Source organism: Arthrobacter sp. 05T45 (assembly GCF_056395875.1).
In genome coordinates this window covers 1-57,212 of sequence record NZ_JBFTKI010000021.1, presented here as the reverse complement: position 1 = coordinate 57,212, position 57,212 = coordinate 1, and the positions used below count along the sequence as shown (strand labels likewise).

49 protein-coding genes and 1 pseudogene (1 of these 50 running past the window's edge) are annotated in these 57,212 nt (G+C 66.9%); 17 read left to right on the top strand and 33 right to left on the bottom strand.

Going from position 1 to position 57,212, the window contains the following annotated elements:
- Positions 1-1,063, top strand: partial view of a Gfo/Idh/MocA family protein gene (locus tag AC1DGD_RS17140; protein WP_230009300.1) — the 3' portion only. Its footprint begins 149 nt before the window's first position; only the last 1,063 of its 1,212 coding nucleotides appear in the window; the start codon falls outside the window, past its left edge; its stop codon occupies positions 1,061-1,063.
- A 13-nt stretch (positions 1,064-1,076) separates the two neighbouring features.
- Positions 1,077-2,081 carry a sugar phosphate isomerase/epimerase family protein gene (locus AC1DGD_RS17135; RefSeq protein WP_476857619.1) on the top strand — a complete coding sequence of 335 codons (1,005 nt, stop codon included), beginning with the start codon at positions 1,077-1,079 and terminating at the stop codon, positions 2,079-2,081.
- Positions 2,082-2,165: 84 nt separating this feature from the next.
- On the opposite strand, the gene AC1DGD_RS17130 is transcribed toward AC1DGD_RS17135, so the two are convergent.
- On the bottom strand, positions 2,166-3,209 hold the full coding sequence (locus tag AC1DGD_RS17130) for a restriction endonuclease subunit R (RefSeq protein ID WP_476857618.1): 1,044 nt from the start codon (positions 3,207-3,209) through the stop codon (positions 2,166-2,168).
- A gap of 53 nt (positions 3,210-3,262) precedes the next feature.
- On the opposite strand from AC1DGD_RS17130, the gene AC1DGD_RS17125 reads away from it, so the two are divergent.
- Positions 3,263-3,679, top strand: coding sequence for a C-glycoside deglycosidase beta subunit domain-containing protein (locus tag AC1DGD_RS17125; RefSeq protein ID WP_476849716.1), 417 nt, complete (start codon positions 3,263-3,265; stop codon positions 3,677-3,679).
- 29 nt (positions 3,680-3,708) lie between these two features.
- Here AC1DGD_RS17125 and AC1DGD_RS17120 read toward each other — a convergent pair whose 3' ends face one another.
- Positions 3,709-4,971 carry an ROK family protein gene (locus tag AC1DGD_RS17120; protein WP_476849715.1) on the bottom strand — a complete coding sequence of 421 codons (1,263 nt, stop codon included), beginning with the start codon at positions 4,969-4,971 and terminating at the stop codon, positions 3,709-3,711.
- Between the two features lie 106 nt (positions 4,972-5,077).
- Here AC1DGD_RS17120 and AC1DGD_RS17115 point away from each other — a divergent pair, with 106 nt between their 5' ends.
- The 6 genes from AC1DGD_RS17115 (at position 5,078) to AC1DGD_RS17090 (ending at position 12,069) form a co-directional block, all read left to right on the top strand.
- Positions 5,078-6,118: a Gfo/Idh/MocA family protein gene (locus AC1DGD_RS17115; protein WP_476849714.1), complete on the top strand. Its 1,041-nt coding sequence runs from the start codon at positions 5,078-5,080 to the stop codon at positions 6,116-6,118.
- Positions 6,115-6,912, top strand: a complete 798-nt coding sequence (locus AC1DGD_RS17110) for a hypothetical protein (RefSeq protein WP_476849713.1) — start codon at positions 6,115-6,117, stop codon at positions 6,910-6,912. Before AC1DGD_RS17115 ends, AC1DGD_RS17110 begins: the two co-directional genes overlap by 4 nt.
- Positions 6,913-7,099: 187 nt before the next feature.
- A complete protein-coding gene (locus AC1DGD_RS17105) occupies positions 7,100-8,581 on the top strand; it encodes an MFS transporter (RefSeq protein WP_476857617.1) in 1,482 nt (493 codons plus the stop codon).
- Between the two features lie 16 nt (positions 8,582-8,597).
- Positions 8,598-10,175, top strand: coding sequence for a GMC oxidoreductase (locus AC1DGD_RS17100; RefSeq protein WP_476857616.1), 1,578 nt, complete (start codon positions 8,598-8,600; stop codon positions 10,173-10,175).
- A gap of 75 nt (positions 10,176-10,250) precedes the next feature.
- Complete coding sequence (locus AC1DGD_RS17095) at positions 10,251-11,213, top strand: LysR family transcriptional regulator (protein WP_476849710.1); 963 nt, start codon at positions 10,251-10,253, stop codon at positions 11,211-11,213.
- A gap of 73 nt (positions 11,214-11,286) precedes the next feature.
- The gene (locus AC1DGD_RS17090; protein WP_476857615.1) at positions 11,287-12,069 is read left to right on the top strand and encodes an SDR family NAD(P)-dependent oxidoreductase; all 783 of its coding nucleotides are present in this window, start codon (positions 11,287-11,289) and stop codon (positions 12,067-12,069) included.
- An 18-nt stretch (positions 12,070-12,087) separates the two neighbouring features.
- Here AC1DGD_RS17090 and AC1DGD_RS17085 read toward each other — a convergent pair whose 3' ends face one another.
- The 9 genes from AC1DGD_RS17085 to AC1DGD_RS17045 form a co-directional block, all read right to left on the bottom strand.
- Positions 12,088-12,864 carry an SDR family oxidoreductase gene (locus AC1DGD_RS17085; protein WP_230008665.1) on the bottom strand — a complete coding sequence of 259 codons (777 nt, stop codon included), beginning with the start codon at positions 12,862-12,864 and terminating at the stop codon, positions 12,088-12,090.
- A 1-nt stretch (position 12,865) separates the two neighbouring features.
- Complete coding sequence (locus AC1DGD_RS17080) at positions 12,866-13,864, bottom strand: fumarylacetoacetate hydrolase family protein (protein ID WP_476857614.1); 999 nt, start codon at positions 13,862-13,864, stop codon at positions 12,866-12,868.
- A 10-nt stretch (positions 13,865-13,874) separates the two neighbouring features.
- Complete coding sequence (locus AC1DGD_RS17075; protein ID WP_476857613.1) at positions 13,875-14,948, bottom strand: amidohydrolase family protein; 1,074 nt, start codon at positions 14,946-14,948, stop codon at positions 13,875-13,877.
- On the bottom strand, positions 14,945-16,069 hold the full coding sequence (locus tag AC1DGD_RS17070; protein ID WP_476857612.1) for an FAD-dependent monooxygenase: 1,125 nt from the start codon (positions 16,067-16,069) through the stop codon (positions 14,945-14,947). Before AC1DGD_RS17070 ends, AC1DGD_RS17075 begins: the two co-directional genes overlap by 4 nt.
- Positions 16,070-16,130: 61 nt before the next feature.
- Positions 16,131-17,174 carry a cyclase family protein gene (locus tag AC1DGD_RS17065; RefSeq protein WP_476857611.1) on the bottom strand — a complete coding sequence of 348 codons (1,044 nt, stop codon included), beginning with the start codon at positions 17,172-17,174 and terminating at the stop codon, positions 16,131-16,133.
- Positions 17,171-18,133, bottom strand: a complete 963-nt coding sequence (locus tag AC1DGD_RS17060) for a fumarylacetoacetate hydrolase family protein (protein WP_476857610.1) — start codon at positions 18,131-18,133, stop codon at positions 17,171-17,173. The genes AC1DGD_RS17065 and AC1DGD_RS17060 overlap by 4 nt, the downstream gene beginning before the upstream one ends.
- A gap of 6 nt (positions 18,134-18,139) precedes the next feature.
- Positions 18,140-19,159, bottom strand: coding sequence for a VOC family protein (locus AC1DGD_RS17055; RefSeq protein ID WP_476857609.1), 1,020 nt, complete (start codon positions 19,157-19,159; stop codon positions 18,140-18,142).
- A 211-nt stretch (positions 19,160-19,370) separates the two neighbouring features.
- Complete coding sequence (locus AC1DGD_RS17050; RefSeq protein ID WP_476849702.1) at positions 19,371-20,591, bottom strand: ROK family transcriptional regulator; 1,221 nt, start codon at positions 20,589-20,591, stop codon at positions 19,371-19,373.
- 10 nt (positions 20,592-20,601) lie between these two features.
- On the bottom strand, positions 20,602-20,754 hold the full coding sequence (locus AC1DGD_RS17045) for a hypothetical protein (protein ID WP_230010248.1): 153 nt from the start codon (positions 20,752-20,754) through the stop codon (positions 20,602-20,604).
- 223 nt (positions 20,755-20,977) lie between these two features.
- Here AC1DGD_RS17045 and xylA point away from each other — a divergent pair, with 223 nt between their 5' ends.
- Positions 20,978-22,168 carry a xylose isomerase gene (gene xylA / locus AC1DGD_RS17040; protein ID WP_476857608.1) on the top strand — a complete coding sequence of 397 codons (1,191 nt, stop codon included), beginning with the start codon at positions 20,978-20,980 and terminating at the stop codon, positions 22,166-22,168.
- Positions 22,169-22,187: 19 nt separating this feature from the next.
- Positions 22,188-23,714 carry a xylulokinase gene (locus AC1DGD_RS17035; protein WP_476857607.1) on the top strand — a complete coding sequence of 509 codons (1,527 nt, stop codon included), beginning with the start codon at positions 22,188-22,190 and terminating at the stop codon, positions 23,712-23,714.
- 163 nt (positions 23,715-23,877) lie between these two features.
- On the opposite strand, the gene AC1DGD_RS17030 is transcribed toward AC1DGD_RS17035, so the two are convergent.
- The 6 genes from AC1DGD_RS17030 to AC1DGD_RS17005 all read right to left on the bottom strand — a co-directional run bounded on the left by AC1DGD_RS17030 (position 23,878) and on the right by AC1DGD_RS17005 (position 30,497).
- Entirely contained in the window at positions 23,878-24,714 is an 837-nt protein-coding gene (locus tag AC1DGD_RS17030; RefSeq protein WP_476857606.1) for a hypothetical protein, read from the bottom strand.
- Between the two features lie 217 nt (positions 24,715-24,931).
- Positions 24,932-26,242 carry an MFS transporter gene (locus AC1DGD_RS17025; protein ID WP_476857605.1) on the bottom strand — a complete coding sequence of 437 codons (1,311 nt, stop codon included), beginning with the start codon at positions 26,240-26,242 and terminating at the stop codon, positions 24,932-24,934.
- Positions 26,239-27,369 carry a sugar phosphate isomerase/epimerase family protein gene (locus AC1DGD_RS17020; RefSeq protein WP_476857604.1) on the bottom strand — a complete coding sequence of 377 codons (1,131 nt, stop codon included), beginning with the start codon at positions 27,367-27,369 and terminating at the stop codon, positions 26,239-26,241. The genes AC1DGD_RS17025 and AC1DGD_RS17020 overlap by 4 nt, the downstream gene beginning before the upstream one ends.
- A 66-nt stretch (positions 27,370-27,435) precedes the next feature.
- Complete coding sequence (gene pdxR / locus AC1DGD_RS17015; RefSeq protein WP_476857603.1) at positions 27,436-28,926, bottom strand: MocR-like pyridoxine biosynthesis transcription factor PdxR; 1,491 nt, start codon at positions 28,924-28,926, stop codon at positions 27,436-27,438.
- Between the two features lie 151 nt (positions 28,927-29,077).
- The gene (locus AC1DGD_RS17010; RefSeq protein ID WP_476857602.1) at positions 29,078-29,779 is read right to left on the bottom strand and encodes an SCO1664 family protein; all 702 of its coding nucleotides are present in this window, start codon (positions 29,777-29,779) and stop codon (positions 29,078-29,080) included.
- A gap of 43 nt (positions 29,780-29,822) precedes the next feature.
- A complete protein-coding gene (locus tag AC1DGD_RS17005; protein WP_476857601.1) occupies positions 29,823-30,497 on the bottom strand; it encodes an MSMEG_4193 family putative phosphomutase in 675 nt (224 codons plus the stop codon).
- A gap of 148 nt (positions 30,498-30,645) precedes the next feature.
- Between AC1DGD_RS17005 and AC1DGD_RS17000 the strand changes: the two genes are divergently transcribed.
- A complete protein-coding gene (locus AC1DGD_RS17000) occupies positions 30,646-32,034 on the top strand; it encodes a sigma 54-interacting transcriptional regulator (RefSeq protein ID WP_476857600.1) in 1,389 nt (462 codons plus the stop codon).
- 25 nt (positions 32,035-32,059) lie between these two features.
- Positions 32,060-34,063 (top strand): vWA domain-containing protein, encoded by a 2,004-nt coding sequence (locus tag AC1DGD_RS16995; protein ID WP_476857599.1) that lies wholly within the window; start codon positions 32,060-32,062, stop codon positions 34,061-34,063.
- 69 nt (positions 34,064-34,132) lie between these two features.
- Here the strand turns inward: AC1DGD_RS16995 and AC1DGD_RS16990 are convergent, their stop codons facing one another.
- From AC1DGD_RS16990 to AC1DGD_RS16975, 4 genes and pseudogenes are all read right to left on the bottom strand, one after another.
- A complete protein-coding gene (locus AC1DGD_RS16990) occupies positions 34,133-36,043 on the bottom strand; it encodes an ATP-binding cassette domain-containing protein (protein WP_476857633.1) in 1,911 nt (636 codons plus the stop codon).
- Positions 36,044-36,190: 147 nt separating this feature from the next.
- A pseudogene (locus AC1DGD_RS16985) lies at positions 36,191-36,397 on the bottom strand (FHA domain-containing protein); the annotation flags it as partial.
- A gap of 11 nt (positions 36,398-36,408) precedes the next feature.
- Positions 36,409-38,058, bottom strand: coding sequence for a serine/threonine-protein kinase (locus tag AC1DGD_RS16980; protein ID WP_476857598.1), 1,650 nt, complete (start codon positions 38,056-38,058; stop codon positions 36,409-36,411).
- Between the two features lie 3 nt (positions 38,059-38,061).
- On the bottom strand, positions 38,062-39,822 hold the full coding sequence (locus AC1DGD_RS16975; protein ID WP_476857597.1) for a zinc ribbon domain-containing protein: 1,761 nt from the start codon (positions 39,820-39,822) through the stop codon (positions 38,062-38,064).
- A gap of 293 nt (positions 39,823-40,115) precedes the next feature.
- Here AC1DGD_RS16975 and AC1DGD_RS16970 point away from each other — a divergent pair, with 293 nt between their 5' ends.
- Complete coding sequence (locus AC1DGD_RS16970) at positions 40,116-41,573, top strand: MFS transporter (RefSeq protein WP_476857596.1); 1,458 nt, start codon at positions 40,116-40,118, stop codon at positions 41,571-41,573.
- 40 nt (positions 41,574-41,613) lie between these two features.
- Here AC1DGD_RS16970 and AC1DGD_RS16965 read toward each other — a convergent pair whose 3' ends face one another.
- From AC1DGD_RS16965 to AC1DGD_RS16920, 10 genes are all read right to left on the bottom strand, one after another.
- On the bottom strand, positions 41,614-42,219 hold the full coding sequence (locus AC1DGD_RS16965; protein ID WP_476857595.1) for a hypothetical protein: 606 nt from the start codon (positions 42,217-42,219) through the stop codon (positions 41,614-41,616).
- Positions 42,216-42,611 (bottom strand): PEP-utilizing enzyme, encoded by a 396-nt coding sequence (locus tag AC1DGD_RS16960; protein ID WP_476857594.1) that lies wholly within the window; start codon positions 42,609-42,611, stop codon positions 42,216-42,218. The genes AC1DGD_RS16965 and AC1DGD_RS16960 overlap by 4 nt, the downstream gene beginning before the upstream one ends.
- Before the next feature lies 1 nt (position 42,612).
- Positions 42,613-43,026, bottom strand: coding sequence for a hypothetical protein (locus AC1DGD_RS16955; protein WP_476857593.1), 414 nt, complete (start codon positions 43,024-43,026; stop codon positions 42,613-42,615).
- Between the two features lie 187 nt (positions 43,027-43,213).
- The gene (locus AC1DGD_RS16950) at positions 43,214-44,923 is read right to left on the bottom strand and encodes a phospholipase C (protein WP_476857592.1); all 1,710 of its coding nucleotides are present in this window, start codon (positions 44,921-44,923) and stop codon (positions 43,214-43,216) included.
- 81 nt (positions 44,924-45,004) lie between these two features.
- The gene (locus tag AC1DGD_RS16945; RefSeq protein ID WP_476857591.1) at positions 45,005-46,012 is read right to left on the bottom strand and encodes a DUF6454 family protein; all 1,008 of its coding nucleotides are present in this window, start codon (positions 46,010-46,012) and stop codon (positions 45,005-45,007) included.
- Between the two features lie 174 nt (positions 46,013-46,186).
- Complete coding sequence (locus AC1DGD_RS16940) at positions 46,187-47,734, bottom strand: glycoside hydrolase family 32 protein (protein ID WP_476857590.1); 1,548 nt, start codon at positions 47,732-47,734, stop codon at positions 46,187-46,189.
- Positions 47,735-47,770: 36 nt separating this feature from the next.
- Positions 47,771-48,658: a carbohydrate ABC transporter permease gene (locus AC1DGD_RS16935; RefSeq protein WP_439954127.1), complete on the bottom strand. Its 888-nt coding sequence runs from the start codon at positions 48,656-48,658 to the stop codon at positions 47,771-47,773.
- Position 48,659: 1 nt separating this feature from the next.
- Positions 48,660-49,619 carry a carbohydrate ABC transporter permease gene (locus tag AC1DGD_RS16930; protein ID WP_476849686.1) on the bottom strand — a complete coding sequence of 320 codons (960 nt, stop codon included), beginning with the start codon at positions 49,617-49,619 and terminating at the stop codon, positions 48,660-48,662.
- A gap of 79 nt (positions 49,620-49,698) precedes the next feature.
- A complete protein-coding gene (locus AC1DGD_RS16925) occupies positions 49,699-50,994 on the bottom strand; it encodes a sugar ABC transporter substrate-binding protein (protein ID WP_476857589.1) in 1,296 nt (431 codons plus the stop codon).
- 143 nt (positions 50,995-51,137) lie between these two features.
- Positions 51,138-52,160 carry a LacI family DNA-binding transcriptional regulator gene (locus AC1DGD_RS16920; RefSeq protein WP_476857588.1) on the bottom strand — a complete coding sequence of 341 codons (1,023 nt, stop codon included), beginning with the start codon at positions 52,158-52,160 and terminating at the stop codon, positions 51,138-51,140.
- A 226-nt stretch (positions 52,161-52,386) separates the two neighbouring features.
- Between AC1DGD_RS16920 and AC1DGD_RS16915 the strand changes: the two genes are divergently transcribed.
- Genes AC1DGD_RS16915 through AC1DGD_RS16905 form a run of 3 tightly spaced genes read left to right on the top strand, consistent with a single transcriptional unit; the run spans position 52,387 to position 55,951 of the window.
- Complete coding sequence (locus AC1DGD_RS16915; RefSeq protein ID WP_476857587.1) at positions 52,387-53,163, top strand: electron transfer flavoprotein subunit beta/FixA family protein; 777 nt, start codon at positions 52,387-52,389, stop codon at positions 53,161-53,163.
- 11 nt (positions 53,164-53,174) lie between these two features.
- On the top strand, positions 53,175-54,161 hold the full coding sequence (locus AC1DGD_RS16910; RefSeq protein WP_476857586.1) for an electron transfer flavoprotein subunit alpha/FixB family protein: 987 nt from the start codon (positions 53,175-53,177) through the stop codon (positions 54,159-54,161).
- 2 nt (positions 54,162-54,163) lie between these two features.
- Positions 54,164-55,951, top strand: coding sequence for a cytochrome b/b6 domain-containing protein (locus tag AC1DGD_RS16905; protein ID WP_476857585.1), 1,788 nt, complete (start codon positions 54,164-54,166; stop codon positions 55,949-55,951).
- A 16-nt stretch (positions 55,952-55,967) separates the two neighbouring features.
- Here AC1DGD_RS16905 and AC1DGD_RS16900 read toward each other — a convergent pair whose 3' ends face one another.
- Both AC1DGD_RS16900 and AC1DGD_RS16895 read right to left on the bottom strand, forming a co-directional pair.
- Positions 55,968-56,636, bottom strand: coding sequence for an alpha/beta fold hydrolase (locus AC1DGD_RS16900; RefSeq protein ID WP_476857584.1), 669 nt, complete (start codon positions 56,634-56,636; stop codon positions 55,968-55,970).
- A 102-nt stretch (positions 56,637-56,738) separates the two neighbouring features.
- Positions 56,739-57,212 (bottom strand): TetR family transcriptional regulator (locus tag AC1DGD_RS16895; RefSeq protein WP_476857583.1); only part of this gene is annotated, 474 nt, incomplete at its 5' end.

The following is a 57,212-nucleotide window of genomic DNA, read 5'->3' as shown; positions in this document are numbered from 1 at the left end:
CGCTGCCAGCAAGTGGGGCTGGGCCGAGTCAGCAACAGACTGGCGGGACGTGATCGCCCGTGACGATATCGACGTCGTCGATATCGTCACCCCCGGCGACTCCCACGCCGAAATCGCGATCGCCGCGCTGGAGGCCGGTAAGCACGTTTTGTGCGAAAAACCACTCGCCAACTCGGTGGCGGAAGCCGAAGCGATGGCCGAAGCTGCCGAACGGGCGGCTGCCCGGGGCATCCAGGCAATGGTCGGTTTCACCTACCGCCGCGTTCCGGCCGTCACCTTCCTCCGCAACCTCATCGCCGAAGGCGCCGTCGGCACGATCAACCAGGTGCGTGCCTCCTACCGGCAGGACTGGCTGGTGGACCCGGAGATGCCGCTGGCGTGGCGTCTGCAGAAGGAACACGCCGGCTCGGGGGCCCTGGGGGACATCGGTGCCCACGCCATCGACCTGGCCCAGTTCGTCACCGGCTTGAACCTGGAGAAGGTGTCCGGCGTTATCGACACCATCGTGAAGGAGCGGCCTCTTTTGAAGGGCTCCACTTCAGGCTCCGGACCTTCCGATACCGGGCTTTCCGGCGCTGCCGGCGTCGGCTCCGGCCAGGTGACGGTGGACGATATCGCCATCTTCACGGGCCGCTTCGAATCCGGCGCGCTGGCGTCGTTCGAGGCCACCCGGTTTGCCACCGGCCGGAAGAACGCGCTGCAGATTGAGGTTTCCGGGGACAAGGGCGCCTTGGCCTTCGACCTGGAGGACCTCAATAGCGTCCAGTTCTACGACCGCACGGCCCCTGCGGACCGCCAGGGCTTCCGGAAGATCCTGGTCACGGAAGCGGAGCATCCCTACGTTTCGGCGTGGTGGCCGGCAGGGCACATGCTCGGTTACGAGCACGGGTTCTCCCACCAGGTCAAGGACCTCGTGGAAGGCATCGTGGGCGGCGCCGTCCCGCATTCGTCGTTCGCCGACGGGCTGAGGGTGCAGCGGGTGCTCGACGCTGTCCAGCGCAGTTCCGAAAATGATTCCGCCTGGACACGGGTCGCTGCCGGCGTTCCCGTGCCGGCCAGTTGAGGAGGGGAAGTACGTGGCACGACCAATTACGTTGTTCACCGGCCAGTGGGCCGACCTGCCGTTCGAGGAGGTGGCCCGGCTCGCCGGCGAGTGGGGCTACGACGGGCTGGAGATCGCCTGCTGGGGTGACCACCTGGATCCCTGGCGCTGGGACGACGACGCCTATGTGCAGGGCAAGCTGGACATTCTTGAACGCCACGGCCTCAAAGTGTGGACCATCTCCAACCACCTCAAGGGCCAGGCCATCTGCGACGACCCGATCGACGAACGGCACCGCGGCATCCTGCCGGACGTCGTATGGGGCGACGGCGATCCTGAAGGGGTCCGCCGTCGTGCCGCCGAGGAACTGAAGAACACTGCACGGCTCGCCGCAAAGCTGGGCGTGAAAACGGTGACCGGCTTTACGGGATCGTCCATCTGGAAGTACGTGGCAATGTTCCCGCCCGCCTCCGAAAAGATGGTCGACGCCGGCTACCAGGATTTTGCCGACCGGTGGAACCCCATCCTCGATGTCTTTGACGAGGTGGGCGTCCGGTTCGCCCATGAGGTGCACCCGTCAGAGATCGCTTACGACTACTGGACAACGCAGCGCGCCCTCGAGGCGATCGGGCACCGCGAGGCCTTTGGCCTGAACTGGGACCCGAGCCACATGGTGTGGCAGGACATCGACCCTGTGGGGTTCCTGTGGGACTTCAAGGACCGGATCTACCATGTGCACTGCAAGGACACGAAGAAGCGCCTGTCCAACGGGCGCAACGGCCGGCTGTCCTCCCATTTGCCCTGGGCTGATCCGCGCCGCGGCTGGGACTTCATCTCCACCGGCCACGGCGACGTGCCTTGGGAGGATGCGTTCCGGATGCTGAACGCCATCGACTACCGCGGGCCGCTGTCCGTGGAGTGGGAGGACGCCGGAATGGACAGGCTGAAGGGCGCCCCCGAGGCGCTGGCTTTCGTGCGCCGGCTCTCCTGCTATGAACCCTCCGCCGCAGCTTTCGACGCCGCATTCAGCACGAAATAATTCGCAGACAAGTGAGGCCGGCCCCGCGGGGCCGGCCTTTCCTGTGCCATGAGCTTCTTGTATCCGGTCAGCTTTTTATATCGGTCAGAGGGCAGCCCGGGCCGCTGGTGCCGGCTCCACCAATGCTGGCTCCGCGAGGGCTGCCCCCGCCAGGGCCAGGTGACTCCGCGTCATCTCTGTTGGGTCGTCCTGCAGCCACTCGTGGCCGCCCCACTCGCTGGTCAGCGTGCCCGTGAAGCCGGTCCCGCGCAGCAGGCTGCCGAGGTCATGCAGCGGCTGGGAAACCCGGCCGCCGTCGTCGTCCAGATCCCAGAACTTCAGATGGAAGGCGCCCACCAGGGGGAGGATGCCCTGCAGGTCTGCGGCGTCACTGCGGCCGAAGCGGATGAGCAGGTTCATGAAGAGGGTGTGAATGCGCGGCGGAATCTTCCCTGCGCGGAGCAGGGCGGTGACAGCATCGTGGGTGGCGGGATCGCGCCAGTCGTTCTCCAGGCGCGCCAGAAGATCGGAAGGTACGCCGCCCTGCCGCAACTCATGAAGGTAGGTGACGGGAAGGGCCGGCATGAGCATGCTGATGTCGACGAGTACCCGCACGCGCTCATCTGCCAGTCCGGCTATCGCATCCAGTGCTGGTGCCACCGAAGGGTTGTTTGGAGCCTGCTGCCCTTGGATTTCTTCGTAGAGCACCAGGTCGAGTTCATGCAGCAGCGGCTGCAGCAACGTGAGCAGTTCCGTGCCTGCCTGTCCGATCGGTAACCGGATCCCGCGGGCACCCACTCGGCTGGCGGCGCTGAGCTGGGGGACCAGGAAGTCCAAACGCTCCTGCAACGAGCGGCGGTCGGTTGCGGACGTGAAGTCGTCGAGGCTGGCGCCAACGATGCTGACGCGTCCCCCTCTTGCCGCCAGCGAATCCCGCAGTTCGTCTACCTCGGCGTCCTGCGGAGCGGGGAAGGACCGCCACAGCAGCCCAGGTTCGAGCTCTATTGTCTTCGTCACGGACTCCGCGATGCCAATCACAACGTCCGCGGCTGTCCGCCGGGCTGCCGTGATCTCCGGAGTCCAGTTGAACGAGCTGGCGCAGAGGGTCCAGTTCTCAGGAAGTGCGGAGGCCATGAGATGCCTTCCCATTTATGCTTGTTAATGACAAACTTATGTCACTTTTAGGATAAAGGACAAAAGCCATGTTGCAAACCGCTTTGCGCGAAGATGCGCTGACGGCCACGCCGGAAGGCTTTGAACTCCGGCTCGGCCTGTCATGGATCCGCTCAATGCCCCTTTCCAGCGTGGCTGAGCTCGCAGTTGAGGTCGACGGCATCCCGGTGGCACCACGGGAGTTGGTGGTGGTGCTGGGGGCCCGACGCGTGGGTGCGTACGCATTGCAGGCGGAGTCCGGGTGGTGGTTCGTGCAGGACAGGCTGGTCCTGGCCGGCAGGCGCGAGCTTTCCCTCGGGGTGCACGCCATCGCCGTCGACTTCCAGCTGCTGGTGCCCTACCTTCAGGCGCGTCCCGGTTCGCCGCTGGTCCTGCCGTTCCATCTGGAGGCCCAGCTGGAGCTTGACCGGGCGCCGGTACCCAGCGTCTCCCGCGACGTGGCCTGAGCGGCTATGCCCAGGCCACGCAGTGGACCCTATGCGGGAACGGCGTGCCGTTCCGGTGAGGGCCTGCCGTCAGCAAACCAGCGCGGGAAGGTGACATCGAACAGCTGCTCGCGCGCCAGCTCGGCTCCTCCGCGCAGGGGTTCGCGCTCATCGTTGACGGACAAGGTGATGGTGAGGTCGCGGGTGGCGAGCGGCAGGGACAGTTCGTAGACCCGCTGGCGCACTTCGGCCAGGAATACTTCGCCGGCCGATCCCATGGCCCCGCCGATGACGATGATTCCGGGGTTGAACATGTTCACCAGGGCTGCAATGGTCTCACCCGCTACCCGGGCCGACTTTTGAATCAGTGTGATGGCCAGCGGGTCCCCGGCCTGGGCCGCGAGGGTGATCTCCTCGAGGGTCAGTGTCCCCTTTTTTGCCAGCGGAGCCAGGGAGCTGTGGGTGCCTTCCCTGACAGCCTCTTCCGCGTCCCTGACCAGGGCCCAGCCGCTGGCCACCGCTTCGAGACAGCCGATCTTGCCGCAGCGGCATTGGGCATGGGAGTCGGAAACCCGGACATGGCCGATGTCGCCGGCCGCGCCGTTGGCGCCGCGGTGGATCCTGCCCTGGGACAGCAGGCCGGCACCGATGCCGGAACCGATCTTGCAATAGATGAGGTTCGCGAGGGATTCGCGACGCCGGGCGCGCTCACCAAGGGCAAGCAGGTTGACGTCGTTATCCACCCACACCGGTGCGTTAAAGCGGTCCTCGAAGGGTGTGCGGACATCGAATCCATTCCACCCGGGCATGATCGGAGGTGCCACCGGTTGTCCCGTGGCGAAGTCAACCGGGCCGGGGAGGCCCACCACCACACCCCAGACGGGCACTTGGTGATCCTTTTTCAGCACGTCGTCAACGAGCGCCATCACGGCGTCAATGGTCTTCTCGGGGCCCTGGGCGATATCCCAGGTGCGGTGCGTGTGTGCCAGGATGTCGCCGTCCAGGGCAGTGACGCCAACCCTTATATGAGCGGCTCCGAGGGCACATATGACGATCCGGCCCTGCTCCGCGCGGAAGCGAAGGGTCCGGGGTGCGCGGCCACCGGAGGAGGCGCCGAATTCTCCATCCCCGAGAAAGCCGATCTCAATGGCCTGGTCCACACGCTGGCTGACAACGCCCCTGCCCAGCCCGGTGACCTTGCCGATTTCAGGGCGCGTTGTCGCCTCGCCCGTTCGCACCAGGTTGACGATCCTCAGCAGGCTCGTCACTTCATCCGTTTGTGCTCCAAAGCGGAGTGTGGACTCTGTCGTCATGATCACAATTCTCACACATAAGAGGGGACTAAGGTGGGGTTGAACGCGACTATAGCCGGATATTTCCGTACTTATGAATAATAAGGACAAAAGGGGGAGGGCGACGATGCCTTGGAATATAGGAGTTCTTGGGGCCGGGCCGGGCGTCGCGGCCCTGCATCTGCCGGTGCTGGGGCGCCTGGCGGAGCTGTTCAAGGTGGTGCACATTGCCGATGCGGGAAGTGGGCGCGCCCAGGGCCTGGCCGAAAGGCTTGGTGCCCGGTGGTCAGTGGGGGAGGCGGACCTGCTTGCGGACCCGGCTGTCCACCTGGTGGCCATCTGCAGCCCGCCCGCTGAACATGCCCGCCAAATCCTGGCGGCTGTAGCCGCGGGGAAGCCTGCAATCTTTTGCGAGAAGCCGTTGGCCACCAGCAGGGAAGAAGCCGACGAAGTCATCTCTGCCTGCCGGCTCGCGGGAACGGTCCTTCTGGTGGGGACGAACCACCTGTTTGACGCCGCGTGGGGGCGGGCCAGGCATCATCTTGTGGCCCTCGCGGGCCGGGTACAGGCGATCTCCGTGACGCTGGCGCTCCCGCCGAATGACAGGTACCACCGGCTGGTCGCCGAGGGCGGCCCTTTCCAGGCCGCCCGGCGGGGACGCCTGGACCTCGACAGTCCTGTGGTTGCGGCCGGCGTCCTGCGGCAGCTGCTGACCGGTCTTGCGATCCATGATCTCCCGGCCGTGAGGGACATCGCGCCAGGCATCGACGAGGTTGTCTACGCCAGGGTCGCTCCGCCAGTCGGCTACCTTGTGGGGTATCGGGCCGGCGGAATCCTGGTCCAGTTGGCGCTTACCATGCTTCCGGAAGGACCGGATGCCCTCTGGAGGATGAATATCGCCACCTCCCACGACCGCATCGAGGTGAATTTCCCGCCCGCCTTTGTCCATGCCGGAAGCGCGGCCACCCGAGTGCGAAGCACGGACGGGCAGTGGACGGAGTACAGGCGGGATCCGGAAGACGGCTATATGGCTGAGTGGCGCCTGCTTGCCTCGCTCCTTGAAGGCGGGGTCCCGGTGGAGTACGACGAGCTGCTGGCTGACTCGCAGTTTGCAATCGACCTGGCCGATGCTGCCGCAGCGAAGGTTCTGGAAGGGGTGTCGCAATGAGTTCGGCAGATCCAGGGCTCGGCATCTTCACGGTGTTACCTTCCTATGTCGCGGCTGTCGCCGAGCTTTCCGTCAGTGCTGCACTCACCAGAGGCGTCAGCGGGGCGGTGGCTGTGGTGCCTGGATCCGGCGATTGGTGGCAGGGCATGCTGGACGCCCGGGCCAGGGGAGCGGCGGCCGTGGTGATTGCGGACCCTGCTGCGCTCCCGCAGAAAGGAATCGGAGCCTACCCGTGGCCCGGTGACATCCCGGTCATCGTTGAGCGTCCCCGGCTGCGCCCGGATGTGGTTGCCGATGCCCTCCGGGCCAGACGAGGCAGGCCGGCCCGGATCGTCACCGTCGAGTGCGCTGCCCCCGCGGCAGGCGTTGAAGCGGTAATCCGCGACGGCTTGGGCTGGGCCCGGTCACTGGTCGGGGGCCCGTTGACGCTCCAGGTGTGCAGTGCCACGGCGCAAGCCAGGATTGCCCTGCTGGATTCAGGGGGATCCGCGGGCGGGGCAATGCCCGTCACCCTGGGGGCGACGGCGGCAGCAGGCCTTCACGCCGACGGCCTGCTCCAGGTGCTGGCCCTCGGCGAGGTGCGAACCGAAGTCACCATGGACCAGCAGGCCGGGCTGACGCGGCTGGAGACGTCCACCGGGGACGGGACACTAAGGGCTCCGGAGCGCTATGAATCATCAGCCCGTCTGGCGCTGCGCCGGGCTATCGAGGCGCGGTCTTCCGGTCAGCCCGGAACGGACCTGGATGAGCTGCTCGAGGACATGTCCCTCACGCGCGCCGTGCTTGCTACATAAATGGGCACCCGCCATAGGCGTCTAATTCACGCATTCTTTTGTTGCTTTCAAACTAAAGTGCGGTAGCATGAGTAACGGCGCCGGGGTTCCTTCCGAACCCGTTCTCCGTCGTGATGGTGCGCCGGAGGCACAATACGTCGCGTCGACGGCCCGATCGTTCGGGTAGATCACTATGCCACTTTCACCTTTGAGACTCCGTCTCCTTGTTATCTCCCTGCTCACGGTTTCGTTCCTCGGGGCCCTGGACCACACCGTGGTGTCCACATCCCTGGCTACGGTTGCGGGTGAGCTGGGCGCGCTGAAGCTCATGAGCTGGGTTGTTGTGGGATACACCCTCGCGAGCACAGTGCTGCTGCCGGTGCTCGGCAAACTAGGTGATGTCCTGGGAGCCCGCCGGATCTTCCTCGGTTCGCTGGTGATGTTCCTGGCGGCCTCCCTGGCCTGCGGCTTCTCGCAGGACATGGCCTGGCTTATCGCCGCGCGCGTCCTGCAGGGGATGAGCTCCGCGGGCCTGCAGCTGATGTCGCAGACCATCATCGCCAGGGTCACCTCGCAGCGGGAACGTCCGCGCTACATGGCCATCATTGGCGCAGCTTTCCCCATCGCGGTCCTGGTTGGACCCGTTCTCGGCGGCGCCATCACCGATTACTGGGGATGGCAGTGGGTTTTCTGGATCAACATCCCGGTGGGCGCTGCAGCCCTGGCCCTTGCCCTGGTTGCCGTTCCCCACCTGGAGCCTGGCCCCATGCCCCGCCACTTCGATGTTGCCGGGGCGGCTGTATTTACCGCCGCACTGGTGGCCCTTGTCCTCGCCGCCACCTGGGCCGCAGAACGCAGCGCGGGCCCCGCCACCGCTGCCGCGCTCGCGGTCAGCATGCTGGGCTTTGTTGCCTTCTACTTTGTTGAGCGCCGCGCACCCGAACCCATCGTCCCCCTGCATTTCTTCGCCAACCGGACCATCGCGGCAGGCACCGCACTCTCGGCGATTATCGGCGTCGGCCTCTTCTCCATCACCGCCTATTTGCCCACATACGTCCAAATGGCGTACCAGACAACCGCCACCGTGTCCGGGCTCGTGCCGATCGCAACCGTGTTCGGCATGCTGACCAGCAACCTGCTCACCGGATGGCTGGCCAGCAGGACGGGGCGGTACCGGATCTTCCCCATCCTGGGAACATCGTTGGGGGCCGCCGGACTCTTTGTGATGGCGGTGCTGCCCGCCGGGCTTCCGCTGTGGGTTCCCATGATCGTCATGGCCGTTGTTGGGATGGGCACCGGCGCGTTCATGAGCCTGATCGTCACTGTGGTCCAGGGAGCTGTTCCTGCCAGCCAGACCGGCACCATCACCGCGACCATCAACCTGGTGCGGCAGGTGGGCTCAACAGTGGCGACGGCGATTATCGGCGGGGTGATCGGCTTCGGCGTGGCGGCCCTCTTGCCGGCGGGCCTGGACGCTTCCACCCTGACCCCGCAACTGGTCAAAGGGGCCGCTCCGGCAGTGCAGGCCAGCGTGGCTCAGATCTACGGCTCAGTCTTCGCCCCCATCTTTATTGCCTTGGCGGCCACGTACGCCGTGGGAATAGTCGCGGCGGTCCTGCTTCCGCACGGGCGCCTCTCCGACGAACCCGTTCCCGCCCCCCAAACAACTTCCGAATCCCTTTCGGCCTGATTTCAAAGGAGACATCATGTCCAACCCAACCATCGCCATCGTCGGCAGCGGGCCCATCGGCTCCACCTATGCGCGGGTGCTCCTCGAGCAGGTCCCGAACGCGCGGGTGGTGATGTTCGAAGCCGGACCGCAGGTGACGGAGGTTCCCGGCGAAAGCGTCCGCAACATTGCCGACCCTGGCGAAAAGGCTCGTGCGCGCGAAATGTCGCAGGGGCCGCAGGCCGGCGCCTACCGGGAGTCGCTCGGCATCCCGGCAGCCACAGTCACCGAGGGCATGTTCACCGCCCGCCAGGGAACCCACCTTCTGGACTTCGGCGGTGCGGGCTCCGCCCACGCCTCGAGTTTTCCCGCGGCGGCTGCGGCCACCAACGTGGGTGGCCAAGGTGCGCACTGGACCTGCGCGACGCCGTCGCCCGCCTTCAGTGAAAAAGTCCCCTTCATAGCTGACGAGGAATGGGACGGTCTGATTGAGGACGCGAAGCAGCTGCTGCACGTCCACAGCGCAGCGTTTGCCGACTCCGCCGTTGGTGAGGCCATTCGGACCCTCCTCGATGAAGAGTTCGGCGCGGAGCTGCCGGAAGGGTACGGCGTGGGCACCCTTCCGGTTGCCGGGGACCCGCAGCCCGACGGCTCGGTGCGCTGGGCGGGGGCCGACGTCGTCCTCGGCCCGCTGATCGACAAGGACAGCCCGCTCTCGAAGCAGTTCGAACTCCGTGACCTCACCCTGGTCCGCCGCGTGGAACTGGACGGACACCGGGTCACCGGTGTCACCGTCGAGGACCTCCGCACCGGGGAGAAGTCATTCGTGGCAGCAGACATCGTGGTGGTGGCCGCCGATGCCTTCCGCTCCCCGCAGCTCCTCTGGGCATCCGGTGTGCGGCCGCAGGCCCTCGGCCACTACCTGACCGAGCATCCCGTGGTCATCTCCACGGTGGCGCTGGACGCCGAAAGGATGGGGCGGTACGCCACCGAAGAAGACCTTAAGGCCGAGCTGGCCCGGCGCGCACTGAACCCGGCAGACCCCGTCGCGGCGGTCAACCGCATCCCGTTCTCAGAGCCGGAACACCCCTTCTCCGTCCAGGTCATGTACACAGAGACCACGCCGTTCCCAATGGAGCCGGGAACCCCGTACTCCGAGAACCGCTGGGGCTACGTCAACATGGGCTACGGCATGCGCAAGCACCCGCGCTACGAGGATGCCGTCACGTTCGACGACAATGAGCCGGACTACCGGGGATTCCCCAACATGAGAATCGAGTATGCGCTCACAGAACGGGAAAACGCGGAAATCGCCGAGGCAACCGAGCGGCTGCGGCGTGCCGGCAAGGCCCTGGGCGCCTTCGTGGCCGAGCCCAGGCTAATGCCGAACGGCTCGAGCCTGCACTACCAGGGCACCATGCGCATGGGTGAAACCGACGATGGCACCTCGGTGGCGGATCCCTGGTCACGCGTGTGGGGCTACAACAACCTGGTGGTGGGCGGAAATGCGCTCATTCCGACGGCCACGGCCATGAATCCCACGCTGATGAGCGTGGCCATCGCCGTCCGCGGTGCCCGGAAGGTTGCTGAGGAGCTTGGTTCGCAGAGTGCCTAGGTCAGCTGCTCGTTGGGGCTCAGACGCCCGCCAGCTGTGGCCGGGCTGACGTCGAGGCACGGATAACCTGTGGGTATGAAGAACCTGGACCTCAACCTGCTGCCCCAGCTGCAGGTCCTGCTGGAACTGCGGAATATCTCCCGGGCAGCCGAGAGGCTCCAGCTCAGCCAGCCGGCCACCAGCGCCGCAATGGCCAGGCTCCGGCGCCATTTCGACGACGAACTCCTGGTGCGGAACGGCCGCGCCTATGACCTCACGCCCTTCGCACAGTCCCTGGTCCCGCTGGTTGATGAAGCCATGCTTCACATCCAGCGGGCCACGCGGGTGCGGTCCGGCTTCGACGCCGGCACGAGCGAGCGGGAGTTCATTATCGCCGCCTCGGATTACGCGGCGGCCCTGATCGTGGGGCCGCTGCGGGGGATACTGCGCGAGGAGGCCCCCGGAGTGTCGGTGGATTTCGTTCCCACAGCCAAGTCCGGGATCCAGGGCCAGATGGCCGACTACTCAAAAATCGACCTGCTCGTCGGGCCCACGGGATACCAGATGCAGGGAGCCAGCAAGCAGCTGTTCCGGGACAGCTTTGTTGCTGTGGCTGACACCGGAAATCCCCTGCTCCAGCGGCCCCGGCTCACCGTGGAGGACCTGGCCACCGTTCCCCACGCCGTCGGCTATTTCGGTGAGGGAATCAGCACCCCGGCGGACAAGCTGTTCGAATCGCGAGGTATTCAGCGCCGCGTGGCGGCTGTGGTGGCCGGGTTCCTGTCCCTGCCACTCCTGGTGGAAGGGACAGACCTCGTGGCGCTCGTCCCCGGGATGCTGGCAGCACGGGCCCAGCGCGGCGCGGATATCGTTGTGCTGGGGTTCTCCGAAGGCGCTGAAGCGTCCCTCGTGGAAGCGATGTACTGGCACCCGTCCCAGGCGGAGGACCCTGCCAGCGTCTGGCTGCGTTCCGTGGTCCAGCGGGCCTGTTCGCGGCTGCACGAACTCTTCCCCATCACCGCGCACCCGGTAACTATCCACGCGGCGGATACCACCTAGAACCAAAGCGCCGTTCCCCATCCGGACCATCCCTGCGAAAGTCGAAGAAACGTACTTTCGAAAGGGATCCCCCATGCCTGTCTCCAGCCAGCGCCTCGACGGCAAGACCGCCGTCATCACCGGAACGGCCAGCGGCCAAGGCAGGGCGGCGGCGCTCGCCTTCGCCGAGGCGGGCGCCGTGGTGGTGGGCTGTGACATGGACGACGACGGCGCCGCGGCCACCGTCCGCCAGGTCACCGCCGCCGGGGGCCGGATGAGCAGCAGCCGGGTTGACCTCACAGACGAGGCCGCTGTGGCGGCATGGGCGCAGGACGTAGCCGCAAACCACGGCCAGGTGCACATCCTGTATGCCAACGCGGCGGTCACCCGCTTCGCCCCGGTGGAGCAGCTCACGTTTGCCGACTGGAAGTGGAATGTCGAACACGAGATGGATGTGGTGTTCCTGCCGGTCAAATACTTCTGGCCACAACTGATCCGGGTGCGGGACGCCGCCATCGTGCTGGTGGGATCCACGGCAGGAGTTACCGGTTCCATGACCAACGGCCGGCTGGCCCACACCGCCACGAAGGGGGCCGTGGTGGCCATGACCAGGCAGCTCGCGGCCGAAGGGGCTCCGCATGGACTCCGCGTCAATACTGTCAGCCCCGGAATGATCCGCACCGCAGCGACCGAGGGCAACCTCCTGGCCGCCGACCACCCCATGCGGTCCATCGCCGGCAGCATCCCGTTGGGCCGGATCGGCACGCCGGAAGAAGTGGCCAAATGCGCGCTGTTCCTGGCCTCCGACGAAGCGTCATACGTGACGGGCGCCAACCTGATGGTCGACGGCGGCTGGTCGGCCGTGCTGCCGGGCTAGTTGGAATCGTGCACCGCGTCAGCGCATGGCGTCGGAGACAGACTTTGCTCCGCCGTGGCCCGACTGGCCGCCGTCCACCGGGATCTCGGCGCCGGTCACGAAGGACGAGAGCGGGCTGAGGAGGAACAGCACGACGCCGGCCACTTCCTCCACGCTTCCAGTGCGGCCCAGCGGGGTCTCGGCCAGGGTGGCCTGCCTGAATTCCGGCTTAGCGCTCGCCGTCATGGGCGTTTCGATGAAGCCCGGATGGACAGTATTAACGCGGATCCCCCGCGGGCCGAGTTCCATGGCCGCCACCTGCGAGAGGCCCCGCAACGCCCACTTGCTGGCGGTATAGGCCACCGGATAGTGCGCGGTCAGGCCTGCGACGGAACCGACATTGACGATGGATGCGGCACTGCCCATCAGCGGTGCGAGCGCCTGGATCCCCAGCAAGCTTCCGGCGACATTGACTTCATAGACGCGCTGCAGGTCAGCCACAGAGGCATCCAGCAACCGGCTCCGCTGGGTGATGCCCGCATTGTTGACCAGCCCGTCCACCTGCCACCCCTGGGACTCGATCCAGGAAGCGAGATCGGACCAGCCGGAGGCATCGCTGACGTCCAGCTGCCGGTACACCAGCGCACCGGCCGAAGACGATGACACGGCGGCCAGCTCGGCCGGTATGTCCGCTGCGAGGTCTGTGGCAATGACGCGGGCCCCGGCCTCCACCAGCATGCGCGCCTCGGCAGCGCCCTGGCCCTGGCCAGCGCCGGTGACCACCACGGTCCGGCCATCGAGCTGAAGGGAGAGCACCCTAGATACCGGACGTAACCGCAGCGGCAACCCGGTTGCGCGGACGCTGCCGGGCACGCACCAGAGTCCCGGCGTTACGGCGTTCACCTACCGTGTTCTCTATGGTCCCGATGCCTTCCACCGTCATGCGGACCATGTCTCCCGTCTTCAGCGGCGGGGGAGTCTTCGCGCCGTTCCGTCCCCAGAGCTCCGCGAGGCAACCGCTGCCGCAGGTGCCGGAGCCCAGCACATCGCCGGGCCGGACCACGGAGTCCTGCGAGGCGTAGGCCACTAGCTCGGCGAACGGCCAACCCATATTGGACAGCAGGTCCTGGCCGATGGCTTTCCCGTTGACTTCCACGGCCATGGAGATCGGCAGGAACCCCTCGGCGTCGTGCAGGTCCTCGAACTCATCCGCGGTGACAATCCAAGGCCCCAGCGTATTGGCGAAGTCTTTGCCCTTGCACGGCCCCAGGCTGACTCTCATCTCCCGGCGCTGCAGGTCCCGCGCCGACCAGTCGTTGAGGACGGTGTAGCCGAAAATGTGCCGGTGCGCCTCCGCTGCAGTCAGGTTCCGGCCGTCGCTTCCGGGGACGCGCCCGACGACGGCGGCTACCTCGGTCTCGAAGTCCAGGTCCTCGCAGCCCGCCGGAATACCAATCACCTCGCCGGTGCCGGTCACCGTATGCGGGTTGGTGAAGTAAAAGGTGGGCGCCTCGTACCATTCGGGCACCACGCCGGCCACGCCGTCGATGCTCTTCCGCACGCCTTCGACGTGTTCCTCGAACGCGACAAAATCCCGGATGGTGGCGGGCGCCAGTGGGGCGAGCAGCTGCACGTCCGCCAGCGGAACGGCCGGGCCAGACCCGATGATCCGCCGGGCCAAACCCAGGGTCGCCTCGAGCCCTGCTTCCAGGAGTGTCGGAACCGTCTGGCCTGCGGGCAGGGCATAGCAGTTACCGCCGTCGACGAAGCCGGACTGCGTCCCGCCGTCGTGGTTCCAGCTAGCAATCTTGACCATAAAAAAGTCCTTAAGCTGTGCGGCGGGCGGCGAGGGGGGAAGCGGGCGTGATGCCCAGGGCAGCGGCGTTGCCGGACAGCACCCTGGCCTCGTCCTCGGCGGAAAGCTGTGCCTCGATGACCTCGGCCGCGGGGCGGTCGGAGCCCATGTCGAACGGGTAGTCCGAGCCCAGCAGGACCTGCTCCGGGCCAGCGGCGGCCACGAGCGCCCGCAGTTCAGCCGGGCTGTGGACCAGGGAGTCGAAGAACAGCTTCTTCACATACGACGACGGCGGCTCAGCACAGCCGCGTGCCTCCGGCCGGACCCTCCAGGCGTGATCGGAGCGGCCAAGGCTGGTGGGAAGGTAGCCGCCGCCGTGCGCGGCCAGAACCAACAGGCTCGGGTGCCGGTCCAGGACACCGCTGAAGATCAGGTGGGACAGGGCCACCGCGTTTTCCGCGGGCTGGGAGACGGTGTTGGCGAGGTAGAAGCGGTCCAGCCGCTCGTCCAGCGAGCAGCCGAACGGGTGCAGGAAGACCAGCGCACCAAGCTCCTCGGCCCGGCTCCAGAACGGTTCCAGCCTGGGGTCGGACAGCTCAACGGTGCTGCGCTCCGGGTCGGCGGGGGTGGCGGCGAACGAGCCGATTTCCACGCCTAGCAACCCGCACTCCAGCATGGCGTGTTCCAGGGCTTCGACCATCAAGGAAGGATGCTGCAGCGGGACCAGGCCCAGGCCGTTCAGCCGTTCCGGGGCGCGGTCCACGAACTCCCGCACCGCCTGGTTGGCGGCCCTGGCAACCTGCAGGGCCAGCTCTTCCGCGGCGAAATAGTAGAAGTGCGACGGCGACGGAGAGACGAGCTGCACGTCCACGCCTTGGGCGTCCATGTCCGCAAGACGGCGGTCCAGGTCCGTCAGCTGCGGCCAGCGCTCCTTGATCATCTTTCCCGAAGCGGCCATCGACTCTGGTCCGTTGCGCCGGACTTCCAGGGCCTGTTGAGCGCCGAAGCCCTTGGGATCAGCTTCGGCCACCAATTGCTGCAGGGCCGGAAGCAGGATGTGGGCGTGGACGTCCACGGTGGGTTTTTCAGCAGGGCCGGTGCTCATGCGGGCTCCCTAACCAAGCTGGAGACTGAATGCATGAGGCCCGGCACGTTGGCGTCCCGGACGCCGTCGAGCATCCACTGGCCCAGCTGGACGGAGGCGTCGACCACTGCTTTTGCCCGGTCCAGTCGGCGGTCGGTGAACTCTTTCCAGAGTGTCTCGGTGATGTCGTCGGCGCCGATCAGGAGATCGGCCAGCACGGCTGCGTCTTCCATTGCCATGGCAGCACCTTGCGCAATGGTTGGCGGGCAGCTGTGGGCGGCGTCGCCGATGATGACGGTGCGGCCGCGGTTCCACGGCCCGTCCACCAGGTGGGTAGTGAACCAGGTGTAGTTGATACGGGCGCTCTGGTCCAGGTTGGCGCAGATCTCGTTCCATGGGCCGCCGTAGGCTGCGGCGAGTTCGGCCATAATGCGCGGGCCGTCCTCGTGTTTGCGCTCCTGGGCCCTTTCCACGAGGTAGGCGTAGATGGTGTCCGGGCCGGTGGGGCAGTAGCCGGCAATAAAGCAAGGGCCGCCGTACGTCAGGTCGGTGCGGACCACGTCCTGCGGCCTTTCCACGAACGCGCGCCAGATGCCCATGCCTGTGGACCGGGGTTCAACATCGATGCCGATGGCCTTGCGGACAGCTGAGTGCAGGCCGTCGGCGCCGATCAGGAGGTCGTAGCGGGCGGTGCCGCCGTCGGCGGTGCTCACGGTGACGGAACCGCCGTCGTCCGTTATTTCGGTGACCGTCTTGCCGTAGCTGATCCGTGCGCCTGCCTGCCCGGCACGCTCGCGGAGGATGGCGGTGAGGTCGGGGCGGTACATGCCCAGGGTGGCTGGGAGGTCGTCGCCGCCGGTCCGCATGTCATCCAACACGGCGATGACGGTGCCGGCGGGGTCCGGGGCGCGCAGGCCGAGGGTGCTGAACGCGTAGCCCTTCGCCTCGATTTGCTCCCAGACGCCAAGCTGGCGGAGGACCCGCAGGGCGTTCCCCTGCAATGTGATTCCAGAGCCAAGGGTTTGCGGGGCTTCGGCCTTCTCCAGGATTTCAACCTGGATTCCCGCGTCGGCCAGCAGGATGGCGGCGGTCAGTCCCGCGGCTCCCGCCCCGACGATTCCGACGTTCTGTACTGCTGCCATCGCTGACTCCTTTGTATTGACGGCCTGACTGATGATGGTTGTGGTGCTGTTGTACTGAAAGCTACCGGAGGGCGATCGGGTTGACGGGCGATCCGACAGCGCCGGTAATGGGCAGGGGCGCCGCGGTGAGCAGGAAGTCGTACCTGCCGTCTGCCGCGCAAGCCTCCGCGAGGCCGTCCGGGTCCCACATTTCGCCGAGGAACAGCCCAAGGTTGGGGATGGCGATCTGGTGGAGGGGCTGGAAGGCGCCGTCGAACTCGTTGGGCCGGACCTCGAAACCCCATGTGTCCGTGGCGATCCCCGCGATTTCACTGCGGTGAAGCCAGGGTGCGGTGCTGAAGGACAGCCCCGGGGCTGAGCCGCCGGCGTAGTCGCCCCAGCCGTCGCGGCGCACCCGGGTGTGCTGTCCGGTGCGGATCACCAGGATGTCGCCCCGGCCAACCTTTGAGCTGGGGCCCTGCAGGTCGATGGTCCGCTGGAGGTGTTCGGGGGTGATGGCGAAACCGTCCGGCAGCTCGCCGTCGTTCCTTCCCAGCTCTGGTCCGAGCGCGCGGCCGACGTCCAGCAGGACGCCGCGGGTGACGATCTTGGCCGCGGCGGTTTCGATGCCGGTGACCAGGTCGCCTTCGGAGGTGACCACGTCCCCTGCGGCGCGGCCGTTCCAGGCCTTGCCCTGGTCGAAGATGTGGCCGAGGCCGTCCCACTGGGTGGAGCACTGCAGCGGCATGGCAATGACGTCGTCCGCGCCGCCGAAGCCGTGCGGGAAGCCCTGGTTGCCGCGTTCGGCGTCCACCCCGGTGTCGGTCATGGTGTGGACAGGGTTGGTGCGTCGCCGCCAGCCTTTCTGCGGTCCGTTGGTGTCGAACGGCTGGGACAGCGAGAAGGCCTCGCCCGTCTTTACCAGCGCTGCTGCTTCAATGCGCTTGTCCGCGTCGATGAAGTTCAGGGTCCCAAGGACGTCGTCCTGGCCCCAGCGGCCCCAGTTGTTGTGGGATTCGGCCATGGCGCGGATGCTGCCGAACGGATCCTCACGCCGGATGACCGGGGAATCGGTGACTGGTTCCCCGGTGCCGGTGGTGGTTGGTGCTGTGTCCTGGCTGGTCACTGCTGGCTGCCTTCAGATACAACTTCGTCCTTGCAATGGATGCGCTGGGTGCCCAGACCTGTAATGGTGCCCTCCATGACGTCGCCGTCCTGGAGCAGCCTTCCCCAGTGCTGGCCGTTGCCGGCGGGGCTTCCGGTGAGCACGAGGTCTCCCGGGCGCAGCGGCATGATCTGGGAGGCCTCGCTGATCAGCTTGGCGACACCGAAAATCATGTCTGAGGTGGACTCGTCCTGCATGGCCTTGCCGTTGAGCTTCAGCGTAACCTGGACGTCCTGCGGGTCGCCGAAGAACTTGGCGGGTACCAGCAGCGGTCCGGTGGGCAGGAAGCCGGGGGCGTTCTTGGCGCGGTACCAGTCCGAGCCGATCGCCGGCATGTCCTTGCGGAACACGTACTCACGGGTCGTGATGTCGTTGACCATGGTGTAGCCGAAGACGTAGTCCAGGGCTTCCTCGGGGGTGACCCGGAACGCCGTCCTGCCGATCACCGCGGCCAGTTCAAGTTCCCAGTCGTGGGACTTGGAGTAGGCAGGCAGGGTGAGGTCGTCCGTGGCGGACGCGATCGCCGTCGGCAGCCCGATGAAGAAGTACGGCGTTCCCTGGCCCGCGCGCTTGTCCATCATCGCGGCGGTCCGGTCCCGGACTTCGTCCTCGTCCTGGCCCGGTTCGCGGTGGGCTGCGGCGAGGTCGATGACGTGCTTGCGGTAGTTGGCGCCGGTCTGAAGGACCTGGACAGGCTCTACCGGGGCGAGGACCTCGATGTCGGCCATCGCCAGGCCGGTGTCCTCGCCGACCGATGCGGCGATGGCGTCCAGCTGGCTCTCGGCGGCGCCCCAGTGCTCGATCAGTGTATTGATCTCCTCATTCAGGGCCACGACGCGGTCGCCGACCAGCAGGCCCGCGCGGGCCTTGCTGTCACCGGTCTCCTGGAACCGGATGAGTGCATATTGTGTTTCGGCCATGGTGTCCTAGCCCCGTCCCTGCTTGGCGTAGGGGTTCAGGAGGGCTTCCTTCATTTCGGGGGAGGCGCCTTCTTCGGTGGCGGTAAAGCCTTCCGCGGGAGGGAAGGACTCGGTCATGGAGTGCGGCATGGCGCCGTTCTTGTAGAAGTTATTGGAGCCTTCGGAGGGCTTCCAGGTGTTGGCTTCCCAGTCCGGGACGTAGTTGCGGTATCCGCCGGAGTTGAGCTCGACGCGCAGGCCAGAGGGGTCGCGGAAGTAGAGGAAGTTTTGCTCGCCCACGCCGTGGATGGAGGGGCCGTATTCCATGGCGGTGCCGTTTTCCATCATGACATCCGCGGTGCGGAGCAGGTCTTCGGTGGCGTCCACCCAGAAGGCGATGTGGTTGACGCGTCCCGCGCGGCTGGAGGTGTCCAGGACCACGCCCAGGTCGTGGGACTTTTCGTTGGTCGTGAGCACGGAGAAGACGGTGATGGGTGCCTCGTCCAGGTCCACGAAGGCCATGACGCGGAAGCCCAGCGCCTCGTTGTACCACTTGGCGAAGCCTCGGACATCGGAGGAGGCCACGGTGACGTGATCCAGGAAGCGGGGCGCTGCGGCGTGGCTGCTGCGGCGCTCCGGCCGGTCCGGGTAGGTGGATTCAAAACCGGGCTCAGCCACGAACTTCTCAACGTCGAAGAAGAGGCGCATGGGGTGGCCATAGGGGCCGGTGAATTCGTAGGCCTTGCCGTAGCCGTGGCCGCCGGCGGTCCAGCTGCCCTGGACACCGGTTGCTTCGACGCGCTGGGCTGCGGCTTCCAGGGCGGTCTGGGAGTTGGCGCGCCAGGCCATCCGGCCCAGGGAAGCTTCCGGACCTTCGGTGAGGACCAGGCTGTAGCGGTAGTAGTCACCCCAGCAGCGCAGGTAGACGTTGCCGTCCACCCGGTCGATGATGCGCATGCCGAACTTTTCCTCGTAGAACCGTGCCGAGGCTTCGACGTCGGGAGTGGTGATCTCGAGGTGGGCAAGATGGGAGAGGGGAGTTTCCACGTTGAATTCCTTCTAAGTACTGATTGCCTTGAGTGGGGTCGCTGCAGGTCTAGTAACCAGACTGAGGCAAGAGAGGTATTCGGTGAAGAGGCGTTTACTGATGCCACCTATTTGTATGGCAGATAGTTGGCCTGAGGGGTCGATCCGCGCGCAACGCCGTACCGGCTGCTCCGGCTTTTGAACCAGTGTCGGGTGAACCAGTGTCGGGTTCCTAGCCCGCCGCGGGCGCGGTGCGGGTGGTTGTGCCGAGGCCCGCGGGGTCGGCCAGGAACGGGGTAAACGCCAGCTCCGCGGCCCCGATCATCATCAGGTCAGAACCGAGCGCTGCACGGTAGATCTCGACCTGCCCGGCGGGGCCGTCCATTGCCTGGGACAGCAGCACTCCGTCCACCGACTCCGGTGCGAGGGCGTACAGCGTTCCCAGGAAGCCGTCCAGGACGATTGCCTCGGGGTTGAAAATGTTCACGGCATTGCGCAGGGCTATGTCCAGGAACATGAGCTGGCGTGCCACTTCGTCGTTCACCTCAGCACTGCTGCTGGTTGCCAGCGCCTTTTCGAGGTCGGCGGTGTCGCCGCGGCTTAGCCCGGCCAGTTCGAGGAGGCGGGACTGGGAGACTTCGGTTTCCAGGCAGCCGGTGGCGCCGCAGTGGCAGCGCTTTCCTCCGGAGCGGACAAAGGTATGGCCGATCTCCCCTGCGTAGCCGGAGGCGCCCCTGAGCAATTGCCCGTCGGAGATGATTCCGCCGCCGATGCCGCTGGCGCCGCCGTTGAGGTAGATCAGGTTCCCCTGCCCGGCGCCGGCGCCGAAAATCAGCTCCGCTTCGGCGCCGAGGGAGGCGTCGTTCGCGGCCTGGCACGGATAGCCGGTGGCTTCGCTCAGCATTCGGGCGACCGGCTCGTTCCGCCAGCCCAGGTGCGGAGCGTGCCGGACCACGCCGTCGTCGCGGTTGACCAGGCCCGGCACGGCCATGCCAATGCCCGTGATCCGGTAGGACGCATCCAGCTCGGAGCGCATCCCGGCGATCACGGCCGATGCGATATTCACCGCTTCGCGGGCGCTCGGTATCCGTTCCGTGTCGAAGCGGATCTTCTTTTGCACCTTCCCCCCGAGACTGACCAGGCCGATAGTGACGGCGTCGATTTCTGGGTTGACTGCCAACGCCGCGACCGACGGGCTCGGATGGACGTTCGGACTCGGCCTGCCGACGTGCCCTTCGCCGGCGGGCGCCGTTTCATAGACTAGGCCCAACGCAACGAGCTGTCCGATCAGCGTCCCGACGGTGGAACGGTTCAGTCCCGTGTGCCGGGTCAGTTGGGCACGGCTGAGGACGCCGTGGTGGTGGACGAGGGAGGTCAGCAGCGACAAATTGTTGCGGCGGGACGGATCCGGCTCCCTCGCCGCCGCGGAAGCAAGAGTACGTGGAGGCATCATCGTGACACTATCAGCGGCCGGCCACCGCGCGGTCCAGGAAGGCGTTGCGGAATTTCTCATCCGAATCCAGCCGGAGGTCTTGCGGTTCCGACGCAGTGCGCGGATGGGTTTCGTAGCTGAGGTTTTCCGGCCAGTTGCGTTCGGTCACCATCTGATCAATCACGGTGGGATCCTTCCCCCAAGGGCCTCATTGCTTGATCTGCCGGCCAAATTGCTGTTACGAACAACTTAACATTCACCCACCCGCAGGGCCAGAGCCGGGTATCCATTCCGTGCTTGGTGGGGTTGACACCGCAAAAATTCATAATATGTTTGGGTCAAGAACAATTCCCTCTGGTTCCCCGCCAGCCGCGCAACAGCAGCCACACCTACCTTCGGAGCATTCAATGGCGATTCAGCCCACCCGTGACGACAAGTTTTCCTTCGGCCTCTGGACAGTGGGCTGGGAGGCCCAGGACCAGTTCGGCTCCGCCACCCGCCCGCCGCTGGACACGGTGGAAGCCGTCAACAGGCTCAGCGACCTCGGCGCCTACGGCATCACCTTCCACGACAACGACCTCTTTCCCTTCGGCTGCTCCGCGGCTGACCGCCAGCGCGAAATCGACCGGCTGACCGGCGCGCTGAAGGCCACCGGCATGATCGTCCCGATGGTCACCACCAACCTCTTCAGCCACCCCGTCTTCAAGGACGGCGGCTTCACCAGCAACGACCGCGGCGTCCGGCGCTTCGCCCTGCGCAAGGTCCTGGACAACATTGACCTCGCCGCCGAGCTGGGTGCGGAAACCTTCGTCATGTGGGGCGGCCGGGAAGGCAGCGAATATGACGCCGCCAAGGACATCCGCGGCGCCCTGGAACGCTACCGCGAAGCCGTGAACCTGCTGGGCGACTACGTCACGGACAAGGGCTACAACATCCGGTTCGCCATCGAGCCCAAGCCCAACGAACCCCGCGGCGACATCCTCCTGCCCACCCTCGGCCACGCCCTGGCGTTCATCGAAACCCTCGAGCGCCCCGAACTGGTGGGCATCAACCCCGAGACCGGGCACGAGCAGATGGCCGGACTGAACTTCACCCACGGCATCGCCCAGGCGCTCTACCAGGGCAAGCTCTTCCACATCGACCTCAACGGCCAGCGCAGCATCAAGTTCGACCAGGACCTGGTGTTCGGCCACGGCGACCTGCAGAACGCGTTCTCGCTCGTGGACCTGCTCGAAAACGGCGGCCCCGACGGCGGGGCGGCCTACGACGGCCCGCGCCACTTCGACTACAAGCCCAGCCGCACCGAGGACATCGACGGCGTGTGGGACTCCGCGGCCGCCAACATGCAGACCTACCTGCTGCTCAAGGAACGCGCCAAGGCCTTCCGCGCCGACCCCGAGGTCCAGGCCGCGCTGCAGGCCTCCCGCGTGGCGGAAATCAACGAACCCACCCTCAACCCGGGCGAAGGCTACGAACAGCTCCGCGCGGACCGCGCCTCCTACGAGGACTTCGACGCCGACGCCTACTTCGGCGGCAAGGGCTTCGGTTTCGTGAAGCTGCAGCAGCTCTTCATCGAGCACCTGCTCGGCGCCCGCTAAGACCGTGACGGCTGCTTCCATGAACCTTGTTGCCGGTGTGGACTCCTCCACCCAAAGCTGCAAAGTGGTGATCCTCGACGCCGGCACCGGCACGCTGGTCCGCGAGGGCAGGGCCGCCCACCCGGACGGAACGGAAGTCCACCCGGATCACTGGTGGCGGGCCTTGTCAGCGGCGTTCGACGACGCCGGCGGGCTGGCGGACGTCAGTGCGCTCTCGGTGGGGGGCCAGCAGCACGGCATGGTGCTGCTGGACCACGACGGCAACGTGGTGCGCCCGGCGCTGCTGTGGAACGACACCCGATCGGCGTCGGCAGCGGCCGCTCTCACCGACGAAGTGGGGGCGGACGACTTTGCCCGCAGGACCGGGCTGGTCCCGGTGGCCTCCTTCACCATCACCAAGATCCGCTGGGTCCGGGACCACGAACCGGACCTGGCGGACCGGGTGGCGGCTGTTGCGCTGCCCCACGACTGGCTGACCTGGCGGCTCCGCGGTTACGGCCCGGCAGCAACCAGCCCGCTGGGCCCGGACCTGGACCAGCTCACCACCGACCGCTCCGATGCCAGCGGCACCGGATACTGGAGCCCTTCGGCCGGCGAATACGATGTGGAGCTGTTCAAACTGGCCTTCGGCCGGGACGCCAGGGAAGCCGGCGGGGGTGCCGGGCACCGGGATCCAGGCACCGTGGTTCTGCCGCGGGTGCTGGGCCCCGGCGGCTCCGCCGGGGCGGTTCACCCCGGCTGCTTCGGCTCCGCGACTCAGTTGCCCGGCCAGTCCGGATCAAGCCCGGCCGGACCCGGGCACCGCATTCTCCTCGGTGCCGGCGCCGGAGACAATGCGGCCGCCGCCCTGGGTCTGGGGGCCGAACCCGGGGACGTGGTGGTGTCCGTCGGCACCAGTGGCACGGTGTTCTCGGTGGCGTCCCGTGCCGTCGCCGATCCCAGCGGAACGGTGGCGGGCTTCGCGGACGCCAGCGGAGAATACCTGCCCATCGCCGTCACGCTTAATGCCGCGCGCGTGCTCGGCTCCGTGGCAGGCATCCTGGGCGTGGACTTCGACGAACTTGCGCGACTTGCCCTGGGCGCCGAACCCGGCGCCGGCGGCGTGGTGCTCGTGCCCTACTTCGAAGGTGAGCGCACGCCCAACCTGCCCCACGCCAAGGCCAGCTTCCACGGGCTCAGCATTGCCTCCAGCACCAGGAGCAATCTGGCCCGGGCCGCCATCGAAGGCATGCTCTGCGGACTGTCCGGCGGCCTGGATGCCCTCCGGGCGCAAGGGAGCCCCGCAACACGGCTCCTGCTGATCGGCGGCGCCGTGCAGAACCCCGCGGTGCAGGCCATCGCGGCCCAGGTCTTCGACCTGCCGGTCGTGGTCCCGAGCCCGGGGGAGTACGTGGCCCGGGGTGCTGCCGTCCAGGCAGTCTGGGCCTCCAGCGGCAACCGGCCGGATTGGCCGGTCGCGGTGGACGCCGCACCCGCCCCGGACTTCCACCCGGCCATCAGGCAAAACTACCTGCGGGCGAGCAGTCGCGTTGACCCCGGCAACTGAGCCGGAGCTCGTGAATGCCTTTGCTTCAACGCGGCAACGAAATGCCGGCTGACCGCTGAGAATACGGTGGTCCTCGTCGGATGTGCCAGCCGCCACAACACCGCCGCCCCGACCCCGCCATCCTTAACAGGTTCCTATCGGTCCTTGATCCCTATCATCGCCATTACGGTGCGGGCTGCTCGGCCGATCCCGAATCCGAGGACACCTCGGGCTGCGGGGTCTGTTCGGTTGCGGGGGCAGGCTGCGGGGTCTGTTCGGTTGCGGGGGCGACGTCCGCCGGCGTGGTGTCGCTTGGTGCGCCGGCTCCCGGCACTGCGGTTCCGGCCGAGCCGCTGTCCGTGCCACTGGGGCTACCCTCCGTGGTCAGGCCATCTGTCTTGGTGGCACCTTGCTCGACCTGCCCGGGCACTTGCGCGACTTGCCCGGGTCCTTCCGTCACGTCCTTGGTCGATGCGTCCGTTTTGTCCGGGACAGTCGGAGTGCCACCCAGGGCCGTGCCCAGCGTCGTCGTGGGGCCAGCCGCACCGTCGATGCTCGACGCCGACGAGACCAGGCTGGAGATGGGCTTATTGGTTCCGAATTCGACTGCAGTGACACCGACCATCGCGATCACGAATGCGGCAGCACTGACCGCCCCGATCTTAATCCAGGTCTTTGGGGTGACCTGCCTCTTCAGCCGGTTGGCTTGAGGTTCGTCGCTTTCGGCCGGGGCGCTGGCGGCCAGCACGCCGGCGTCGTCAGCGGGCAGTCCACCCCTGCGTCGCTTTGGGATTTTCGTCATTGCCACGGTGGCGGCCGAGCTGAGTGTCCGGGCATACAGGGCGGCGCCCACCGTGGCAACGATGGAGCCGAGTGCGGCGCCAATAAGCGTCCCGGCAACGCCTAGAAAGGACCCCACCAAGGCAGAGGTCACCGCGGCCAACGCCGAGCCAATAGTCTGGGTGCCACTTAGCCCGAGGAGCTGTTTCGGCTTGTCTTCATTAGCGGAGTCTGCAGGCATCTTCAAACACATTTCAGTCAGATAAATGTTACGAACAGATAACTTTACCCTGCCGGCGGGTGGCCCCCGGCTGCCTCCGTAATAATTTGAGACGCTTCTCACGGTAGATCTTCGGCGCCATCCATGCCTCCGACGGCGGCCCGCCCGCGCTGTCCAGCACCTCACCAAAACGGAAGCGGACGACGGCGGGAAGTCCCCGCCGTCGTCCGGTACACGATCAAACCTCGGCCGCAGCCCGTCGGGCCCGGGCGGCTCGCACGAGCCCGCTGGACACGGCCGCTCCCACGAGGGCGAGCGCCGCGAGCACGAGGAACACGATGTGGTAACCGGCGGCTCCCGGATTTGCGTCGAGGATTGTCCCGTAGACGATGAAAGCGAACATCCCTGGTGCATAACCGACCAGGCATGCGATTCCGAAAGCCGTGCCGCTGGTCTCCTCCGGAATCCCGACCTCGTCCATCGGCGCCCAGAACACACCCCGCATGGTGAAGACGATAAGCGAGAACAGCAGGGTCACGATCATCGCCGGGATCTGGCTGCCGGGATCGGCCGGGAGGAGCAGCAGCACCGCCACCACCGGGATCAGGCACAGGAACGCCAACCGGATGTACCGGCTCGCACCCTTGACCACCTTGTCCGCGAGGACTCCGCCGATCGGGCCACCGATGATTTTCAGGCCGTACTGGTTGATGATGCCGTAGGCGCCGACCAGCGCGACAGGCAGCCCGTACACGTAGGTCAAATACGGGATGAAATAGGTGAGGCCGCAGTACACGACGTACACCATGAACACGGTGAAGCTCACCCACCACAGCTGCGGCTGCTGCGCGGCACGCCAGATTTCGCCGAGGCCGGCCTTCTGCTTCTTCGCCACGGGCTGCTCGCTCGCCTGCTCGCTTGTCTGATTGCTTGGCTGACTGCGAAGCAGCAGGAACAACAGCACGCCGACGACGACGTCAATGATGGCGTAGAAGGCAATGGCCGCACGGAATCCGCCGGTACCCGAACCGAGCAGGACGAAAATTCCCAGCGCGGAGAACGCCACGGCAGTGTCGACGACGCCGCGACCGCCCTCGAGGAGGCCGAAGAGCCGCCCCTGTTCCTTCGAGCCGCCAAGCTGACGGATGCTCTTCAGCAACGCGGGCCAGACCAGGCAGTCCGAGCACACGGCGAGCAGCGCGAACAGGAGCAGGAGCGTGCTGAAGCCGGGGAACGTGCTGAGGAACAGGCCCAGCGCTCCGGTGCCCACGAGTCCGAGCGGGATGAGGATCCGCGTGGAGAAGCGATCGGCGAGGTAGCCGCCGACGATGAAGAGCGCCGTCGCGACCATCGAGTTGACGCTCAGCAGGGTGCCGATCTCAGTGTGGCTGAGGCCCATTGCCTCCTGCATGGGGACGTAGAACGCGTCCTTGAGGTTGGCGAGCTTGTAGATGGTGCCGCCCGCCATGACGAGCAGAGCGAAGCGGATCCACTTGCTCCAGTCGACGCGGTTCGTGGACTTCCCGGGGGTCTGAGTCAATGTGGTCATCGTGCACCTGCCAGGGACTTCGTTGTGTCGAGCTGCGCGACGGCGATGTCGCGCAGCGAGGCGAGCAGCTCCTTCACGTGGGCCACCTGGTGGTCGGCCCAGCCGGGTTCTGCAGCGAGCAGTTCATCCCGGGTCCATCCGTGCGGGATGCCGGTAGTGCTCAGATCGCGGTACGGGATGAACGGGTCCGCGCCTTCGCCGGCGTGGCGGAAGGCGGGAGCGTAGTAAAGATTTTCCTGTTCGAGGGCCAGGGCGATGACCTGAGGCTCGTCCTCGCCGAGTATCAGGAGCTCGAAGAGCATCCGCGCACCGGGCAAGTCGTCCTCAGGGCTTCCCTGCAGGACACCGCGGTGACCGTATCCGTCTCCCTCGGGAAGAACATGGACCCCTTTCAGGTGAACCTGCAGGATGTGCGGCGCGAGCGCGGAGAGGGCATCCATGGGACGCTCGCAGGCATTGATCATGTTCCCGAAATCGAACATGGCGTGCAGGCGCGGATGGGAGACCCGGCGCAGCAACTCGGCGATCTCGGTGGAGCGCAGTTCCTCGTGCTGCTCGAAGGAGAAGTGCAGATCGTGCTCGTCTGCGAGCACGGCGAGCCGGCGCAGGTCCTGCTCGATCAGTGTCATCACCTGCGAGAGCGTGCCCTCGAAGCGCGAGTAGACGCGGATGTGCCGGACGCCGAGGACCCCCGCGATGCGGACTACCTCGTCCACGTCCGCGCGCAGGGTGGTGCTGATTTCGAGGTGGATCCCCAGACCCAGGTGGCGCGCGCGGTCGGCGAACTCGCGAAGCCTGTTCTCGCTCATCCGGCCCAGGCTCCGCTCCTCGCCGTCGAGGAGGTGGATGCAGGCGCCGGCCAGGCCGTGCCGATGCGCGAAGTCGAGCACGTCATCGGGCCCGTACCCGCCGTAGGTCAGGTTGCCAAGGAGGGCGTAGGCGTGGGCGAACAGAGGGGCGCGGTCGATCCGTTCGATCAGGGTCCGGGCCAGCTCGTCGGTCAGGCGGGGCAGGGAGTCGATCTCCTCTTGGTTGAGGCGGGATCTTAGGAGCGCCTTAAATTGGGCGTCGGCAGGGGGCATCGTTGGCTCCTCGGGAGGCGTGTCAGGGGTGGTGGCGAATGTCACTCATCATTTGTACGCCGGTAATGGATCGCAAAAAAGGTCCATTAAGGCCACAGTCGTTAAGTCCATTCAGGAACCTGCGGCGATGCGCTCCCATCGGTCCCACGCGGCGGCCATCCTGCCGACAGCCTGCGGCATGTGCTCCTCCGCGGTGCCGGCGAACCCGATTAGCAGCGCCGGGGGGAGCTGCCGGGTGAGCCGGTACTCGCCGAGGGGGTAGGTGTACACCCGGCCCGCGGCCAGTCCCCTGGCTACCTCGATATCGTCGACCGGTTCACGGAGCCAACCCATGACGTGCAGGCCAGCGTCGACCGGGGCGGCTTCAATCCTGTGGCTCAACTGGTGATCGATTGCTTCGAGCAGGGCGTCCTGACGTGCCGCGTAGAGACGCCGGGTGCGGCGAAGGTGGGCGTGCAGATGCCCTTCCGACAGGAAGTCCGTGAGGGCCATCTGGAGCACCATCGCGGGCGGGCGCCCAATGACCGATGATGCGGATGCGAACGGCTTCACCAGGTCCTCCGGCAGCACGCAGTATCCGAGGCGGATCGACGGCGCGAGCACCTTGCTGAAGGAGCCCACAGTGATCACCTGCCTGCTCAAATCGAGCCCGAACAGGGTGGGGAGGAATTTCCCGCGGTAGCGCAGCTCGCTGTCGCAGTCGTCCTCGACGATCCAGCTCCCGTTCCGTTGCGCCCACGCGATCCACTCCGCCCTTCGCCCCGGGCTCATCGCAATGCCGAGCGGATGCTGCCGCGCGGGGGTCAGACAGGCCAGGCGTGCCGGAGCCGCGTCGTCGTCCGGGAGGACTGCTCCCTCGTCGTCGACTGGGACGCCTCGGACAGGACAGCCCTGGGACTGGAAGGCGAGCCGTCCGGAGATGTGCCCCGGGTCCTCGACGACGACGGGGTCGCCGGCGTCGAGCAGGAGAACCGCCAGCACGTTGAAGGCCTGCTGCGCACCGGAGGTGACGACCACCTGGTCCGCCGTGCACCCCAGGGCTCTCACGTCGTTGACGTATTCCGCGATCGCTTCCCGCAGTGGGCGGTAGCCGTGGGGATCGCTGTACCCGATCGCAAGCGGATCGGTGCGCCCGGCATGGCGCCCCAACAGGCGTTTCCAGGTCGCCGCGGGGAAAGCCGAGGACGCAACCTGGCTGGCAACGAACGATTCGGTCTCGGCGGGCGCCCACGTGTGCGGCGCCTCGCTGAACAGGTCGGTGCCCCGCGAAGAGGTGGCGGCTCCGCGTTCGGACAGCGGCGGCCGGGACATCGGCCGCTGCGGGGCGGCATCGCTCCACAGGGTGTCGACGTATGTGCCGTCACCCGCACGTGAGCGCAGGAAGCCCTCAGCAGTGAGTTGCTCGAACGCAGACACGACAGTGATCCGCGATACTCCCAGCTCGGTGACGAGTGTGCGGGTCGAGGGCAAGCGGGTTCCGCTCGGCATTGAACCCGTCAGGATCTGGGTGCGCAACTGCGCATACAGCTGCTGGTGCAAAGGCTCAGCCGCTGCGCGGTCGAGCTCAAGTCCGGCCAGCAGTCGGCCACCAGCGCTCTTCATCCCGCGAACCGCGGAGCGGATTTCACCATGGCCCCATTTTACGGGCCCGATTCTAGCTGGCCGTCCGTCCGGACGTTGCGCCAGATGGCGGGATTGTTGGACAGGCCGCGGTCCCCGGCGGCATATCCGAGCCACCCGGACGGGCGGGTGCCTAAACGAGTGGCCAGGGGTAGCGCATGCCGGTGCGGTCAGCCGGCAGGACCCGGGCGTGCAGCAGGCGCTGGACGCGGCGCTGCAGGGCGGTGACCTCGTCGTCGTCGAGGAGCCCGGCCACCTCGGGAGGAGCGGCCTCGGCGAGCGGGGCGATGTCCTCGAGTAGGGCGTCGGGGATGGGGTCGCCGGCGAAGTCCCAGATCACGGTGCGGAGTTTGAAAGCGGCGGAGAAGCACAGCCCGTGGTCGATGCCCCAGACCCGTCCGTCGTCGCCGCGCAGCACGTGCCCGCTCTTGCGGTCGGTGTTGTTGGCGACGTAGTCGAACAGGGCAATCCGCGCCAGGTCGCGGTGGGTCTCTGGGGCGTCCTCGAACAGCGTGAAGTAGTGCTCGCGGAAGTCGCACTCGATGAACCACTGCAGCGATCCGACCCCCAGCGGAGCTTCCTCGCGGATCACGGTCGGCGGGACGAAACCCCAGCCCAGAGATTCGCTGAGCAGGTAGGCGGCGCGTTCCCGCCGGTAGAGGCCGGGCTCGAAATCGGACAGCGGCCTTTCCCCGGCCTCGGGCTTGTAGACCGCATAGGCGGCGTCGTCCCCGCAGGAGACCTGGGCGAGGAACGTCTCGTTGCTGCTGCGCGGGATACGTCCGAGCAGCTCGACGCGGCCCCCGGCGAGCAGGGTCAGCTCCCGGCCGGACACCGGCTGTCCCGTATCACTGGCGGTCCCGCAGTCTGTCCCGAATTCACGGCGTCCTCAGCCCGCTGAGGGGTTCCGACGTCGAATTCACCATGAGCACGGCGGGTCCCTGGCCGTCCACATAGGAGATGGCGGACACCGAGCCCGGGCTGATGACGATCCGCTGGAAGAGGTCCAGGGGCGTGCCCAGGGCGTGGGCGACGGCGGCCTTGATGGGGTCGGCGTGGGAGAAGCACACGACGACGCCGCCGGGGTGGGCTGTGCGCAGCACCTCAAGCGCTCCGACAATCCGCGCCTGCATTTCCGTGAAGCTCTCGCCCTTCGGGAAACGGAAGGTCGATGGGCTGTGCAGGACTGTCTGCCACGCCCGCAAGCGCGCCAGTTCGGCCAGCGAGGCGCCCGTCCACTCGCCGAAGTCGCATTCGAGCAGGCCGGCATCTTGCTTTACGCCCAATCCGGTGCGGGACGCCGCCGGCTCCGCCGTCTCGCGGGTGCGCTCCAGCGGCGAGGAGTAGATGCCGTCGACCCGAAGTCCCGCGAGCCGTTCCGCGATCCGGTCAGCCTGGTCCCGGCCCCGGTCGGACAGATGCAGCCCCGGTGCCCGCCCCGGCAGCAACCTGCCCGTCGTCGGCGTCTCCCCGTGGCGCACCAGCAGCAGGAGCGTGCCCTGCTGCTCGGGTGAGGGCCCGGCAGATGGTTTCGGCGCGGTTGATGCAGTCATCAAGAATCAGCCTAACGCTCACCGCCTGCCCCGTCCCTCGCAGGCTCGGACCGGGGACCCCGCGCGGCTCTCTTGCACCCCGCCCCAATGCGCAGGAATCTGCAAGAATCCCTCGATTCCCCGCACGGTAGAGGTCTACGGTGGAGGAGTGAGTGATCGCCCCGATATCTTCACTGTTGGTGAACTGCGTGCCTCCGGCCACGTCCACAAGGACCTGCGCCGCGAAATCCGCGACAACCTGCTCGCCGCGCTCGCCGCCGGCCGGGATCCCTGGCCCGGGATGTTCGGGTTCAGCCGGACCGTCCTGCCCCAGCTTGAGCGGGCCCTGCTCGCCGGGCATGACGTCGTCCTGCTGGGCGAACGGGGCCAGGGCAAGACGCGGCTCCTGCGCACCCTCGCCGGGTTGCTGGACGAGTGGTCGCCGGTGATCGAGGACTCGGAACTGAACGAACACCCTTACGAACCCATCACGGAGCACTCCCGCGCCCTGGCCCTCACCGAGGGGGACCGGCTGCGGGTGGCGTGGCGGCACCGCTCGGAACGGTACGTCGAAAAGCTCGCGACGCCGGACACCTCCGTCGCGGACCTGATCGGCGACGTCGACCCGATGCGGGTGGCCGAGGGACGCCGTCTCGGGGACCCGGAAACCATCCACTACGGCCTGGTCCCGCGCTCCAACCGCGGAATCATCGCCATCAACGAACTGCCCGACCTGGCCGAGCGGATCCAGGTCTCGATGCTCAACGTGATGGAGGAACGCGACATCCAGATCCGCGGCTACGTGCTGCGGCTGCCGCTGGACGTCCTGGTGGTCGCGTCCGCCAACCCGGAGGACTACACGAACCGCGGCCGGATCATCACGCCCCTGCGGGACCGGTTCGGCGCCGAGATCCGCACCCACTACCCGATCGAGCTCGACGACGAGGTCGCCGTCATCCGGCAGGAGGGGCAGCTGGTGGCCGGCGTCCCGCCCGTCATCCTCGAGATCCTGGCCCGTTACACCCGGGCGCTGCGCCAGTCGCCGGCGGTCAACCAGACCTCCGGGGTTTCCGCGCGTTTCGCCATCGCCGGCGCCGAAACCGTTGCCGCGGCGGCCCTGCGCCGGGCCAGCGTGCGCGGCGAGGACGAGGCCGTCGCCCGGATCATCGACCTGGACGCCGCCGTGGACGTCCTCGCCGGGAAGATCGAGTTCGAATCCGGCGAGGAAGGCCGGGAACAGGACGTCCTGGACCACCTCCTGCGCATGGCCACCGCGGAAGCCGTCCGGGCCCACTTCCACGGCCTGGACATGGGCCCGCTCGTGGCCGCGCTCGACGGCCACGCCACGGTCACCACCGGGGAACTGGTCACGGCGCGGGAGTTCCTCCACAACCTCCCGTCCCTCAACGGATCCAGCCTCTACGACGACATCAGTGAGCGCCTGGGCGCGGAAAACGACGGGCAGCGCGCCGCCGCCGTCGAACTTGCGCTGGAAGGGCTCTACCTCGCCCGGCGGATCTCCAAGGAGTCCGACGACGAGGAGACGATCTACGGGTAGGCAGCTTTACGGCTAAGGAGGCCTCATGACCGCTCACAACCGGTCCAGGTACGGCCGGTACACGGGAGGACCGGATCCGCTCGCCCCGCCGGTGGACCTGGCCGAGGCGCTGGACGCCGTCGCCGAGGACGTCATGGCCGGCTACTCGCCCCGGCACGCCCTCCGGGAGTTCCTGCGCCGCGGCGGCCGGAACCGGGAAGGCCTCGACGACCTCGCCGGCCGCGTCCAGCAGCGGCGCAGTGAACTGCTGGGCCGGCACAACCTGGACGGCACCCTCAGCGAAGTCCAGAAGCTGCTTGAGACTGCGGTGCTGGAGGAACGCAAGCAGCTCGCCCGCGACGCGATGATGGACAACACCGACCGCGCTTTCCGGGAGATGCAGCTGCAGAACCTGCCGCGCTCCACGGCGGCGGCGGTCAACGAACTCGCCTCCTATGACTGGCAGTCGAGCACCGCGCGGGAGGCCTACGAGCGGATCAAGGACCTGCTCGGCCGCGAACTCCTGGACCAGCGGTTCGCCGGCATGAAGGAGGCCCTCGAGGGCGCCACCGAGGAGGACCGCGCGGCCGTGGCCGAGATGCTGCAGGACCTCAACGGGCTCCTCGGCAAACACCGCCGCGGTGAGGACACCGACGCGGACTTCCATGAATTCATGGCCAAGCACGGCCAGTTCTTCCCGGAGAACCCGCAATCGGTCGAGGAGCTGGTGGACGCGCTCGCCCAGCGCGCGGCCGCCGCCCAGCGGCTCCTGCAATCCATGTCCGCCGAGCAGCGCGAGGAGCTGATGCGGCTCTCCGCCCAGGCGTTCGGCTCGCCCGATCTTATGGCACAGCTGGGCCAACTCGATTCCAACCTGCAGGCTTTGCGCCCCGGCGAGGACTGGTCCGGCTCCGAACGCTTCGAGGGCGAGGAAGGACTCGGACTCGGCGACGGCACCGGCGTGCTCCAGGACATCGCCGAACTGGACGAGCTGGCCGAACAGCTCTCCCAGGCCTACAGCGGGTCACGCCTCGATGACCTGGACCTGGAAGCCCTCGCCCGCCAGCTCGGACAGAATGCCGCCGTGACGGCCCGCACCCTCGCGGAGATCGAACGGGCCATGCAGGACGGCGGCTTCCTCCAGCGCGGCGCCGACGGCGATCTCCGGCTGTCCCCACAGGCCATGCGGCGGCTCGGCAGGTCGCTGTTGCGGGACACCGCCAAGCAGCTCTCCGGCCGGCAGGGCCGCCGGGACACGCGGGTTGCCGGGGCGGCCGGGGAGCAGACCGGCTCCAGCCGCCAATGGGAGTTCGGCGACGCCGAACCGTGGGACGTCACCCGAACCATCACCAACGCGATCCGCCGCACGATCGCCGACGGCGGTGACCCGGGCCGCGGACTACGCCTCGCCGTGGGCGACATCGAAGTCACGGAGACGGAGGCGCGCACGCAGGCCGCCGTCGTCCTGCTTGCGGACGTGTCCTTCTCGATGGCCGCCGAAGGACGCTGGGTGCCCATGAAACGCACCGCCCTCGCCCTGCACCACCTCGTCTCAACCCGGTTCCGCGGCGACCGGCTGCAGCTGATCACGTTCGGCCGCTACGCGCAGACCATGGACATTGGCGAGCTCACGGCCCTGCCGGCCCTGCGGGAGCAGGGAACCAACCTGCACCACGGCCTGCTGCTGGCCGGCCGGTTCTTCCGTCAGCACCCGTCGATGCAGCCCGTCCTCCTCGTGGTGACCGACGGCGAACCCACCGCGCACCTGCTGGCCGACGGCGAGTCTTGGTTCTGCTGGCCGCCGGACCCGGAGACCATCCGCGTCACGGTCGCCGAACTGGATCGCCTGGCCCGCGCCGGCACGCAGGCCACGTTCTTTCGGCTCGGCGACGACCCTTCCCTGGAACGTTTCGTCCAGCGGATGGCCCGCCGCATCGACGGCCGCGTGGTGGCGCCCGAGGCCGGAGACCTGGGCGCGGCCGTGGTGGGCGAATACCTCCGCGCCCACTTCCGCGGACGCCCCTACGACGACGCCGACTGGGCCCAATAGATCCGCGGCGACTCTCCACCACTGGCGGGGTAATTGGCCACGCCGTCGGGGTTTGACCGCAGTTCGATCTTACCGCCAAGGGTTTCGGTTGACAGAATGGTGCAACGCCCAATAGGCCAGTGCGAGGAACGCGACGGCCTGAATTCCGAGGAACCCGGTGTCTGTGAGCCATTGCTCGGCTGTCGGGTCGTAGAGCGTGTCCACTTCGGGTGCTGGCGGTTTCTGGAGCCCGACAGTGGCCGCCGCAGCCGCGTAGCCAAAACGTGCAGGGAGCAGCCACGACACCTCCTCAAGTCCGGCGCGGCCTTGGATAGCGAACAGCCCACCGCAAAGGACCAATTGAGCCATCACCAAGGCGACGAGCGCAGGCATGGTTTGTTCAGTCGATGTCGCGGCAGCCGAGATCACCAGCGCGGCGGCGGTCATAGCGACGCCAACCGCTGCCACAGCCACCGCAATCTCCAGGTGCCCATTGCCGAGTACCAAGGCATCGTCCGGTCCCGGCAGACCGAGGAGAGCCATCACGGTGAACAGGATGCACTGGATTGCGACCAAGGCGCCAAGCACCACAAACTTGCCGAGCAGGTAAGCCGTAGGGGAGAGGCCAACGGCCTGTTCCCGCCGGTAGATGGGCCGTTCCGCGACCAGTTCGCGCACCGTGAGGGCTGTTCCCATGAGCGCTGCTCCGACCACGAGGACAATGAGCCGCTGTTGGACCTGATACAGATCGCCCCCGGCCTCCCGCATGGACAGCCCGGCCTCGCCGGGGAAGGCGTGCGCCATCAGGGCGAGCAGCATCGGCATGCCGATAAGGAGGACCACGAAGAGGCGGTCTGCGGCGACGACGGCGGCGTTGCGCCGCATCAGCGTCCACAACTGGCGCAGCGGGGCCGCGCGGGGCGGAGGGGGCGTGTCGCCCACAGGTACGGGCACTTTGGCTGAAGCGGTCCTTCCTATGTACGCGTCACGAGCAGGCGATTGGGCGTATTTACCCACCCACGTCGGGTCCTCGAGTGCCGCAAACGCCGCAGGGTAGTTGTCCACACCGAAGAATGGGAGTACTTCGGCCGGTGGTCCAAAGAACGCCACGCGTCCGCCCCGGGCGAGGACCAGCACACGGTCGCATTCGTCCAGGGCGAGGACGCTGTGGGTGACTACCAGCACGACGCGGCCGGCGTCGGCGAGAGAGCGCAAGCTGCCCATGACCTGCTTGTCCAGGCCGGGGTCGAGCCCGGAGGTAGGCTCGTCCAAAAAGAGCAGCTGGGGCGCTGTGAGCAGCTCGAGGGCGATCGAGGTCCGCTTTCGTTGCCCCCCGGAGAGGGAATCGATGCGCTGGTCGATTTGGTTGGTCAGATCGACCTCGGCGACGACTTGATTGACCCGTTCGTCGCGCTCTGCGGAGCTAGTGTCTGGGGGCAGTCGCAATTGAGCTGCGAAATGGAGCGCGCGGCGGACGGTGAGTTGCCGGTGGAGGATGTCCTCCTGGGGAACCAAGCCCACCAGGAACCGGAGCTGGGCGTACTCGGCGTAGAGGTCCCGCCCGTTCCAGCTGACGTGCCCGCGAGTGGCCGGGCGCAGCCCGGTAAGGGCGCCCAGGAGGGTGGATTTGCCAGCGCCGGAAGGCCCTATGACCGCCACGAGCGTCCCGGCCGGGACGGTGATGGACACATCGTCCATCAGGTGGGCGCCGGTCTTGGTGGTGACCTCCAGGTGCCGGGCGCTGAACGCGGGACGTTGCGGTGGCGGCATGGCCGCGGTGGCGCCGTCCCAGAGTAAAGTGCTCGATCCGATACCGATGAGGTCACCGATTGAGAGCAGGGCGTCACCGTGGACGCGTTCTCCGTTGAGGAATGTTCCATTGAAGCTGCCGGCGTCGCGCAGGACGGCGGCTTCGCCGACCTCGACCACGGCGTGACTCCGGGACGCGAGGGGGTCATCCACCACAATGTCGCACGAGTGCGACCGCCCGAGAGTGAGCACGCGTGGCCTCACCGGCTGTCCGGGCGGGTGGGGCCTGAGGAGCACCTCGGGTCCGTCCATAGCGCCAAGACGGAGCCGAAGTCCGCCGGTGAGTAGCGGCACCGGGCCGTCCAGCACACGGTCCGACTCCATGTCCCAGGTGCCGTTGCGGCTTGCCTGATCTGCCGCCCACCATCTGCCTTCGCTGTGCCAGAGCCGGACGTGTTCGCGGCTGACACGATCGTCATCGATAGGGACATCGGCGCCAGGATCCCGACCAACCTGAACTGTCTGCTGCGGCGGAAAGCTCCACTCACGGCCGTTTGCGCGCACGAAAAGCGCAGTTCCGTCCGGGGGTGGCACTTGGTCCGGCATGGCGACCTTCCTTACTTCGTCAGGCGTAGAGAACCGACGACGTGATCGAAAGTTTCCGTGCGCTGCTCGAACAGCGACGAGGGGGCGAAAAAGACCAGGAGTTGGACCGGATCGGTCTCAACGACGAAGACCCGGACCTGCAGCGTGACGGCGGATGAGAGGGGGATCGTCCCCTCCATGGCCTGCCCCTTAACCTCCCCGACGGTAGCTGGCCCGCGGTCCACCAGATGCGCGTCCCGGCCGGGCAGGAGCGCTTCCGCCGTGCGGACGCGGGCGGTCGGGGATTGATTGGTCAGCCCGGCGGGCCGGTGGTAGATGGCGAGTCCGGCGACTTTCTCCGGGGCGCTGGCCGTTCGGGCCGCCGCAGCCGGAGCGTCCGGCTCGTCGGCGAAAAGCGCGGTCAGGTCCGCGTCCGAGAGCACACTGACGGTGCTGTCGCCCGCTTCGTGAGTTCGGGCGGTCCAGCTCTGCGGGACATCGAGGGTGTACGGGACGCCATCCGCGCGAAAGGTTACGTACTTTTCTCCAGACAGCATCGGCGGGAGCAGCGCGCCGGCGAGGATGGCGAGGATTAGGAGGAGGAGCGCCCCGCCTAGCACAGCCAGCCGCGCGGCCCGGGCCGGCCGCCGATCAGCGCGCCTACCCCGGGACCCGGTGGATCGTCCGCCCAAGTGGGCATTCCCGCCCGCGCGGGCGAGGGTCCCTGCTTCCACCGGAGCGCCGCCGTCGTTGTCCTTGCCGGGTGTAGTGGCGCGGGGCGGGACCGCGTGTTTCCCCGCGCGTCGGGGCTGCGCTGGAACAACCTTGCCAGGCGGGCCGCCGGACATCATGGTAACGAGGGCGCCGCATGTTGGGGGCCGGTCCTCGGGTTGTTTCGCCATGCCTTTGACGATGGCAGCCTCCATTGCAGGAGGGACCTCCGGCCGTTCCAAGGTGAGGCGCGGCGGCTCCTCGGTCATGTGCGCCCACAGCTGGGCCGAGTCGTCGTCATGATCGAACGGCGGGTGGCCTGCGAACAGCGTGTAGGCCACGCACGCCAGCGCGTACACATCGGCCCGACTATCGATGGTCCCGCCGCGGATCTGCTCGGGTGCGACGTAGTCCAAGGTGCCGAGGAAGTGACCGGCCGTCGTCACGCCCGTGGCGGAGGTGGTGCGCTTTGTGAGACCGAAGTCCGTGAGGTAGACGAGCCGGTGGCCGTTTGCCAGGTCGTCAGAGAGCAGTATGTTGCCGGGCTTGACGTCCCGGTGGACAAGGCCCGCCCCGTGCGCGGCGTCCAGGGCCGCGGCCGTGTGGGAAAGAATGCCCAGGGCCTCGGTCAGCGGGAGAGGACCGCGTGCGTCAAGTTCTGCTTTGAGATCAGTGCCGTGCACAAAGCGCATGGCGATGTAGAGCAGTCCCGACCATTCCCCGGCAGCGTAGATCGGCAAGATGTTGGGGTGGTCCACCGAGGCGGCGAGCCGGGACTCACGGACAAACCGCTGACGGAACTTCTCGTTGGCTGCAAGTTCCGGGGCCAGGAGCTTGAGTGCGACGGGTCGGCCGAGCTGCACATCCAACGCCCGGTAAACGACTCCCATGCCGCCGCGGGCGACCAAGGACTGGATTTGGTAACCCGCGAATTCTGCCCCGGGATAGAGGTAATCCTGAACGGGCTCCACGGTTCACCCGACCGGGTAACCGCAGCTGGAGCAGAACCGCGCTCCGGGGCGCACTGATCTGCCGCACTGGGAACAAAACGTCCTGCCCTGTCTCTCCGCGGAGCGGGGTGCCAGCGGTCCGGCCGTGCGGGTTTCGCCACCATTCAGGCCCGTATTTACGTCCCCGGTCGCCCCCGAAGCCGGCTGACCTCGCCCGCCAGATGCCGGAGATTGCGAGGGAGGAGAACTCTTGTGCCCGGCTGCTTCGGTGCGCACGGGGCCCGTCCCGCCGTGTCCGGCCTGCTGTCGCAGGACCTGATCTTCATCAGCGCGCGCAGCCCGGGTCATTGCGGTCTGGCTATCGCCGGTTTGGGGTTTCAGAGGGGCAACAGGTCTCCCTTCGGCACCCTTTGAGCTTGAACGGTCAGCGGGGCGAGGCGGGGCCCCGCGGACGCCCCGAGCGGCTGACGCCCTGCCGCGACGCAGGACCAGTACGGCCAGGATTCCGGCCAGGAGCAGGAATCCGGCGAAGCCGGGCAGGAGGGCAGCCTGCAGGGGGCCGTCCTTGCCAGCGTCTGCGGCGGCGGTCGCCTGGTCTCCCATCGGGTGCTCGCTACTCATCTTTCGGGCCTGCTCAAGATAACTTGTCGCCAAGGCGGAATCGAAGTAGGTCAAGGACTCTTCGAGTGCGCTCTCGGCCGATCCGCCCATGCCCGATGAGAGGTGATCGATGCCCCGCCGGAATACAGCATCGAACTTCGATGGGGAGGCCTCAACGCCCGCCGCGGCCATAGCTGCTTGAATGGACGCGGCCGGCACCAGAGTGCCCTGGCCGTCTGGCTGGCGGGGCCCCATCAGGCCGAGGACCTGGCCGGTTGCCCCGTCCAGCACGGGGCCGCCGGACACGCCGGCTTCGAGTGGCCCGGCAAGGTCCTGACTAGAGCGGATTCGGCCCGCGGCGGTGTCCACCGCCACCGGAAACTGCGCCGGTCCCGCCTTAGGGCTCGGATCCTCGGTGAAGCCGACCAGTACGGGATTCGCACCTGGTGCTGCGGCCGGCGCGGCCAGCGTGGCTGTCGGCGCGCCACCGCCGCCACTGATCCTGAGCAACGCGATGTCCTTGGGCCCGGTCGGGTGGTTGAGCAGCTCGGCCATGACGGTCGCAGGCTCCGCCGTGTAAGTGTGCACCCGGTACTGGGGGACGCGAAAGACGATACAGTGCTCCACCTGGTCGTAGCAGTGCTGCAGGTGCGCCGCCCAGTATCGATCAGGCGTCGAGCCTCGCCGCAGCGGATTCCCGCCGTTTCCAACGATCGGCACTCCGATCACTTTGGCGAAGAGCTCGTTCGCGCTGTAAGCGGCCACAGCGCCCTCGTCGACGGCAAGATTCTCCCAAGTGGTCGCCACAATCCCGTCTGCTGAAACGACCACGCCGGTAGCGGAACCGAGCGGCACTGTGGACCGGCCACGGGAGATCACCACCTCGCCTGTGCTGTGGTCAATATGGGCGATCTCCGCGATGGCAAGGAGGTCGATTCGCACGAGAGCAGCCTTGGACCCCTCGGCATCGCTCTTCAATGTGGCGGATGGAGTAGGCATAGGACTGGCCGCCGATGTCAGCGTCAGTGCAGCGGCGACGCCGACGAGAAAGACCAGGAAGCCGGAAATGCGCCTGTGCATCATCCAAAGCTTTGCCATGAACAGATACATGACGACGGCCATGCCCGTGTCGCGAGACGTGAGGCGGGAACAGAAGACGGTGGCGGCAATTCGCTTTTGGTTCATGGCGGATCCTCTGGTCGAATATGAGACCGTCACGCGGATACGCCTGTGGGTTTGATCAGCCCGTCCCCCGCCATAATGCTAAGCCTTCTGATCATTTGTGTCATCGGAGTTCTTCGGAATAGTTCACAGATCAGGAAGCCGCGGTGGAACGCCATTTGAAGGGACAAGCCGGTCAATCTCCCGTCTGCCCGGGCTGCAAGATCCTGGACCGGGACTAATTTGTCGAACGGGGAAGTTATGTTGTCGGGGCCGTAACCGGTTCACGCACCGCGCTTCGGGCGCCGATGGGAGTGATGCACGTGACCACCATGCCTGCCGAGGGAGTCGGTTTCCGCTCCAAACGCGGACCCGTCCTCATCGCCCTGATGCTCTCCACCGGCCTGGTGGCGATCGACGCGACCGTGGTGGCGACAGCCGTGCCCGCGATCGTGCACGACATAGGCGGGTTCACGTCGTTCCCGTGGCTGTTCTCCGCCTATCTGCTGGCGCAGGCCGTGTCCGTCCCGGTCTACGCGAAGCTCTCGGACACCATCGGCCGCAAGCCGATCATGCTGATCGGAATCGGCCTGTTCCTGCTCGGCTCGATCCTGTGCGGAGTCGCCTGGAGCATGCCGGTCCTCATCGCCTTCCGCGTGGTACAGGGCCTGGGCGCGGGCGCAGTCCAGCCGATGGCCATCACCATCGCCGGCGATATCTACACCCTCGCCGAGCGGGCAAAGGTGCAGGGCTACCTGGCGAGCGTGTGGGCGGTCTCCTCAGTGGTGGGTCCGACGCTCGGGGGAGTGTTTGCCTCACTCGGCATCTGGCGCGGCATTTTCCTTGTAAACATCCCGCTGTGCCTGGTGGCCGGATGGATGCTGGTCCGGTCCTTCCACGAGAACATCGAGCCCGTAAAGCACCGGGTCGACTATCTCGGCGCGGGGCTGCTCACCGTGTCGCTCACCCTGCTCATTCTCGGGGCCCTCGAGGGCGGCCAGGCCTGGGCCTGGGACTCCGCTATCAGCGACGCAGTGTTCGCCGGCGGTGCCCTCCTGTTCGTCGCGTTTATCCTCGTCGAACGGAGGGCGGCGGAGCCGGTGCTGCCGCCGTGGGTGGTTTCCCGGCGGCTGCTGGCGACGACGGCGATGGTCGCCTTCGGTGTCGGAGCGGTCATGCTGGGCATCACTTCGTACGTTCCCACGTTCCTCGTGGGAGCCCTCTCGACCTCCCCGATCGTGGCCGGACTCGCCCTGGCAGCGCTGACCATCGGCTGGCCGATCAGTGCCTCCCAATCGGGCCGCCTGTACCTGCGCATCGGGTTCCGGAACACTGCCCTGATCGGCATCACGGTCACCGTCATCGGCACAGCAGTCCTGGCCGTCACGGCCTCCGTCCCCAACGTTGCGCTGGTCGCCGTCAGCTGCTTCATCGTCGGGCTCGGACTCGGCCTGGTCGCGACCCCAACCCTGATCGCCGCCCAGACGAGCGTCGAATGGAACGAGCGCGGCGTGGTCACGGGCACCAACCTTTTCGCCCGATCCATCGGCAGCTCCATCGGCGTCGCCGTCTTCGGTGCGATAGCGAACGCTGTCTACGCCGGCACCCCGCACGGCGACACGGATCCCCACACCATCGTGGCGGCCTCGTCCGCCGTGTTCCTGGCCGTCATGATCGCCGCCGTCCTCACCGTCATCGCCGTGCTCGGCATGCCCGCCACCAAACCCGTCACACAGGTCCAAGCCGCCGCGCGCGGGTCATCCAGCACCGGTTGACCGCGGTTCCGCTGTCACTTTTGGGGTCGTGCTGGGGCGTTCATCGCCGGATGCCGAGGGTGGCGATGAGATCTTCGTGCAATTCGAACCAGATGAGGTGGAAGGAGTCGCGGTCTGTGGCGGTGAGCCACGCCGGCTCCGTGGCTGCGTTTTCCACTGCCAGCTCGAGGCGTTCCGCGTATCCGCTGAACCGCGGCAACACAGCGGTCAGGCGGACTTCCAGATCGCTCAAGGACGCCAATGCCTGGGTGAAGGTTTGCTGTGTTGGCTCGTCGATCCCATCGTTGGACTGACTTCCCTCGGCGAGCCAGCGGAGTTGGAGTTTGCTGCAGGCGGCCACGACTCCTGCGTTCAGCGGTGCAAACTTCGCGTGCACGGCGGTGACTGCTGCCTGGCCGCCCACGCTGTCCAGCTCCTCGGCCAGGAGCCGTTCGTTTTCAGTCCTGCCGGCCACGGTCAGGGACCAGCCCCGGTTTCCGCCGAATGAGGAGCGCGACGCCCACCCGTTCGCGCCGGCGTCAATGAGGAGCCGTTCGACGTCGTGCGGATCCTGGCCAAACCGGGCGGCAACTGACTCAGTGTCAGCGAAGCCGAGCAGCCTCAAGGCGTGGAGGGTGAGCAGCATGGATGGCTGCTGCGGGCTCATGGACCCGCTCCGGGACCTGCTGGTTTCGCGTGGACGGTTCCGTGGGTTCCGTCGACCACGAGCGTCGTTCCGTCCGTGATGCGGGTCAGCGCGCCGGTTACCCCCAGAACGGCGGGGATGCCCTGTTCGCGGGCCACGATGGCGGCGTGCGAGAGCATCCCGCCCGTTTCTGTGATGACGGCAGCGGCGATCCCGAACAGTGGCGTCCAGGCGGGGTCAGTGGTGCGGCAGACCAAAACGTCGCCGGGGGCCACCGCGGAGAATTCGTCGACGCTGTGAACTGTCCGGGCCGTCCCGCAGGCGGTGCCCGGGCTGGCGCCGATGCCGGTGAGAACCGCGCCGGCGGGATCGCGGCCTTCCCTTCCGGCACTGACCTGAGGAGTGAATTCCACGTCAGCCCACCACACCCGTCTCGGGCCTGCCGGACAGCCGATCCAGTCTCTGCTGCGCGGCCTGCGCCGAGCGGAGCCCAAGGCTCTGGGCAATCTGGGGCCAGGTCAGCCCCTCGGCCCGCGCCAGGAACAGGAGTGCCGTTTCCAGGCCATCCATCTCTGCCCGCGCGGCTGACACAAGGGTGAGGGCGGCCCGCACATCCAGCCCATCCACGGCCTCCCCGCGGCCGGTCCCGTTGGACCTCCACAGGACGTGCCGGATGAGGTCACTCGCTGAAGGGGGTTGCCGCTCACCCAGCCAGGGCCGGGGCGGCAGTTCGGAAGCGCCCCGGTCCAGCAACATCCGTGTGGCCTGGCTTTGGCGCTGAGCCTCCGCAGCGTCGCCGCCTTGACGGGTCCCGTCGGTCTCGTTCATTCCAGACTCCATTTTCCCGTCGGCTCGGCGTCGCTCAACACCACCAGCTTCTGACATCAACATCCTGTTGTCAACAAACTGTTGATGCTTCGGGGGGAGGACGAGTCGTTGAGGCAGCGCGGACAGGAACGCCACCCGGCCAACTGCCGGGTGGCGTTTCCGTCCAGGACCGTGCTGTTGCAGGTGTTTACTTTCCGGAGTTGTTGTGGGAGTTGTTGTTGCCGTGTTCGGTGGAGGCGACGGCGCCGGTCTGTTCGTTGAGCAGGACCTGGTCGTTGCGCTGTCTGCCGAAGTTGAACATGGCGTTCACCGACCCGGCGGTGGCGTCGGCGGAGGCGTCGCCGATCCGGCCGGTGTGCCAGTTGTCCTCGATGAAGCGCAGGATCGACGCCTGGTCGGTCTGGGTGTGGTCCACAAAGTTCTTCTTCGCGTAGGGGGAAATGACTACCAGCGGCTGGCGCGGGCCGGGGCCGCAGCGGTCAGCGTAGCCGCCGACCATCGGGACGCCGCTGGCTGCGGCGTGCTGGCACCAGGCGTCGTCGTCGGCGGTGTTGGAGGAGTTCTTTGCCTTGGCGGCGACGTGGTCGTACCAGCCGTCCGAGTCGTCGTAGGCAAGCACCACGGCAGTGTTGTCCCAGTTCCGGGATTTCTGGATCTGGTTCACGGTGCTGGTGATGAAGTTCTGCTCGTCGATCGGGTCAGAGTAGGCGGCGTGGCCGTCCTGGAACATTCCCGCTTTCAGGAACGACACGGCGGGCATGTTGTCGGTGTTGACCACCTTGTTGAACGCGGTGAGGTCGTACTGGTGGTTCGCCTGTCCGTTGTGGCCGATTTCCGCGTCGGACGCCGGTGCCAGGTGGTGCGGGTTGGCGGTGGAGGCGTAGTACTGGAACGGCTGGTGGTGAGGGGAGTAGTCAACAACGCTGGCGCCGGCGGCGTTCGTGTGGCTGGACAGGCACGACGCCGGGGAGTCCGCGGTCGCGGCGGTGGTCGGCGTGAAACCACCCTGGAACCAGCCCCAGGACGTGCCCTTGGCGTTGAGCAGGTCGCCGATGTTCCTGCCGCTCATGCCGGCCAGGTTTCCGGTTTTGGCGTGGCTGCTGTTCGAGCAGTCGTCGTGGACCGGGTCCGGGTCGTTGATGACGGTGCCGACGCCGTTCGCATCCGGCAGGCTGACGGCACTGCTGCCGGCCGCCGGGGTGGCCACAGGTTGTCCTGCGGCGGTGTACGCGGTGGCCCCGTGGGTCTGGCCGGATACCAGATTCAGCGCCCCGGGTGTGGAGGGTCCGAAGACAGTGCTGAAGTGGTTGTCGCTCATGGAGTAGTTCTGGGCGTAGTTCCAGATGCCGGTGACGGTGTTGCCGTCGTAGTAGTCCATGGTGAGGCCGGGGCGGCCGTACTGGTTGGTGCCGCAGGCGTCGCGGCTGGTGAACTCGACGAACTTGTCCATCGCCCCGCCGTTGTATGCCTTCTGCTCGGCGGTGTATCCGTGGTCCTGGTCGCAGGTGACGGCCTGCGCCGGCGAGAGCCGGGCAGGCTGCGCAGAGTTGGGGTTGTTCGGTGCCAGGAGGCCGGCGGTGGCCAGAGTGTTGATGTCCTTGGGGGTGTTTTTGGCGGCGGCGAAGGAGGCCGTCGCGGTGCCGGTGCCCTGCTGGGTTTCACCCGGGAGATTGGCGGCCTTGGGGTAGGTGGCGAAGTAGTGGTCGAAGGAAACGTTCTCCTGGAAGATCACCACCACGTGCTTGATTGGCGTCGCGGTACCGTTGTGGTTTTCACCGGCGGAGGCCGGACCTGCGCCGATACCGAACATTCCGGCTGTCAGTGCCGAGGCGGCCAGGGCTGCCGCGCCCGTGGCGGCGACCCGCTTCCGGGTGAATCGTTGTGCTGGATGAGGCATGGGGGTAGCCAATCGTTGGTGTTCAGGGATGCCGGCGGCTGATGGCAGGCATTCGTATGCTGCTTGGGTGACCGGCCCGCGTTACTTGGCCGGCGTGACGGTGGCCTCGTAGGTGAGGATTTCGGTGCCGTTGCCTTCCTCGCCGTTGTCGGGGGCCACCTTCATGGTGAGGTGCCCGCCGTCGGCCGTCATTTTGAACGGGTTGCGCGTGGCCACATGGCCTGCGGTGGACCACTGCTGGAAGGGGACATCGCGGATTACGCTGCGGGATTTGAGGTCGATCATCGCCATGCCGCCGAGTTCGTAGGTGGCGCCGGTGCCGCCGGCCGCCGGGGTCTGCGGGAGGTTGGTGATCCCGCTGCAGAGCATCCGGGAGTTGGCCACGTACTGGCAGTCCTGGTAGTCGATGAAGTAGTTCGGGTTCTGCCAGGTCGAGAGCTGCCTGCCCTGCAGATCCCATTCGGCGAAGCGGCGCGAGCCCCAGGTGTTGCCGACCAGGTGGCCGGTCTGCTTGTCCATCACGATGCCGCCGAAGTGGTCCTTCACCTCGAACTGCTTGTGCACTTCCAGGGTGGTCGCGTCGACTCGGTAGATGATGGCGCTGCTGTCCGGCCGGTACTGGGCCACGGGGATCCAGACGTTGGTGCCGTCGAAGTCGATGCCGCCGGGGTGGTACATGTCGCCCTCTCCCAGGACGATGTCCTTTTGCAGGGCGCCGGACTTGTCCATGACGAACAGGTGGCCGACGCCCTTGCCGGGGGTGCGGTCGAAGCCGTTTTGCGGGGTCGGGAACTTCACGGTCGGTTCGATGATCTGAACGGCCGAGAGGAAGATGTGGTCCTGGCTGTAGGCGATTCCCTCCGTGTGGTACGTCGGGAAATTCAGCTTCAGCTTCGACGTCTGCTGCCAGTTCGTGTTCCGGTCAACGCCGTTGAAGGCGTCGGCCAGGGCCGTGTTCCTGTCACCGTGGTTGCCGGCGCCGGTGGGATTGTCTGCGGCCTGGGCGGCCGCGGTGATGCTGATTGCGGACGCGGCCAGGACGATTGCTGCGGCGGCCGTGAGGATGCCTCGGGTGTGAGTCGTGCTCATTCGGGAGCCTCTCAAAGGTTGGATCTCAACAAGAGATCGCAACGTTACTTCCCGGTAATTAATCCCCGATACGGGCAGGTGAACGGCAGATGGCCGGCAGCGGTCCGGCGGACCGGCTTCGTTTCGACACGGATCTGCCCCCCGCCGTCGCTGGCTTTGGGCCCTTTCAGCCGCTCAGGCGAGGACGGCGAGGCCCGCCAGGGTGCCGCCCTCGCCTTCGGCCAGCAGCCCGACGGCGGTGCCGGAGTTCGCGGGAAAGACCAGATCGGTGATGGTGGCCAGGCCGTCCTGCGCGAAGACCTCGACCGAGCAGCGGTCCAGGAAGACCCGGAGCCTTAGCCGGCCGTCCTCCAAGGACACGGCAACGCGCTCCACCGACGGGAACGACTCGTGGAACCCCACGTTGCCGGATTCGGTCCGGTCCAGGCTGAGCTCCGCCGTGCGGCAGTCGTAGGCCAGGACAGTGCGCGCTCCGGCTCCGGCTCCGGGCCCGGACCTGGAGCCGGATTCCCCGCCCGTTGCGCCGCCGGCCCGGAGCACCAGACCCACCCTGCCGGCGGCGCCGGGCTCGAAGTCCGCATCGATGCGCAGCACATCACCGCAGGCCCCGGCCGGAAGCCAGGTCACCCCGTCCGCCAACGGCTGCCGGTCCAGCGCGAACACCTCGGTACCGTGGGTGTGGAACGGGTCCACCGCCTCCTGCACCAGCACCGGGCGGCCGCCGCGGCACACCAGCCTGACCTCGCGGACCAGGGACATCGCGCTGCGCCAGCCGTCCGAGGGCGTTGAGGCGGCGTACTGCCAGTTGTTCATCCAGCCGATCATGAGCCGCCGTCCGTCCGGGACGTTGCTGAACGACACGGCCGCGTAGTAGTCCCGGCCCCAGTCGAGCCACCCGTAGTCGGCCATCCGGCTGTCGTCGGCCTGCACGCCGTCGGTGACGGTGGTTTCGGAACGGAACGTCACGCCGTCGAAGGTTCCGATGAAGTACTGGCCGCCCGATCCGCCGGCGATGCCGCCGGGGCTCAGGTTGACCACCAGGACCCACCGGGTGTTGGACGCGTCGCCGTCCACCGGCAGTTCGAACAGGTCCGGGCATTCCCACACCCCTTCCGTGGCGTTCGCCGGGCCGAAGGCGCTCAGGTACTCCCAGGCCAACAGGTCAGCCGACTTGTAAAGGACCACCTCGTGGTGGACCGCCTCGACGGCGACCATCACCCAGTAGCTGCCGGCGGCGCCGTCGTGCCAAAAGACCTTGGGGTCGCGGAAGTCCGCGGAGGCGCGGTCCAGTACCGGGTTCCCGGCGTACTTGGTCCAGGTGGCGCCGTCGTCCGTGCTGAAGGCGAGGGACTGAGCCTGCCGTCCGGCTAGCGGTGAGGCGGGCGAGTACGCGCTGGTGTAGATGGCCACGAGCGGGGGCACGCCTCCGACGCCGAAGCCGCTGGTGTTGTGGACATCGACCACCGCGGAGCCGGAAAAGATGGCCTCCTGCTCATCGCATGCGATGGCCACGGGTTGTTCGTCCCAGTGCTGCAGGTCTGTGGAGGTGGCGTGGCCCCAGGACATGTTGCCCCACTCCTCGCCGTGCGGGTTGTGCTGGTAGAAGAGGTGGTAGATGCCGTTGGCGTAGACCAGCCCGTTGGGGTCGTTGAGCCAGTTGCGCTCCGCTGAGTAGTGCCACTTTGGCCGGTACTGGCAGTCGAGTTCTGTGAGTGTTTTCATGAGGGTTCTTTGCAGGCTTTCGCGTGAGGAGGCTGGTCAGCCCTTGACGCCGCTGGAGGCGATGCTGTTGATGAAGGATCGCTGGAACGCGATGAAAAGGACCACCACGGGAATGGTGATGAGGGACGCGTAAGCCATCACCTCGCCCCAGGAGACGTTGAGCTGGAAGAAGTACTGGATGCCGATCATCACCGGGCGGAGTTCCTCGGACTGGACCACCATGAGCGGCCACAGGTAGGAGTTCCAGGCGGGCAGGAAGGTCAGGATGGCCACGGTGGCGGTCGCCGGTCCCGCGAGCGGCATCACCACCTTGCGGTAGATGGTGAACCAGCCCGCGCCGTCGATCCGGGCAGCCTCGTCCAGTTCCTTCGGGATGGACTCGAAGTACTGGTGGAACAGGTAGATGGAGAACGCGTTGGCGATGAACGGGATGATCTGGACCTGGTAGGTGTCCAGCCAGCCCTTCGAGATCTCGAGGCTGAACCCGTTGAGCTCAAAGTACGGCAGCTGGTTGACCCACCACACCAGCGGCAGCGCCAGCGTCTGGAAGGGCACGATGAGGGTGGCGAGGATCGCGGTGAACACCACGCGCTTGCCGCGGACCTCCATCCGGGACAGGGCAAACGCGCATAGGCTGTTGATGAAGATGCCTAGCACCACCGTGACCGCGGAAATGCCGATGGAGTTCATCAGGAAGCGGGCGGCCGGCACCCGGTCGAACACGGCCGCGTAGTTGTCCAGCGAAATGTTGCCGACCGGCAGGAACGCCGCCACCGAGGACATGTCGCCGAAGATCTGCTGGTCCGGCTTGAGCGAGGACACCATCATGAACACGATGGGGAAGGCGGCGACGGCGGCGAACAGGAGGCGGACCGCCGTGGTCGCGGCATTGCCGAGACCCTTGGAAATGAGTGTCTGTTTCACGTCAGTCCTTCTCTCGGGTCAGGTAGCGCTGCACTGCGGAGATCAGCAGGACGAGCACGAAGAACACGAGCGAGATGGCCGAGGCGTAGGAGGTCTCCTGCTGCTTGAAGCCGGAGCGCACCGCCTCGTAGATGATGGTGGTGGTGGAATCGAGGGGCCCGCCCTGGGTCATGACGCTGACCTGGTCGAAGAGCCCGAGCGCCTGGATGGTGATGGTCACCAGGACCAGGGTGCGGGTGTGGGTGAGGCCGGGCCAGGTCACGAAGCGGAACTGGTGCCAGCGGCTGGCCCCGTCGAGTTGGGCGGCCTCGTAGAGTTCCCCGGAAATGCTTTGCAGGCCTGCGAGCCAGATGATCATGTGGAAGCCTGCGGCCTGCCAGATGGACAGGGCAATGATGGCCGGCATGGCGGTGGCGGGATCGTTGAGCCAGTCCGGGCCGTTGATGAGGCCGAAACTGGCCGCCGACAGCAACTCATTGATCAGGCCGTCCTTGCGGTACATGAACATCCACAGCAGGGACACCACCACCATGGACGTCACCACGGGAAGGAAGTAGATGGTGCGGAAGAAGTTCACGCCGCGGAACTTCTTGTTGATCAGGAGGGCCATCGCCAGGGCGAGTCCGGACTGGACGGGCACCACCACGACGGCGAAGTAGCTGACGTTCAGCAGTGAGCGCCAGAACACGGGATCCGCGAAGAGCCGCGCGAAGTTGTCCGTGCCGACAAACTCGACGGGCCGCGGGGAAACAAGCCTGGCGTTCGTAAATGCCAGGCCGAAGCCCAGGATCGCCGGGAGAAAGACGAAGGCGAGCAGGAGGACCGCGGCCGGGGCGATCATGCCCCACCCGCTGATCTGTTCGCGAAGGTGGCGCGGCCGGCGACGCGGTTTGCTGGGCGGTGCGGCCGGGGCCGGGTCCGCCAGACGGCGGCCGGGGGAGGGGAGTTGGGTGGTTGTCATGGTTTTCTCCGTCGACAGTCAGGGCCGGGGGTACTTTCGACGGCGGTTGCGCACCGCCGTCGTACCGTTCGGCAGCCGGCTAGTTCTTGTAGCCGCCGTTGGACTTGATATTGGCGTCGATGGCCTTGACCGACTTGTCCAGCGCCGTCTTGGGGTCGGCGCCGGCGAGGATGTCCTGAACCGCCTTGCCGTATTCGGTGGCGATGAAGGGATAGGCCGGGGTCTCGGGACGCATCACCGCGTAGTTGCGGGAAAGTTCCATGAAGATCCGGTTTGTGCCGCCTTTGGCGAACGCGGGGATCAGGGCAGCGGCCTCGTCGGTGGCCGGGATGGTGCCCGTTGCCTTCGCCACCGCGGCCAGGTTTTCCGGTTTCAGCGAGTAGGAGAGGTAGTCCATGGCTGCCGCGGAGTTGGTGCAGCCGCTGGTCACGCCCCACTGCCAGGAGGCGCCGCCGATCTTGGGGCCGTTCCCGAGGTCCACGGACGGCATGACCACGAGGTCCTTACCTACCGCTGCGCGTGCCTTGTCCGCGGCCCAGGAGCCGGTGTAGAGAAGGCCGCTCTTGTTGTTGAGGAAGTCCTGGGTGGAGTCCTTGCCGCTCTTCTTCGCCATGAAGCCCTGGTCGGCAAGGCCGCGGAACCACTGGGCCCATTCGACGGCCTTGTCGCCATTGAGGACGCCGTCTGCCGACTGGAATCCGTCGCGGTTAATCAGGTCCCCACCGAAGGACTGCAGGAACGGGGAGTAGGCGTAGGGCAGCCATTCGCCGGTTCCGGCGGTACCCATGTCCAGTGGGTATTCCCACTTGCCCAGGGCCTTGAGCTTGGTCAGGGCGTCCTGGAATTCGTCCTTGGTCCACGGCTTCTCGACCGTGGCGACGCGGACACCGGCTGCCTTGAGGTCGGAGGCACGTGCGAGCATCGCCAGTGCGACGTCGTAGGTGCCAACGGCGTAGGTCTCGCCCTCCCATTTGGCCACCGTGCTCGGCAGGTTCTTGGAAACATCCGCGTCGAGTTTCAGGGGTGTCAGGTACTTCGCCCAGGCCCAGTTGGGAACATTGGGGCCATCGATGTCAACAATGCAGGGGAGCTTTCCGGCGGCCGCGGCCGAGACCACGGAGTCGTTGTAGGAGTCCTGCGGGAACGCCTGGACCTTGATCTTGGCCTTGGCACCGGCGCTCTTGTTGTAGGAATCGACGATGTTTTCAACCGCCTTGAGTTCTTCGGCGTTGCCCGCGTTGTGGGTCCACATGGTGATCTCATTGGAGCCGGCGGACGGGGCAGAGGCGCTGCCCTTGCCGCAGGCGCCCAGGGAGCCGACAAGTGCCGCCGCAGCTACACTGGTGGCGAGGATCCGGGTGAATCGCTTGTTCATGATGGTCAATCTTTCTGCTGAATTTGGGCGTGGGAGATTGCCCCGGGTCCTTCGGGACGCGGCCGGTGCAACGGCTGCGTCCCTTCTTATTGCGGTCCCCGGGCGGCGGAGCAGTGGAACGGTGTGGTGATGCCGGCAATCGGCTAACTTGGCGGCGGCCCGAGCGACCCCCGCTCAATCAGGGGGCAGTCCAGTTGCGTCTGGACTGCGGGTGTGCCGGGATTTTCGATGTCGTCCAGGATTCGGTGGACCGCCCAACTGCCCATTTCGTAGTGGGGAAGGGCGACGGTGGTGAGCCCCGGCCAAAGGGCGTCCGCGATGATTTCGAGATTGTCGATTCCCACAATGGACACGTCCTCCGGAATGCGCAGCCCCAATGCGGTGGCCGCCTGGTAGGCGCCCATTGCAACCCTGTCACTGAAGCAGAACAGGGCTGTGGGGCGGTCGGGCTGACCGAGCAGGCCCAGGGCGGCCTCGCGGCCTCCCGTGGTTTCGGGCTGGCCGATCACGAGGTGGCGGGGGTCGTGCTGCAGGCCGTGCCGCCGGAGAGCGTTGAGGAAGCCCTCCCTGCGGCCGTGAGTGGCGGGGATGTCGTCGATGTTGTTGATCATCCCGATCCGGGTGTGGCCCGCCTGGATGATTGCTTCAACGGCCGTCTCGGCGGCGCCCACCTCGTCGGGGATAACCGAGGAAATGGACTTGTCGTCAGTGATGGAATCCAGCAGCACGGTGGGAAGTCCCTCCAGTTCCGCGGGGACCTGCACGCTTTGGTGGTACATCCTGGCGTAGACCACGCCGTCCACCTGGTGCTGCCGCAGCATATTGATTTCACGGTTTTCCAGCTCGCTGTCCAGGCCCGAATTGACCACCATCACCACGTAGCCGCGGTCGTAGGCGGCGTCCTGCGCCCCGCGGATCATGGCCCCGGCAAAGGGGGTGGTGGTGATTTCGTCGCTGACCAGGCCAAGGATCTGGGAGCGCTGGTTGCGCAGTCCGCTGGCCATCTTGTTCGGGGCGTACCCAAGATCCCTGGCCACGTCCCGGACGAGTTGCTGCGTCGCTGCCTTCACCCGGAAGCTCGTGGCGTCGTTCAGGGCATGCGACACCGTGGTGACGGAGACCCCGGCGGCCTTGGCCACGTCGCGTATTCCCACTCTTGTCGTCATTGACTTCCCTTTGCAAAACGTTTTGTATCTGGTGTGAGACACGTTACACAAAACGTTTTGCAGTTGTCAACGGGACGTCCGGCTTTACCTTGATCCCGGTCCCATGGCGAGGCACTTCACGTCACGACACGGGCTCTGTCAGCCGGAAAGGGCACTAGTTTCGTAGACTCGATGGGTTCGACAGTGTCTCCTCTCCAGGGACAAGCCGCCACAGGAAGAGCCATCGATGAAGATTATCGTCCTAGTAAAGGAGGTCCCCGACACGTACGGGGACCGAAAACTGAACCTTGAAACCGGCCTCGCCGATCGAGGAGTCAGCGAGGCAGTCATTGATGAGATCGGTGAGCGGGCCCTGGAGCTGGCACTGACGCACGCCGATGCGAACGAGGGCACTGAGGTCGCGATTCTTTCCCTCGCCCCCGAAGGTGCGACGGCAACCATCCGCAAGGGGCTTGCGATGGGCGCGGGAAGCGCCACCCACGTCTCTGACGAGGCGCTCCGGGGTGCGGATCTTGGACTTACCGCTGAAACCCTCGCCGCAGCGATCCGCCGCATGGGATTTGACCTGGTGATCACCGGCAACGTCTCCACTGACGGATCCGGCGGCATGATTCCCGCGATGCTTGCAGAATTGCTTGACGTGCCGCATGCCACCGGCCTCAGCTCCGTCGAGATCAGCGACGGTGCGGTGTCGGGCTCCAGGGCCGTTGACTCCGGCGTGCAGAAGGTCTCAGCCAACCTGCCCGCGGTGATCTCCATTACCGAGGCACTTCCCGAGGCGCGCTTCCCGAACTTCAAGGGCATTATGGCCGCGAAGAAGAAGCCCCTTGAGGTCCTGACCCTCGCGGACCTCGGGGTCACGGCCGACAATCCGGAGGCGGCGCGTTCGATCATGCTGACCGTTGCGGAGAGGCCCCCGCGCGCGGCGGGCGTGAAGATCATCGACGAGGGTGATGCCGGCGAGAAGCTCGCTGAGTTCCTGATCGAAAACCGACTGGCCTAAGGATCAACGACATGACTGAATTCCCTCGTGACGCAATCCTCGTCGTCGTAGAAGCCCGGGCATCCGGTGAACTCGAGAAGGCCGCGGCCGGGCTCTTCGGTGCCGCCGCTGCCGTTGGCACTCCGATTGCATTGGTACTTGCCTCACCCGGCGCCGGGAGCGCCGCCGCCGCCGAGGAGGCCGCGGCCCTTGGTGCCGCCCGCGCACTCATCGCGGAGACCCCGGATCCTTCCGCGCTTGGGGTGCCGGGCGTTGACGCGCTTGCAGCCGCCGTGGAGCAGGTGCAGCCGGACGCCATCCTGATTTCGCATTCCCTGAACGGGCGCGACCTCGCCGGACGTTACGCTGCCCGTTCGCGTGCGGCGATTTCCGCCGATGCGGTCGGTGTGTCCCGTGATGACGAGGGCGTCGTGGCACAGCACTCCGTCTACGGCGGCGCCTACAACGTGACGTCGACGTCCACGTTTGGGGCACCGGTGATTACGGTCCGCCAGGGCTCCATCGAGGCGCGGGCGGCGGCTCAGCCGCAAGAGTCCGAGACCTTGGCCGTGACAAGCTCCGCGAAACCGGCCGCGCGGATCGACTCCTTCGAGGAGGCGCCTGCTGCCACTTCGCGGCCGGAGCTGCGTGGTGCCGCGAAGGTTGTCGCCGGTGGCCGCGGCCTCGGCTCGGAAGAACAGTTCGCACTCGTTGGACAGCTCGCCGATACCCTCGGTGCCGCCGTTGGTGCGTCGCGCGCCGCGGTGGATGCCGGCTACGTCCCGACGTCGCATCAGGTCGGCCAGACCGGGGTTTCCGTGTCACCACAGCTGTATGTCGCGCTGGGCATTTCCGGCGCGATCCAGCACCGGGCCGGCATGCAGACCGCGAAGATGATCGTCGCCATCAACAAGGACGGGGACGCGCCGATCTTCGAGGTCGCGGACTACGGTGTGGTCGGCGACGTCTTCAAGGTTGTTCCCCAGCTCATTAGCGCACTTGAGGCCCGGAAGAAGTAGCGATGGCAACTCTGTCTCGGTCCATCCGGCGGGGCCTGCCGCGCGTCGAAGGTGGCGAACCCTGGCCTCCAGCAGGCCAGGCGCCCGCACACATTGCCACGGCAGAAGCGGCCGATCTGCCGGCGTCAGTTTCCGCGGTGGAATCGGCCGCGGCCGCCGCGCCCTCCGCCCCGGCTGCTGTCCAGGAAACGGCGCCGGGTGCGGCGCTGTCCGCGCCGGTCCCGGCGGTGATTCCAGGCTCCGCGGTGGCGCGGCAGCTTCGCCGCGGCCTGCCGCGCGTGCCGGGCGGTGAACCTTGGCCGCCAGCGGGAGAAGCTCCGGTACCGGTGGCGGCTCTGTCCGGGGCTCCGGCCATCGGCGCCACGGCGGCATCTGCCGTAGATGTGGCCGCAGATGCTGCCGTGGCTGTTGCTGCCCAGGAAGCAGCGGTGCCGGCGGCGGCGGCGGCTGCAGCTGCTCCGGCAGCCGCGCCTGCCACACGGATGACCGGAACCGCCTCGCTGCGTCGCGGGCTTCCCCGTRTCCCCGGTGGCGAGCCGTGGCCGCCGGCTGGGCTTGCTCCGGCGGCCGCTGCCGCCCCTGCGGTGCAGACACATCCCGAACGCGTTGCCGACGCTGTCCCTGCCCCGGCTGCCAGCGTGGTGAAGGCCGACGTCGAGACGGAGCCCTCGGCGTCGAGTGCACCCGCACCCGCACCGGCGGCCACCACCGTCCCGGCACCCGCGGCGCAGTCCGCCGTCACCGCCCCGGCACCGGTGGCACAGCCCGCCGCCGTCGCGGCACCCGCGGCCACGACCGCCCTAGCGCCCGCGGCACGGCCCGCCGCCCCGGCACCTGCGGCACGGCCCGCCGCCGTCGAAAAGCCCGTGAAGCCCAAGGCCGAGGCAAGGCTCTACGGCTCACGTACCCTGGGCCAGTGGATCAAGCTCGTCGTGCTCTTCGGCGTCGGCGGAGTGGCCGCCGCAGCGATTCTTGTGCTCGCCGCGCGCGGCGTGACGACGCTGCCGGGCGTGCCCGAGTTCCTTGAGAGATACCCCGGCGCTTATGACCTGCCCGATACGGTGGAGCCCGGCTTCCCGTGGTGGGCACAGTGGGCGCACTTCCTGAACATCTTCCTGATGGTGCTCATCATTCGCTCCGGCTATCAGGTACGCACGCAGCAGAAGCCGCCGGCGTACTGGACGCCGAAGCGCGGTGGCAAGAAGATCAGCATCAACCTGTGGCTGCACCAGTCGCTCGACATTTTGTGGCTGGCCAACGGGCTCATCTTTGTGGTGCTGCTGTTTGCCTCGGGCCGCTGGATGAGGATCGTGCCGAGCAGTTGGGAGGCCGTCCCGAACGCGCTCTCCGCGCTCCTGCAGTACATGACACTCGACTGGCCCGTTGAGACCGGCTGGGTGAACTACAACAGCCTGCAGCAGATCATGTACTTCGTGGTGGTCTTCATCGCGGCCCCCGTCGCTGCGATCACGGGTGCGCGCATGAGCGAGTTCTGGCCGAAGAACGCGAAAACGCTGAACAAGGTCTACCCGTTAGAGGTTGCGCGCGCGGTGCACTTCCCGACCATGCTGTTTTTCGTGCTGTTCATTCTCGTCCACGTGTTCCTCGTGTTCGCGACCGGTGCGCTGCGCAACCTGAACCACATGTTCGGCGGCACCGACGTGGTGAACTGGGTCGGGTTCTGGCTCTTCGCGGCCGCCATCGCCGTCACGGCGGCCGGATGGTACGCCGCCCGCCCGCTGGTGCTCGCGCCCATCGCGAAGCTGTTCGGCCAGGTGAGCAGCCGCTAGGCCGGAATTCCCACGTTCAGCGGCGCAGCAGGTAATCGGCCACACCGTCGGGATTTGCCAGGGCGAGGAGATGGCCGCCGGGCAGGACGTCTGGCTCTATGCCGAGGCGTTCGCGGGCGAGCCGCTGTTGGAAGTCCAGCGGAAAGAAGCGGTCTCCCTCTCCGGCCAGGACGCGGGTCGGGATCCCCGGCCAGGCCGTGAACGTGCAGACCGATTCGAACACCGCCTCTGCTTCGGGGCGTTGATGCGGTTCGCCTTCCGCGGCCACTTCCGGCGGAACGTCGTGCAGGAAATAGGTGTCCGTGTCGAACTCGGCACTGTACCCGTGGGCCTGGGCCGCGCTTTGCTGCGCCGCAGCCCACCCGGTGTTTCCCCACCATGCGCCGGGAGTCTCGCCCGGTACGGGGATCATCGCATTCACCAGGACAAGCCCGGCGACGGGGGCTTTTTCGCACACGAGCGGGGCGGTGAAGCCACCCAGCGACTGCGCAACGAGCACCACGTCCTGGCGTTCACCGACGGCTTCGAGCACCAGGCGCGCGTACTCGGGCAGCCCGGCGCTTTCATCGTCGCCGGGCAGATCGACAGCGACGGCTTCGTGGCCGGCCCCCTGCAGCAGCGGAACGATGCGGCTCCAGTACCAGGCCGCGCCGCCCGCTCCGGGGATCAGGACGAATCTGCTCACCGCAGCACCAGCCAAACCACGACGGCGGGACCCCGGGTCCGGACCGGCAGGCGGCGGCCGTTCGGCCGTCTTCGGTTCGATGCGGATCTCATCTCCCCATTGTCACCCCGCCCGCGTCGACTCCGGCACCCGCAATACCCCCACCGCCGCCACCAGATACGGCACCGGGTCCGGGTCCGTCCCGGCGGCCCACTGCATCCAGGCCTCGAACGTCGCGCCGATCAACGCCGCACACAAATAGCCCGCGACATCCTCGCGGACTCCCGCTGACACCAGGTAGGCCCTGGTCCGCTCCCGCTGCGGCGCCAGGGACTCGTAGCTCCGGCTGGCCAGCTCGGGGTGCTCGGCGATCAGCCGCAGCCGGCCGCGCGTGAGGGCCAGGTCGGGCAGGACAGCAACGCCCGCGACCGCCGCGTCGCGCAGCCCGGCCAGGATGTCGCCGTCGGGACCTTCAACGCGGGCCGAATCCAGTACCAGGCCCGAGGCCTCGACCACCGGTTCCATGCCGCCCCAGACGAGCTCGGCCTTGCTGGAGAAGTACCGGTACAGGCTCTTGCGCCCGATTCCCGCCGCGCG

Bases quoted from the DNA above. Each gene is read 5' to 3' on its own strand.
- AC1DGD_RS17115 (WP_476849714.1), top strand. From the start codon at position 5,078: ATGCCTTGGAATATAGGAGTTCTTGGGGCCGGGCCGGGCGTCGCGGCC.
- AC1DGD_RS16925 (WP_476857589.1), bottom strand. From the start codon at position 50,994: ATGAACAAGCGATTCACCCGGATCCTCGCCACCAGTGTAGCTGCGGCG.
- AC1DGD_RS16945 (WP_476857591.1), bottom strand. From the start codon at position 46,012: ATGAGCACGACTCACACCCGAGGCATCCTCACGGCCGCCGCAGCAATC.
- AC1DGD_RS16975 (WP_476857597.1), bottom strand. From the start codon at position 39,822: ATGAACCAAAAGCGAATTGCCGCCACCGTCTTCTGTTCCCGCCTCACG.
- AC1DGD_RS16915 (WP_476857587.1), top strand. From the start codon at position 52,387: ATGAAGATTATCGTCCTAGTAAAGGAGGTCCCCGACACGTACGGGGAC.
- AC1DGD_RS17110 (WP_476849713.1), top strand. From the start codon at position 6,115: ATGAGTTCGGCAGATCCAGGGCTCGGCATCTTCACGGTGTTACCTTCC.
- AC1DGD_RS17005 (WP_476857601.1), bottom strand. From the start codon at position 30,497: ATGACTGCATCAACCGCGCCGAAACCATCTGCCGGGCCCTCACCCGAG.
- AC1DGD_RS17075 (WP_476857613.1), bottom strand. From the start codon at position 14,948: ATGAGCACCGGCCCTGCTGAAAAACCCACCGTGGACGTCCACGCCCAC.
- AC1DGD_RS16930 (WP_476849686.1), bottom strand. From the start codon at position 49,619: ATGACAACCACCCAACTCCCCTCCCCCGGCCGCCGTCTGGCGGACCCG.
- AC1DGD_RS17130 (WP_476857618.1), bottom strand. From the start codon at position 3,209: ATGGGAAGGCATCTCATGGCCTCCGCACTTCCTGAGAACTGGACCCTC.
- AC1DGD_RS16940 (WP_476857590.1), bottom strand. From the start codon at position 47,734: ATGAAAACACTCACAGAACTCGACTGCCAGTACCGGCCAAAGTGGCAC.
- AC1DGD_RS17080 (WP_476857614.1), bottom strand. From the start codon at position 13,864: ATGGTCAAGATTGCTAGCTGGAACCACGACGGCGGGACGCAGTCCGGC.
- AC1DGD_RS16965 (WP_476857595.1), bottom strand. From the start codon at position 42,219: ATGAGCCCGCAGCAGCCATCCATGCTGCTCACCCTCCACGCCTTGAGG.
- AC1DGD_RS16970 (WP_476857596.1), top strand. From the start codon at position 40,116: ATGCACGTGACCACCATGCCTGCCGAGGGAGTCGGTTTCCGCTCCAAA.
- AC1DGD_RS17070 (WP_476857612.1), bottom strand. From the start codon at position 16,069: ATGGCAGCAGTACAGAACGTCGGAATCGTCGGGGCGGGAGCCGCGGGA.
- AC1DGD_RS17030 (WP_476857606.1), bottom strand. From the start codon at position 24,714: ATGCCTGCAGACTCCGCTAATGAAGACAAGCCGAAACAGCTCCTCGGG.
- AC1DGD_RS17125 (WP_476849716.1), top strand. From the start codon at position 3,263: ATGTTGCAAACCGCTTTGCGCGAAGATGCGCTGACGGCCACGCCGGAA.
- pdxR (WP_476857603.1), bottom strand. From the start codon at position 28,926: ATGAAGAGCGCTGGTGGCCGACTGCTGGCCGGACTTGAGCTCGACCGC.
- AC1DGD_RS17120 (WP_476849715.1), bottom strand. From the start codon at position 4,971: ATGACGACAGAGTCCACACTCCGCTTTGGAGCACAAACGGATGAAGTG.
- AC1DGD_RS17035 (WP_476857607.1), top strand. From the start codon at position 22,188: ATGAACCTTGTTGCCGGTGTGGACTCCTCCACCCAAAGCTGCAAAGTG.
- AC1DGD_RS17025 (WP_476857605.1), bottom strand. From the start codon at position 26,242: ATGACCACATTGACTCAGACCCCCGGGAAGTCCACGAACCGCGTCGAC.
- AC1DGD_RS16955 (WP_476857593.1), bottom strand. From the start codon at position 43,026: ATGAACGAGACCGACGGGACCCGTCAAGGCGGCGACGCTGCGGAGGCT.
- AC1DGD_RS16950 (WP_476857592.1), bottom strand. From the start codon at position 44,923: ATGCCTCATCCAGCACAACGATTCACCCGGAAGCGGGTCGCCGCCACG.
- AC1DGD_RS17060 (WP_476857610.1), bottom strand. From the start codon at position 18,133: ATGGCCGAAACACAATATGCACTCATCCGGTTCCAGGAGACCGGTGAC.
- AC1DGD_RS17050 (WP_476849702.1), bottom strand. From the start codon at position 20,591: ATGATGCCTCCACGTACTCTTGCTTCCGCGGCGGCGAGGGAGCCGGAT.
- AC1DGD_RS17095 (WP_476849710.1), top strand. From the start codon at position 10,251: ATGAAGAACCTGGACCTCAACCTGCTGCCCCAGCTGCAGGTCCTGCTG.
- AC1DGD_RS17100 (WP_476857616.1), top strand. From the start codon at position 8,598: ATGTCCAACCCAACCATCGCCATCGTCGGCAGCGGGCCCATCGGCTCC.
- AC1DGD_RS17090 (WP_476857615.1), top strand. From the start codon at position 11,287: ATGCCTGTCTCCAGCCAGCGCCTCGACGGCAAGACCGCCGTCATCACC.
- xylA (WP_476857608.1), top strand. From the start codon at position 20,978: ATGGCGATTCAGCCCACCCGTGACGACAAGTTTTCCTTCGGCCTCTGG.
- AC1DGD_RS16995 (WP_476857599.1), top strand. From the start codon at position 32,060: ATGACCGCTCACAACCGGTCCAGGTACGGCCGGTACACGGGAGGACCG.
- AC1DGD_RS16910 (WP_476857586.1), top strand. From the start codon at position 53,175: ATGACTGAATTCCCTCGTGACGCAATCCTCGTCGTCGTAGAAGCCCGG.
- AC1DGD_RS16920 (WP_476857588.1), bottom strand. From the start codon at position 52,160: ATGACGACAAGAGTGGGAATACGCGACGTGGCCAAGGCCGCCGGGGTC.